The 56,568-nt window shown below is 60.7% G+C and carries 52 protein-coding genes and 2 pseudogenes (2 of these 54 cut by a window edge); 26 read left to right on the top strand and 28 right to left on the bottom strand.

The window, feature by feature from the left end; all coding sequences use genetic code 11:
* The 7 genes from NBG89_RS13865 to NBG89_RS13895 all read left to right on the top strand — a co-directional run.
* Positions 1–1,707: the 3' portion of a glycogen/starch/alpha-glucan phosphorylase gene (locus NBG89_RS13865; protein WP_431320434.1), read on the top strand. The gene continues 756 nt to the left of window position 1, outside the view; the window shows 1,707 of its 2,463 coding nt (coding positions 757–2,463); the start codon falls outside the window, past its left edge; it ends in the stop codon at positions 1,705–1,707.
* A complete protein-coding gene (glgB, locus tag NBG89_RS13870) occupies positions 1,704–3,911 on the top strand; it encodes a 1,4-alpha-glucan branching protein GlgB (RefSeq protein ID WP_431320435.1) in 2,208 nt (735 codons plus the stop codon). The genes NBG89_RS13865 and glgB overlap by 4 nt, the downstream gene beginning before the upstream one ends.
* A gap of 20 nt (positions 3,912–3,931) precedes the next feature.
* A complete protein-coding gene (glgC, locus tag NBG89_RS13875; protein ID WP_431320436.1) occupies positions 3,932–5,194 on the top strand; it encodes a glucose-1-phosphate adenylyltransferase in 1,263 nt (420 codons plus the stop codon).
* A gap of 3 nt (positions 5,195–5,197) precedes the next feature.
* A complete protein-coding gene (gene glgA, locus NBG89_RS13880; protein WP_431320437.1) occupies positions 5,198–6,640 on the top strand; it encodes a glycogen synthase GlgA in 1,443 nt (480 codons plus the stop codon).
* Positions 6,641–6,646: 6 nt separating this feature from the next.
* Complete coding sequence (locus tag NBG89_RS13885; protein ID WP_088692096.1) at positions 6,647–8,278, top strand: alpha-D-glucose phosphate-specific phosphoglucomutase; 1,632 nt, start codon at positions 6,647–6,649, stop codon at positions 8,276–8,278.
* Positions 8,279–8,288: 10 nt separating this feature from the next.
* A complete protein-coding gene (gene glgX / locus NBG89_RS13890; protein ID WP_431320438.1) occupies positions 8,289–10,256 on the top strand; it encodes a glycogen debranching protein GlgX in 1,968 nt (655 codons plus the stop codon).
* Between the two features lie 87 nt (positions 10,257–10,343).
* Complete coding sequence (locus tag NBG89_RS13895; RefSeq protein ID WP_431320439.1) at positions 10,344–10,829, top strand: MaoC family dehydratase; 486 nt, start codon at positions 10,344–10,346, stop codon at positions 10,827–10,829.
* A 42-nt stretch (positions 10,830–10,871) separates the two neighbouring features.
* Here NBG89_RS13895 and NBG89_RS13900 read toward each other — a convergent pair whose 3' ends face one another.
* The 5 genes from NBG89_RS13900 to NBG89_RS13920 form a co-directional block, all read right to left on the bottom strand.
* Positions 10,872–11,267, bottom strand: coding sequence for a VOC family protein (locus NBG89_RS13900; protein WP_431322694.1), 396 nt, complete (start codon positions 11,265–11,267; stop codon positions 10,872–10,874).
* A 148-nt stretch (positions 11,268–11,415) separates the two neighbouring features.
* On the bottom strand, positions 11,416–11,964 hold the full coding sequence (locus tag NBG89_RS13905; RefSeq protein ID WP_431320440.1) for a sarcosine oxidase subunit gamma: 549 nt from the start codon (positions 11,962–11,964) through the stop codon (positions 11,416–11,418).
* The gene (locus NBG89_RS13910) at positions 11,957–14,950 is read right to left on the bottom strand and encodes a sarcosine oxidase subunit alpha (RefSeq protein ID WP_431320441.1); all 2,994 of its coding nucleotides are present in this window, start codon (positions 14,948–14,950) and stop codon (positions 11,957–11,959) included. Before NBG89_RS13910 ends, NBG89_RS13905 begins: the two co-directional genes overlap by 8 nt.
* A complete protein-coding gene (locus NBG89_RS13915; protein ID WP_431320442.1) occupies positions 14,947–15,288 on the bottom strand; it encodes a sarcosine oxidase subunit delta in 342 nt (113 codons plus the stop codon). Before NBG89_RS13915 ends, NBG89_RS13910 begins: the two co-directional genes overlap by 4 nt.
* A gap of 12 nt (positions 15,289–15,300) precedes the next feature.
* A complete protein-coding gene (locus NBG89_RS13920) occupies positions 15,301–16,554 on the bottom strand; it encodes a sarcosine oxidase subunit beta family protein (RefSeq protein ID WP_037133489.1) in 1,254 nt (417 codons plus the stop codon).
* A gap of 428 nt (positions 16,555–16,982) precedes the next feature.
* On the opposite strand from NBG89_RS13920, the gene NBG89_RS13925 reads away from it, so the two are divergent.
* On the top strand, positions 16,983–18,419 hold the full coding sequence (locus NBG89_RS13925) for a DUF1254 domain-containing protein (protein WP_431320443.1): 1,437 nt from the start codon (positions 16,983–16,985) through the stop codon (positions 18,417–18,419).
* A gap of 101 nt (positions 18,420–18,520) precedes the next feature.
* Here the strand turns inward: NBG89_RS13925 and NBG89_RS13930 are convergent, their stop codons facing one another.
* The 3 genes and pseudogenes from NBG89_RS13930 to NBG89_RS13940 form a co-directional block, all read right to left on the bottom strand.
* Entirely contained in the window at positions 18,521–18,745 is a 225-nt protein-coding gene (locus NBG89_RS13930; protein ID WP_431320444.1) for a hypothetical protein, read from the bottom strand.
* A gap of 39 nt (positions 18,746–18,784) precedes the next feature.
* Positions 18,785–19,022 (bottom strand): annotated as a pseudogene (rpsU, locus tag NBG89_RS13935) (30S ribosomal protein S21).
* A 189-nt stretch (positions 19,023–19,211) separates the two neighbouring features.
* Positions 19,212–19,421, bottom strand: coding sequence for a cold-shock protein (locus NBG89_RS13940; RefSeq protein ID WP_431320445.1), 210 nt, complete (start codon positions 19,419–19,421; stop codon positions 19,212–19,214).
* Positions 19,422–19,865: 444 nt separating this feature from the next.
* On the opposite strand from NBG89_RS13940, the gene rpsU (NBG89_RS13945) reads away from it, so the two are divergent.
* The 5 genes and pseudogenes from rpsU (NBG89_RS13945) to NBG89_RS13965 all read left to right on the top strand — a co-directional run bounded on the left by rpsU (NBG89_RS13945) (position 19,866) and on the right by NBG89_RS13965 (position 24,584).
* The gene (rpsU, locus tag NBG89_RS13945; protein ID WP_003585885.1) at positions 19,866–20,078 is read left to right on the top strand and encodes a 30S ribosomal protein S21; all 213 of its coding nucleotides are present in this window, start codon (positions 19,866–19,868) and stop codon (positions 20,076–20,078) included.
* A 135-nt stretch (positions 20,079–20,213) separates the two neighbouring features.
* A complete protein-coding gene (locus NBG89_RS13950; RefSeq protein ID WP_088692106.1) occupies positions 20,214–21,077 on the top strand; it encodes a tetratricopeptide repeat protein in 864 nt (287 codons plus the stop codon).
* Positions 21,078–21,101: 24 nt separating this feature from the next.
* Positions 21,102–22,164, top strand: a pseudogene (locus NBG89_RS13955) (NAD(P)/FAD-dependent oxidoreductase).
* Positions 22,165–22,386: 222 nt separating this feature from the next.
* Positions 22,387–24,045, top strand: a complete 1,659-nt coding sequence (locus tag NBG89_RS13960) for a sensor histidine kinase (protein ID WP_431320446.1) — start codon at positions 22,387–22,389, stop codon at positions 24,043–24,045.
* A 56-nt stretch (positions 24,046–24,101) separates the two neighbouring features.
* On the top strand, positions 24,102–24,584 hold the full coding sequence (locus NBG89_RS13965; RefSeq protein WP_431320447.1) for a DUF992 domain-containing protein: 483 nt from the start codon (positions 24,102–24,104) through the stop codon (positions 24,582–24,584).
* A 49-nt stretch (positions 24,585–24,633) separates the two neighbouring features.
* On the opposite strand, the gene NBG89_RS13970 is transcribed toward NBG89_RS13965, so the two are convergent.
* The 7 genes from NBG89_RS13970 to NBG89_RS14000 all read right to left on the bottom strand — a co-directional run bounded on the left by NBG89_RS13970 (position 24,634) and on the right by NBG89_RS14000 (position 31,997).
* Entirely contained in the window at positions 24,634–25,257 is a 624-nt protein-coding gene (locus NBG89_RS13970) for a LysE family translocator (protein WP_431320448.1), read from the bottom strand.
* Between the two features lie 81 nt (positions 25,258–25,338).
* Positions 25,339–26,733: an NAD(P)(+) transhydrogenase (Re/Si-specific) subunit beta gene (locus NBG89_RS13975; RefSeq protein ID WP_431320449.1), complete on the bottom strand. Its 1,395-nt coding sequence runs from the start codon at positions 26,731–26,733 to the stop codon at positions 25,339–25,341.
* A gap of 7 nt (positions 26,734–26,740) precedes the next feature.
* Complete coding sequence (locus NBG89_RS13980) at positions 26,741–27,139, bottom strand: proton-translocating transhydrogenase family protein (RefSeq protein ID WP_028746746.1); 399 nt, start codon at positions 27,137–27,139, stop codon at positions 26,741–26,743.
* Entirely contained in the window at positions 27,139–28,287 is a 1,149-nt protein-coding gene (locus tag NBG89_RS13985) for a Re/Si-specific NAD(P)(+) transhydrogenase subunit alpha (RefSeq protein WP_431320450.1), read from the bottom strand. Before NBG89_RS13985 ends, NBG89_RS13980 begins: the two co-directional genes overlap by 1 nt.
* A 98-nt stretch (positions 28,288–28,385) precedes the next feature.
* Positions 28,386–28,610: an aa3-type cytochrome c oxidase subunit IV gene (locus NBG89_RS13990; RefSeq protein ID WP_018856578.1), complete on the bottom strand. Its 225-nt coding sequence runs from the start codon at positions 28,608–28,610 to the stop codon at positions 28,386–28,388.
* 179 nt (positions 28,611–28,789) lie between these two features.
* Positions 28,790–29,542 (bottom strand): N-acyl amino acid synthase FeeM domain-containing protein, encoded by a 753-nt coding sequence (locus tag NBG89_RS13995; protein WP_088692114.1) that lies wholly within the window; start codon positions 29,540–29,542, stop codon positions 28,790–28,792.
* A 151-nt stretch (positions 29,543–29,693) separates the two neighbouring features.
* Positions 29,694–31,997 carry a putative bifunctional diguanylate cyclase/phosphodiesterase gene (locus NBG89_RS14000; RefSeq protein ID WP_431320451.1) on the bottom strand — a complete coding sequence of 768 codons (2,304 nt, stop codon included), beginning with the start codon at positions 31,995–31,997 and terminating at the stop codon, positions 29,694–29,696.
* 329 nt (positions 31,998–32,326) lie between these two features.
* On the opposite strand from NBG89_RS14000, the gene NBG89_RS14005 reads away from it, so the two are divergent.
* Both NBG89_RS14005 and NBG89_RS14010 read left to right on the top strand, forming a co-directional pair.
* Entirely contained in the window at positions 32,327–32,866 is a 540-nt protein-coding gene (locus tag NBG89_RS14005) for a TRAP transporter small permease subunit (protein ID WP_431320452.1), read from the top strand.
* 22 nt (positions 32,867–32,888) lie between these two features.
* Positions 32,889–34,436: a TRAP transporter large permease gene (locus NBG89_RS14010; protein ID WP_431320453.1), complete on the top strand. Its 1,548-nt coding sequence runs from the start codon at positions 32,889–32,891 to the stop codon at positions 34,434–34,436.
* A 57-nt stretch (positions 34,437–34,493) separates the two neighbouring features.
* Here the strand turns inward: NBG89_RS14010 and NBG89_RS14015 are convergent, their stop codons facing one another.
* Positions 34,494–35,603 carry a TRAP transporter substrate-binding protein gene (locus tag NBG89_RS14015; protein WP_431320454.1) on the bottom strand — a complete coding sequence of 370 codons (1,110 nt, stop codon included), beginning with the start codon at positions 35,601–35,603 and terminating at the stop codon, positions 34,494–34,496.
* Between the two features lie 297 nt (positions 35,604–35,900).
* Between NBG89_RS14015 and NBG89_RS14020 the strand changes: the two genes are divergently transcribed.
* Both NBG89_RS14020 and NBG89_RS14025 read left to right on the top strand, forming a co-directional pair.
* Positions 35,901–36,680, top strand: coding sequence for a gamma-glutamyl-gamma-aminobutyrate hydrolase family protein (locus tag NBG89_RS14020; RefSeq protein ID WP_431320455.1), 780 nt, complete (start codon positions 35,901–35,903; stop codon positions 36,678–36,680).
* Between the two features lie 43 nt (positions 36,681–36,723).
* Positions 36,724–37,533: an inositol monophosphatase family protein gene (locus NBG89_RS14025; RefSeq protein ID WP_431320456.1), complete on the top strand. Its 810-nt coding sequence runs from the start codon at positions 36,724–36,726 to the stop codon at positions 37,531–37,533.
* Positions 37,534–37,590: 57 nt separating this feature from the next.
* Here NBG89_RS14025 and NBG89_RS14030 read toward each other — a convergent pair whose 3' ends face one another.
* Positions 37,591–38,265 carry a VOC family protein gene (locus NBG89_RS14030; protein WP_431320457.1) on the bottom strand — a complete coding sequence of 225 codons (675 nt, stop codon included), beginning with the start codon at positions 38,263–38,265 and terminating at the stop codon, positions 37,591–37,593.
* 93 nt (positions 38,266–38,358) lie between these two features.
* Complete coding sequence (locus NBG89_RS14035) at positions 38,359–39,261, bottom strand: adenylate/guanylate cyclase domain-containing protein (protein WP_431320458.1); 903 nt, start codon at positions 39,259–39,261, stop codon at positions 38,359–38,361.
* 295 nt (positions 39,262–39,556) lie between these two features.
* Between NBG89_RS14035 and NBG89_RS14040 the strand changes: the two genes are divergently transcribed.
* Complete coding sequence (locus NBG89_RS14040) at positions 39,557–39,928, top strand: COG4315 family predicted lipoprotein (RefSeq protein ID WP_431320459.1); 372 nt, start codon at positions 39,557–39,559, stop codon at positions 39,926–39,928.
* A gap of 106 nt (positions 39,929–40,034) precedes the next feature.
* On the opposite strand, the gene NBG89_RS14045 is transcribed toward NBG89_RS14040, so the two are convergent.
* The 3 genes from NBG89_RS14045 to NBG89_RS14055 form a co-directional block, all read right to left on the bottom strand.
* The gene (locus tag NBG89_RS14045) at positions 40,035–40,982 is read right to left on the bottom strand and encodes a 2-hydroxyacid dehydrogenase (protein ID WP_431320460.1); all 948 of its coding nucleotides are present in this window, start codon (positions 40,980–40,982) and stop codon (positions 40,035–40,037) included.
* Between the two features lie 19 nt (positions 40,983–41,001).
* Positions 41,002–42,024 carry a LacI family DNA-binding transcriptional regulator gene (locus tag NBG89_RS14050; protein WP_088692123.1) on the bottom strand — a complete coding sequence of 341 codons (1,023 nt, stop codon included), beginning with the start codon at positions 42,022–42,024 and terminating at the stop codon, positions 41,002–41,004.
* A 121-nt stretch (positions 42,025–42,145) separates the two neighbouring features.
* Positions 42,146–42,658 carry a MarR family winged helix-turn-helix transcriptional regulator gene (locus tag NBG89_RS14055; protein WP_088692124.1) on the bottom strand — a complete coding sequence of 171 codons (513 nt, stop codon included), beginning with the start codon at positions 42,656–42,658 and terminating at the stop codon, positions 42,146–42,148.
* A gap of 173 nt (positions 42,659–42,831) precedes the next feature.
* Here NBG89_RS14055 and NBG89_RS14060 point away from each other — a divergent pair, with 173 nt between their 5' ends.
* The 3 genes from NBG89_RS14060 to NBG89_RS14070 all read left to right on the top strand — a co-directional run bounded on the left by NBG89_RS14060 (position 42,832) and on the right by NBG89_RS14070 (position 45,838).
* Entirely contained in the window at positions 42,832–43,623 is a 792-nt protein-coding gene (locus NBG89_RS14060; RefSeq protein WP_431320461.1) for a creatininase family protein, read from the top strand.
* A 125-nt stretch (positions 43,624–43,748) separates the two neighbouring features.
* Positions 43,749–44,849, top strand: coding sequence for a CobW family GTP-binding protein (locus NBG89_RS14065; RefSeq protein ID WP_431320462.1), 1,101 nt, complete (start codon positions 43,749–43,751; stop codon positions 44,847–44,849).
* On the top strand, positions 44,849–45,838 hold the full coding sequence (locus tag NBG89_RS14070) for a WD40 repeat domain-containing protein (protein WP_431320463.1): 990 nt from the start codon (positions 44,849–44,851) through the stop codon (positions 45,836–45,838). Before NBG89_RS14065 ends, NBG89_RS14070 begins: the two co-directional genes overlap by 1 nt.
* A 116-nt stretch (positions 45,839–45,954) precedes the next feature.
* On the opposite strand, the gene NBG89_RS14075 is transcribed toward NBG89_RS14070, so the two are convergent.
* The 3 genes from NBG89_RS14075 to odc2 form a co-directional block, all read right to left on the bottom strand.
* Positions 45,955–47,103: a GGDEF domain-containing protein gene (locus tag NBG89_RS14075; RefSeq protein WP_431320464.1), complete on the bottom strand. Its 1,149-nt coding sequence runs from the start codon at positions 47,101–47,103 to the stop codon at positions 45,955–45,957.
* A gap of 928 nt (positions 47,104–48,031) precedes the next feature.
* A complete protein-coding gene (locus NBG89_RS14080; RefSeq protein ID WP_431320465.1) occupies positions 48,032–48,622 on the bottom strand; it encodes a GNAT family N-acetyltransferase in 591 nt (196 codons plus the stop codon).
* An 88-nt stretch (positions 48,623–48,710) separates the two neighbouring features.
* Positions 48,711–49,844 (bottom strand): ornithine/lysine decarboxylase, encoded by a 1,134-nt coding sequence (gene odc2 / locus NBG89_RS14085; RefSeq protein ID WP_088692129.1) that lies wholly within the window; start codon positions 49,842–49,844, stop codon positions 48,711–48,713.
* Positions 49,845–50,407: 563 nt separating this feature from the next.
* Here odc2 and NBG89_RS14090 point away from each other — a divergent pair.
* From NBG89_RS14090 to NBG89_RS14100, 3 genes are all read left to right on the top strand, one after another.
* Positions 50,408–51,301: a LysR family transcriptional regulator gene (locus NBG89_RS14090; protein ID WP_088692130.1), complete on the top strand. Its 894-nt coding sequence runs from the start codon at positions 50,408–50,410 to the stop codon at positions 51,299–51,301.
* Between the two features lie 87 nt (positions 51,302–51,388).
* On the top strand, positions 51,389–52,030 hold the full coding sequence (locus NBG89_RS14095) for a DUF1007 family protein (RefSeq protein WP_431320466.1): 642 nt from the start codon (positions 51,389–51,391) through the stop codon (positions 52,028–52,030).
* Complete coding sequence (locus NBG89_RS14100; protein ID WP_431320467.1) at positions 52,024–53,103, top strand: nickel/cobalt transporter; 1,080 nt, start codon at positions 52,024–52,026, stop codon at positions 53,101–53,103. The genes NBG89_RS14095 and NBG89_RS14100 overlap by 7 nt, the downstream gene beginning before the upstream one ends.
* A 17-nt stretch (positions 53,104–53,120) precedes the next feature.
* On the opposite strand, the gene NBG89_RS14105 is transcribed toward NBG89_RS14100, so the two are convergent.
* From NBG89_RS14105 to NBG89_RS14120, 4 genes are all read right to left on the bottom strand, one after another.
* Positions 53,121–53,336, bottom strand: a complete 216-nt coding sequence (locus NBG89_RS14105; protein WP_431320468.1) for a hypothetical protein — start codon at positions 53,334–53,336, stop codon at positions 53,121–53,123.
* Positions 53,333–54,028 carry a GNAT family N-acetyltransferase gene (locus tag NBG89_RS14110; protein ID WP_431320469.1) on the bottom strand — a complete coding sequence of 232 codons (696 nt, stop codon included), beginning with the start codon at positions 54,026–54,028 and terminating at the stop codon, positions 53,333–53,335. The genes NBG89_RS14105 and NBG89_RS14110 overlap by 4 nt, the downstream gene beginning before the upstream one ends.
* A gap of 70 nt (positions 54,029–54,098) precedes the next feature.
* Positions 54,099–54,809 (bottom strand): tellurite resistance TerB family protein, encoded by a 711-nt coding sequence (locus tag NBG89_RS14115; RefSeq protein ID WP_431320470.1) that lies wholly within the window; start codon positions 54,807–54,809, stop codon positions 54,099–54,101.
* A 109-nt stretch (positions 54,810–54,918) separates the two neighbouring features.
* Positions 54,919–55,557, bottom strand: a complete 639-nt coding sequence (locus NBG89_RS14120) for a 2-dehydro-3-deoxy-phosphogluconate aldolase (RefSeq protein ID WP_431320471.1) — start codon at positions 55,555–55,557, stop codon at positions 54,919–54,921.
* Between the two features lie 155 nt (positions 55,558–55,712).
* Here NBG89_RS14120 and NBG89_RS14125 point away from each other — a divergent pair, with 155 nt between their 5' ends.
* Entirely contained in the window at positions 55,713–56,201 is a 489-nt protein-coding gene (locus tag NBG89_RS14125) for a CYTH domain-containing protein (protein WP_431320472.1), read from the top strand.
* Positions 56,179–56,568, top strand: partial view of a CHAD domain-containing protein gene (locus tag NBG89_RS14130; protein WP_431320473.1) — the 5' end (the start) only. It continues 519 nt past the right edge of the window; only the first 390 of its 909 coding nucleotides appear in the window; the start codon lies at positions 56,179–56,181; the stop codon falls past the right edge of the window. Before NBG89_RS14125 ends, NBG89_RS14130 begins: the two co-directional genes overlap by 23 nt.

Here is a 56,568-nt window from a genome sequence, read left to right on the forward strand (position 1 = left end):
CTGCTCGATGCCTTCAACGCCGGCGACCACATCGGCGCGCTGCGCGAAAGCAACAAGGCGGAAAGCCTGACGCGCGTTCTCTATCCGGCCGATGCGACGCCGGCCGGCCAGGAGCTGCGCCTACGCCAGGAGTTCTTCTTCTCCTCCGCATCGCTGCAGGACATCCTGCGCCGTCATCTGCAGCAATATGACGATTTCACCTCGCTGCCCGACAAGGTGGCGATCCAGCTGAACGATACGCATCCGGCCGTCTCCGTCGCCGAACTGATGCGTCTGCTGTGCGATGTTCACGGCCTCGACTTCGACCAGGCCTGGGACATCACCCGCGGCACGATCGGCTACACCAACCACACGCTCCTTCCCGAAGCGTTGGAAAGCTGGCCGATCCCGCTCTTCGAGCGCCTGCTGCCGCGCCATATGCAGATCATCTACGCGATCAACGCCAAGGTGCTGCTCGAAGCGCGCAAGACCAAGACATTCTCCGAAACCGAAATCCGCTCGATTTCGCTGATCGAAGAAAGCGGCGAACGCCGGGTTCGCATGGGTAATCTCGCCTTCGTCGGCGCCCATTCGATCAACGGCGTTTCGGCTCTCCATACCGATCTGATGAAGGTCACGGTCTTTGCCGACCTGCACAAGCTTTATCCCGACCGCATCAACAACAAGACGAACGGCATCACGCCCCGCCGCTGGCTGCAGCAGTGCAATCCTGGCCTGACCTCGCTGATCCGCGAAACGATCGGCGATGACTTCCTTGACGATGCCGGAAAGCTGAAACCCCTCGACAGGTTCGCGAACGATGCAAGCTTCCAGGAGAAGTTTGCTGCGATTAAGCGTGACAACAAGGTGGCCTTGTCCAATCTTGTCGCCAGCCGCATGGGCATCAAGCTCGATCCGTCGGCGATGTTCGATATCCAGATCAAGCGTATCCACGAATACAAGCGCCAGCTGCTCAACATCATCGAGGCCGTCGCCCTCTACGACCAGATACGCTCGCATCCTGAATTGGACTGGGTACCGCGCGTCAAACTCTTCGCCGGCAAGGCGGCGCCGAGCTATCACAATGCTAAGCTGATCATCAAGCTGATCAACGACGTCGCCCGCACCATCAACAACGACCCGGCCGTCCGCGGTCTCTTGAAGGTCGTTTTCGTACCGAATTACAACGTCTCGCTGGCCGAAGTCATGGTGCCCGCCGCCGACCTGTCCGAACAGATCTCGACGGCTGGCATGGAAGCCTCGGGCACCGGCAACATGAAGTTTGCGCTCAACGGCGCCCTGACGATCGGAACGCTCGACGGCGCCAATGTCGAAATGCGCGATCATGTCGGCGAGGACAACATCATCATCTTCGGTCTGCGCGCCGACGAAGTCGCCGCCGCCCGTGCCGACGGCCACAATCCCCGCGCCATCATAGAGGCGTCGCGTGAACTGTCTCAGGCGCTCCAGGCGATCAGTTCCGGCGTCTTCTCGCACGATGATCGAAACCGATACGCGGCGTTGATCGAGGGCATCTATGCCCATGACTGGTTCATGGTCGCGGCGGATTTCGATGCCTATGCGCAGGCCCAGCGTGATGTCGACCAGCTCTGGGCCGATCCATCAGCGTGGAACGCGAAGGCGATCTGCAACACGGCGCGGATGGGCTGGTTCTCGTCTGACCGCACGATACGGCAATATGCCAAGGAAATCTGGAGAGCCGGATGAAGACGCCGAAAGCCACCCCTGAAGTCAGACTTCCCTGGGAGATTTCGGCAGACGAGATAGCGGCAATCCTCGCAGGCTCACATTCCAACCCGTTCGCCGTTCTCGGCGTTCACAAATCAGGCAGCGCCTACGTCGCCCGGTGCTTCATTCCGGGCGCCGAAGAGGTAACGGCGATGGCGCTCGACGGGAGCGTCATCGGCCAACTGGAGCAGCAGCACCCGGACGGCTTCTTTGCCGGGTCCGTCTCTGTCAACAAGCAAGTGCCGGTTCGCTATCGGGCCCGGCGCGGTGATGCCGAATGGGCGGTGACCGACCCTTATAGCTTCGGACCGATCCTCGGCCCGATGGATGACTATTACGTGCGGGAAGGCTCGCACCTGCGCCTCTTCGACAAGATGGGTGCACACTGGATCAAGCACGAGGGCGCGCAGGGCATCCATTTTGCCGTATGGGCGCCGAACGCACAGCGCGTCTCTGTCGTCGGCGATTTCAACGGCTGGGACGGTCGTCGCCATGTGATGCGCTTCCGCTCCAGCGCGGGCATCTGGGAGATCTTTGCACCCGATGTCCCGACCGGGGTGGCCTATAAGTTTGAAATCCGCGGTCACGATGGCGTTCTCTTGCCACTGAAAGCCGATCCATTCGCCCGCCGCAGCGAGCTGCGGCCGAAGACCGCCTCGGTCGCGGCCTCAGAACTGCTGCAGGAGTGGGACGACGGAGCGCATCTGAAGCACTGGAGCGAAACCGACAAGCGCCGTCAACCGATCTCGATCTACGAGGTTCATGCCGGCTCCTGGCAGCGGCGTGACGACGGCTCGTTCCTCTCCTGGGACGAGCTGGCCTCGCGGTTGATCCCCTATTGCGTCGATATGGGCTTCACCCATATCGAGTTCCTGCCGATTACCGAGCATCCCTACGATCCGTCCTGGGGATACCAGACGACCGGGCTCTATGCCCCGACCGCCCGCTTCGGTGAGCCCGAGGGTTTCGCCCGTTTCGTCAACGGCTGCCACAAGGTGGGCATCGGCGTCATCCTCGATTGGGTGCCTGCCCATTTCCCGACCGACGAACACGGCCTCGGCTGGTTCGACGGCACGGCGCTCTACGAGCATGCCGACCCGCGCCAGGGCTTCCACCCGGACTGGAATACGGCGATCTACAATTTCGGGCGCACCGAAGTCGTCTCCTACCTCGTCAACAATGCACTCTATTGGGCCGAGAAGTTCCATCTCGATGGCCTGCGTGTCGATGCCGTCGCCTCGATGCTCTACCTCGATTATTCCCGCAAGCACGGCGAATGGATCCCGAACGAGTACGGCGGCAACGAGAACCTGGAAGCGGTCCGCTTCCTGCAGAACATGAATACCCGCATCTACGCAGAGCATCCCGGCGTCATGACCATCGCCGAGGAATCGACTTCCTGGCCGAAGGTGTCGCAGCCGGTGCACGAAGGCGGCCTCGGCTTCGGCTTCAAGTGGAACATGGGCTTCATGCACGACACGCTCTCCTACATGAGCCGCGATCCCGTGCACCGCAAGCATCACCATAACGAGCTGACCTTCGGCCTGCTCTACGCCTACTCGGAAAACTTCGTGCTGCCGCTCTCCCATGACGAGGTGGTGCACGGAAAGGGCTCGCTGATCGCCAAGATGCCGGGCGACGATTGGCAGAAGTTCGCAAACCTGCGTGCCTACTACGCCTTCATGTGGGGCTACCCTGGCAAGAAGCTGCTCTTCATGGGCCAGGAATTCGCGCAATGGGCCGAATGGAGCGAGGCGAAGTCGCTCGACTGGAACCTGCTGCAGTACCGCATGCACGAGGGAATGCGCCGGCTGGTGCGTGACCTCAACTTCACCTACCGCAGCAAGCCGGCCCTGCACGCCCGCGACTGCGAGGGCGACGGCTTCGAATGGCTGATCGCCGACGACCACGAAAATTCCGTCCTCGCCTGGATCCGCAAGGCACCGGGCGAAAAGCCGGTTGCCGTCATCTGCAATCTGACGCCTGTTTATCGCGAGAATTATTCCGTCCGCCTGCCGACCGAGGGGCGGTGGCGCGAGATCCTGAATACCGATGCCGACATCTACGGCGGCAGCGGCAAGGGCAATGGCGGCCGCGTCCAGGCCGTCAACGCCGGCGGCAACATCGCCGCATCAATCACCTTGCCGCCTCTGGCGACGATCATGCTTGAACCTGAGAACTGAAGACTGGTGGGAGGATAAAAATGGTAGAAAAACGTGTTCAGCCACTTGCCCGTGACGCAATGGCCTATGTTCTCGCCGGTGGCCGGGGGAGCCGCCTGAAGGAACTCACCGATCGCCGCGCCAAGCCGGCAGTCTACTTCGGCGGCAAGACCCGCATCATCGACTTCGCCTTGTCGAACGCCTTGAACTCGGGCATCCGCCGCATCGGCGTCGCGACCCAATACAAGGCGCACTCGCTGATCCGCCACATGCAGCGCGGCTGGAACTTCTTCCGCCCGGAGCGAAACGAGAGCTTTGACATTCTGCCCGCCTCCCAGCGCGTCTCGGAGACGCAGTGGTACGAAGGCACGGCCGACGCGGTCTATCAGAACATCGACATCATCGAGCCCTATGGTCCGGAATACATGGTCATCCTCGCCGGCGACCACGTCTACAAGATGGACTACGAATGGATGTTGCAGCAGCACGTCGATTCCGGCGCCGACGTCACGATCGGCTGCCTGGAAGTGCCGCGCATGGAAGCCGTCGGCTTCGGCGTCATGCATGTCGATCAGAACGACCGGATCATCGACTTCATCGAAAAGCCTGCCGACCCGCCGGGCATTCCCGACAAGCCTGAGTTCGCGCTGGCCTCCATGGGCATCTACGTGTTCCATACGAAGTTCCTGATCGATGCGCTGCGCCGCGACGCCGCCGACCCGAACTCCAGCAAGGATTTCGGCAAGGACATCATCCCCTACATCGTCAAGAACGGTAAGGCTGTGGCCCATCGCTTCGCGCAATCCTGCGTCCGCTCCGATTTCGAGCATGAGCCCTACTGGCGCGACGTCGGAACGATCGACGCCTACTGGCAGGCCAACATCGACCTGACCGCAGTCGTTCCCGAACTGGATATCTACGACAAGTCCTGGCCGATCTGGACCTACGCTGAAATCTTGCCGCCGGCGAAGTTCGTCCACGACGATGAAGACCGCCGCGGCTCCGCCACGTCCTCCGTCGTCGCGGGCGACTGCATCATATCGGGCGCGACACTCAACAAGAGCCTCCTGTTCACCGGCGTGCGCGCCAACTCCTATTCCAAGCTGGAGGGAGCGGTCGTCCTGCCGAGCGTCAAGATCGGCCGGCATGCGCAGCTCAAGAACGTGGTAATCGACCATGGCGTGGTGATTCCGGAAGGCCTCATCGTCGGTGAGGACCCGGTTCTTGACGCCAAGCGTTTCCGTCGCAGCGAAGGCGGCATCTGCCTCATCACGCAGCCAATGATCGACAAGCTGGGTCTGTGACCAATGAAAGTTCTTTCGGTTTCGTCCGAAGTCTTCCCACTTATCAAGACAGGGGGCCTCGCCGATGTGGCGGGCGCCCTACCGATCGCCCTCAAGCGTTTCGGCGTCGAAACCAAGACACTCATGCCCGGCTATCCGGCCGTCATGAAGGCGATCCGCAATCCAGTCGTCAGGCTTCAATTCGACGATCTGCTCGGCGAGCCGGCCACGGTGCTGGAAGTGGAGCATGCCGGCATAAGCATGCTGGTGCTCGACGCCCCTGCCTATTACGACAGGTCAGGCGGTCCTTATCTCGACGCGACCGGAAGGGACTACCCTGACAATTGGCGCCGTTTCGCGGCACTCTCCCTTGCCGGAGCCGAGATTGCCGCGGGCTTGATGCCGGGCTGGCGGCCGGACCTCGTGCATACGCATGATTGGCAGTCGGCGATGACCTCAGTCTACATGCGCTACAACCCGACGCCGGAATTGCCAAGTGTACTGACGATCCACAACATCGCGTTCCAGGGGCAGTTCGGCGCTGATATCTTTCCCGGCCTTCGCCTGCCGCCGCACGCCTTCGCGACGGAAAGCATCGAATATTACGGCAACATCGGCTTCCTCAAGGGCGGCCTGCAGACCGCCCATGCCATCACCACCGTCAGCCCATCCTACGCCGGCGAGATCCTGACCCCGGAGTTCGGCATGGGTCTCCAGGGTGTCATCGCAAGCCGAATCGATTCGCTGCACGGCATCGTCAACGGCATCGACACGGATGTCTGGAACCCGTCGACCGATCCCGTTGTCCACACGCATTACAACGGCGCCACCCTGAAAAGTCGTGTCGAAAACCGCACCTCGGTCGCCGAGTTCTTCGGACTGCACAACGACAATGCGCCGATCTTCTGCATCATCAGCCGGCTCACCTGGCAGAAGGGAATGGACGTCATCGCCGCCACTGCCGACCAGATCGTCGACATGGGCGGCAAACTTGCGATTCTCGGGTCAGGAGACGCGGCGCTCGAAGGTTCGCTGCTCGCCGCTGCCGCCCGTCATCCCGGGCGGATCGGCGTTTCCATCGGCTACAACGAGCCGATGTCGCACCTCATGCAGGCCGGCTGCGACGCCATCATCATCCCATCGCGCTTCGAACCCTGCGGGCTGACGCAGCTTTACGGCTTACGCTACGGATGCGTGCCGATCGTTGCCCGCACCGGCGGGTTGAACGATACGGTCATCGACGCCAACCATGCCGCGCTTGCGGCGAAAGTGGCAACCGGGATACAATTCTCGCCTGTGACGGCATCAGGCCTGTTGCAGGCCATTCGTCGTGCGCTACATCTCTACGCCGATCAAAAAGTCTGGACCCAATTGCAAAAGCAGGGCATGAAATCGGATGTCTCGTGGGAAAAGAGCGCCGAGCGCTACGCTGCCCTCTATTCAAGCCTCGCCCCCAAAGGCAAGTGAGAGAAAATGATAAAATCCGTATCCACTAAGCCCTACCAGGATCAGAAGCCCGGCACGTCTGGCCTGCGAAAGAAGGTTCCGGTATTCCAGCAACCGAACTATGCCGAGAACTTCATCCAGTCGATCTTCGACTCATTGGAAGGGTTCCAGGGCAAGTGCCTCGTCATCGGCGGCGACGGACGCTACTACAACAGGGAAGTCATTCAAAAGGCGATCAAGATGGCCGCCGCCAATGGCTTTGGCAAGGTCATCGTCGGCAAGGGCGGCATCCTGTCGACCCCGGCAGCCTCCCATATCATCCGCAAATACAAGGCGTTCGGTGGCATCATTCTGTCGGCCAGCCATAATCCCGGCGGTCCGACGGAAGATTTCGGCATCAAGTACAACATCGGCAATGGCGGCCCGGCACCGGAAAAGATTACCGACGCCATCTATGCGCGCACCAAGGTGATCGATACCTACAAGATCGCCGATTTCCCGGACGTGAACCTCGATCGCATCGGCAAGGACGAACTGCCCGGCGGCATGATTCTCTCGGTGCTCGATTCGGTGGAAGACTATACAGCGCTCATGGAAGAGTTGTTTGACTTTCCCGCGATCCGCAACCTCATCAGCCTTGGCTTCCGCATCGCCTTCGATGCAATGAGCGCCGTCACCGGCCCCTATGCCAAGGAAATCTTCGAAAACCGCCTCGGCGCCCCGTCAGGCTCGGTCCGCAATTTCATGCCGCTGCCCGATTTCGGCGGCCATCATCCGGACCCGAACCCGGTTCACTGCAAGGAACTTTACGACGAGATGATGGGCGATGATGCGCCCGATTTCGGCGCGGCATCCGACGGCGATGGCGACCGCAACCTTATCATCGGGCGCGACATCTTCGTGACGCCGTCCGACAGCCTGGCGATCCTCGCTGCCAACGCCAACCTGGCGCCCGGCTATTCCGGCGGCCTGGCCGGCATCGCCCGCTCCATGCCGACCTCGGGTGCGGCGGATCGTGTCGCCGAGCGCCGTGGCATTGGCATGTACGAGACGCCGACTGGTTGGAAATTCTTCGGCAACCTGCTTGACGCCGGCATGGCGACGATCTGCGGCGAGGAAAGCGCCGGCACCGGCTCCAACCATGTGCGCGAGAAGGACGGCCTCTGGGCGGTTCTGCTCTGGCTGAACATTCTGGCGGTCCGCGGCGAGAGCGTCCAGGACATCGTCACCCAGCACTGGCAGACCTACGGCCGCAACTACTACTCACGCCACGACTACGAAGGCGTGGATACGGACGCCGCAAACGGCCTGATTGCTAACCTGCGCAGCCAGCTTGCTTCGCTGCCGGGCCAAACCTTCGGCCCGCTGAAGATCGAGAAGGCGGATGATTTCGCCTATCACGACCCGGTCGACAAGTCGGTCAGCGAGCATCAGGGCATTCGCATCCTGTTCGAAGGCGGCTCACGCGTCGTCTTCCGCCTTTCAGGAACGGGAACGTCGGGCGCCACCTTGCGCGTCTATCTGGAGCGGTACGAGCCGGATTCGACCCGCCACAATATCGAGACACAGCAAGCGCTCGCCGATATTATCGCTGCCGCCGAGACCATCGCGGATATCCGCAGCCGCACAGGCCGTGATGCTCCTTCCGTGATTACCTGACCGGAACGGCATGGCGGCGAGCAAATCCGGGCAAGGCGGAGCAACCATCTTCGAGACCGGCGTTGATTTCGCCGTCTGGTCGCATAATGCCGGACAGATCGAATTGTGTCTGTTCGGCGACGATGACAAGGAACTGGCCCGCCTGCCGATGGAGCGGGGCGATGACCATGCGCATCGCCTCTTCGTCGACGGATTGAAGGAAGGCGCGCGGTATGGCTACCGCGCCGATGGCGTTTTTGCGCCCGACAGCGGTCTTTGGTTCGACCCATCGAAACTGCTGGTCGATCCGTACGCTAAGGAGCTTGATCGCCCGTTCCACTACGATCCCCTTCTCGGCACTTTTGGCGCCGAGACGCAGCATCTCGTGCCCAAGGCGATTGTCACCCGCGACATCAGCGTGAAGCCGGCAAAGCCACTCTTCAAGCCCGGCGGCTTCATCTACGAGGTCGCTGTCCGACCCTTTACCATCCTGAATCCGGATATTCCCGAAGCCCAGCGCGGCACGGTCGCGGCTCTGGCGCATCCCTCCGTGATTGCCCATCTCAAGCGCATCGGCGTCGATGCCGTCGAACTCATGCCGATCACCGCCTGGATCGATGAACGCCATCTGCCGCCGCTAGGCCTCAGTAACGGTTGGGGTTACAACCCCGTCGCCTTCATGGCGCTTGACCCGCGACTCGTGCCTGGCGGCATGGCGGAGTTGCGAGAGGCGGTAACAAAGCTCCACGCCGAAGGCATTGCTGTCATCCTCGATCTCGTCTTCAACCACACCGGCGAAAGCGATCGCTTCGGCACGACGCTGTCGCTGCGTGGCCTCGACAACCTCTCCTTCTTTCGCCATCTCCCGGGCCGGCCAGGCGAACTGGTCAATGATACCGGAACGGGCAACACCGTCGCCTGCGATCACCCCTATGTCAGGCAGCTGATCATCGACAGCCTCCGACATTTCGTGCTCGGCGCCGGGATCGACGGCTTTCGTTTCGACCTCGCCCCTGTCATTGGCCGCACCGCAAACGGCTTCGAAGCACATGGGGAAACGCTGACCGCGATGCTTGCCGATGACGTGTTGGCCGATCGTGTGATGATCGCCGAACCCTGGGACATCGGCCCCGGCGGCTATCAGCTCGGCAATTTCCCGGCCCCCTTCCTCGAATGGAACGACCGCGTGCGCGACGACGTCAGGTGCTACTGGCGCGGCGATGACTGGAAAACAGGACCATTGGCGACTGCGCTTGCGGGATCCTCCGATATCTTTGGCCGCAATGGCGGAAAGGCGACGCGCAGCGTCAACTTCCTCGCTGCCCATGATGGATTCACGCTGAACGATCTCGTCTCCTACCGCGGCAAGCACAACGAGGCGAACGGGGAAGAAAACCGCGACGGTCACAACGAGAATCACTCGTGGAACAATGGCATCGAAGGCGAAACCCGCTACCCCGACATCATCCGCCGGCGCCGCGACGACCTGAAGGCGCTGCTCTCGACGCTCTTTGCCACCCGCGGCAGCATCATGCTGACAGCAGGCGACGAGGCTGGCCGCACCCAACGCGGCAACAACAATGCCTATTGCCAGGACAATGAGATCACCTGGGTCGACTGGGCAGTGCTCGATGATGAACTTGTCGCCCATACGGCCTTCGTCTCCAGCCTGCGCAAACGCTTCTCCGTCTTCTCCGAGATGGACTTCCTCAACGGTAACGGCGACGTCGAATGGATATCGCCTTCCGGCCAGCCGATGAGCGTACAGGACTGGGAGACGCCGAACTTTTCCACGCTCGGAATGCTGCTTTCGACGCGCGATGGCCAAACCAACAAGGCCACGCGGCTGGCGGTTCTCTTCAATCGCTCGGGCGGCGAGGAGATCTTCACATTACCTGGACCGTCTTTGTGGCGGCTTCTCGTCCCCGATGCGCCGAAGAAATCCGCAACTTCCGCCATCGTGCCGCGCCGCTCGGTTGCTTTCTATCTCGAAAGTTGATCCGACGGGCTCCCGCCTGCAATTCCTTGTCGCAATCGTCACAATCCCATTGTAAGGCTTGCGGAGCCGCTTTCTCATGGGGAATCAATGGCCAAGGAAATTTCGCTCGCGGATGTGCAAGGGCTGGTCGGCACTGAAACCGGCCTCTCGGACTGGATTGTCGTCGATCAGGCGATGATCGATGCGTTTGCGCATGCAACCAACGATCATCAGTTCATCCACGTCGATCCCGAGCGCGCTGCCAGCAGTCCATTCGGCGGCACCATCGCCCATGGCTTCCTTACCTTGTCGCTGCTTTCGGCCATGAACTACAACGGCCTGCCCAAAGTGCGCGAGCAGACGATGGGCATAAACTACGGCTTCGAGAACGTCCGCTTCCTGTCGCCGGTCAAATCGGGGGCGCGCATCCGCGGCCACTTTGTCCTCGCCGAAGCGCGCTTTCGCGGCGCCGGCATGCTGATGACAACCTATGACGTCTCGATCGAGATCGAGAACGAGAAGAAGCCGGCCCTCACCGCCCGCTGGATCACCATCATCCAGTTCGACCCCAAGGATCGGCCTGACGACGCCTAGACCTTATGCTCCTGGCTTTGGTGGGCGGCGTCTAACGCATCGCTATGGCGCACCGTTGATTTCAACGATGTTGCGATCGGGATCGATGAGATAGGCTTGCGGAAATCCCGCCGGCCCGTCGCGCCTGAGACGCAGCCGCCAGGGATCGCCCTCCGGCGCATCCTCTCGAAAACCCTTCGCAATCAGCCCCCGGATGCATCCCTCGAAATCATCGGTACGGAACGCGAAATGCCCGTCGGTTGTGTCGATGGTCGCCGCACGCCGGAAGGTCCCGGCCGGGTTGACGATCATGTGGATCTGCAGTGCGCCGCAGGCGAACCACGCTCCAACGGAGCTGAACGGCGGCCGCGCGATCCGTTCGAGGCCGAAGACGTCACGATAGAAGGCGACCGAACGGTCGAGATCAGTGACGACAATGGAAACGTGATGCAGCATCATCAAAGACACCCCGCCCTGCAACTGCGCTCCGATAAAGAGCGCATACTGGGGTGGATGATGCATGAGTGAGGGCAGTCCTGCAACGCAAAGACGATCGGGGACGGCACCAGAGCACCGTCCCCGACCGGAAATTGCAAGTTGGCAGCGCTTAGTGCGCCGCGTCTTCCGCGCCCTCGGCCAGCAGGCCGAAAACGAAATCGGCAAACGAACGCCAGCACTCGACGCGGAACGTATCGTCCTCGGTGCGGAAGAGCACGATCTCGGCCTTTCCGAACAGCGTGCGCGAGCAGGCGCCGACCGGAAAGACCTCGAGCGACAGATCCTGCGGGCAACCCGCGGAAATCGTCGCCTCGGCCCCGGGACCGGAGACGATGATCGCGACGTTGCGATGGGAGACGTCGGTTGCCGAATGCAACACGCCTGACTTCGCGAGCGCACCCATAAGGTCTGCACCGGACTCGTCGATGACAAGCCATTCATCCGGGCCGAGCCAGAGGGCGGCACGGCCACCCTTGCGGCCTGACGTCTTCGGGGAAGCCGGGATCGTGACACCGAGCGCGGAGGAAAGAGCCTTGAGCGACTCCCCTGGTGCGCGAAGCGCCACGCGGGTCGCCGCTGGTGCCGGCGTCAGCCGCACCGTGGCCGAGCCGCCGTGACGACCGGAGAGCACCAACTTGCGAACTGCCGTATCAGCCATTGATGCGGCCTCCTTCCTTGTCAAAGAACACCATGTCGGTCACCTCGACGGCGATCATCTTGTCGGGCATCGGCACGTAGAGCGTCTCGCCCATTCGCTTGCGGCCGTCGGCGACCAACGCGAAGGCGATCGATCGCCCAAGATTTTCCGACCAATAGGACGAGGTGACGTGGCCGAGCATCGTCATCGGCTTCGGCTCGTTCGGGTTGGCGACGATCTGCGCGCCCTCTTCGAGTACGAGGTTCGGATCCTTGGTGACGAGACCGACAAGCTGCTTGCGGCCTTCCTTCACCAGATCCGGGCGCTTCAGCCCGCGAATACCGACGAAGTCAGTCTTCTTCTTCGACACCGCCCAATTGAGGCCGGCGTCATCGGGCGTCACGGTGCCATCCGTGTCCTGACCGACGATGATATAGCCCTTCTCGGCGCGAAGAACGTGCATCGTCTCGGTGCCGTAGACACAGGCGCCGAGCGGCGCTGCGTTGGCCCAGACCGCCTCCAGCACCGACTGGCCGTAATCGGCCGGCACGTTGATTTCGAAGCCGACTTCACCCGTGAACGACACGCGGAAGAGGCGCGCCGGAACGCCCATGACCGTGCACTCGGCAACGCTCATATGCGGGAAGGCTTCGTTGGAGATATCGACACCCTCGACCAGCGGCGCGATGATCTGACGCGCCTTCGGACCCTGTACCGCGATGACAGCCCATTGCTCCGTCACCGAGGTCAGCCACACCTTGAGATGCGGGAATTCGGTTTGCAGATAGTCTTCCATGTGGTGGAGAACGCGCGGCGCACCGCCTGTCGTCGTCGTCACGTGGAAGCGATCGTCGGCCAGGCGCCCGACGACGCCGTCGTCATAAACGAAGCCGTCCTCGCGGGTCATGATGCCGTAGCGGCACTTGCCGGGCTTAAGCGTATCCCAGGCGTTGGTGTACATCAGGTTCATGAACGCGGCGGCATCGGGGCCGACGACTTCGATCTTGCCGAGCGTCGAGGCGTCGAATACGCCGGCGACATCGCGCGCCGTCTTGCATTCGCGGGCGACCGCCTGATGCATCGTCTCGCCGGCGCGCGGATAGAACCAGGCACGCTTCCAGTTGCCGACGTCCTCGAAGACCGCGCCATGGGCTTGTTCCCACTGGTGCAACGGCGTCTTGCGGGCCGGATCGAACAGATCGCCACGCGAGTGCGCGATCAGCGTGCCATAGGTAACAGGCGTATAGGGCGCGCGGAAGGTGGTGAGGCCGACCTGCGGGATCTCCTTACCGAGCATTTCGGCGGCGATCGCCAGGCCGTGCATGTTGGAGAGCTTGCCCTGGTCGGACGCCATGCCGTTCGTCGTGAAGCGCTTGATGTGCTCGATCGAGTGCATGCCTTCGCGAACCGCAAGGCGGATATCCTTGGCGCAGACGTCGTGCTGGAAATCGATGAACGCCTTGGCGCTGGTCTCCGGACCCGCACCCTCGGCGGCGCCGATCATGCCGCCGGTCCACTGATGCGCCTGCTCTGCCGAGATACTGATCTTGCCGCCGGATGGTTTGCCTGCTGCCTGCGCCATCAGCTCGCCTGCCGCCAGCGATTCCTCGATCGTCTGCTGCAGATCGTCCGTGCCGTTGCAGGCGCCGACGGAAAGGCAATCCTGCGCATAGGTCCCGGGCAGGAAGCGCTGCGTTTCCGGCTCGAAGGCCACCTTGCCGCGCGACTGCGAGAACAGGTGCACCGATGGCGTCCAGCCGGCCGAGACCAGCAGCGCATCGACGGCGATCTTGCGCGGCGAGCCACCGCCGTTGCGGGCAACCGTCATCGACGAGATGCGCAGCTTGCCAGCAGTGTTGACCACGGACTGACCGGCGAGAACGTCGATGCCGAGCGAACGGGCTTCCGCCAGAACCGCCGCACCCGGCGTCTGCCGGCAATCGATGATTGCGGCGATCTCGACACCTGATCGCTTCAGGTCGAAGGCCGCCTCGTAAGCCGAGTCATGCGCCGTGTAGACGCCGACCTTCTGGCCGACGGCAACGCCGTACTGGTTAAGATACATGCGCGCGGCCGACGCCAGCATGATGCCCGGACGGTCGTTGTTCGGGAACACCATATGACGTTCGATCGCGCCATTGGCGAGAATGACGCGCTTGGCGCGCAGCTGCCAGAGACGCTCGCGCGGCAGGTGACGGCTCGGGTTTGCGACATGGTCGGTCACGCGCTCGGCGAGACCGACGAAGTTGTGATTGTAGTAGCCGAAAGCAGTGGTGCGGGTGAGAACCTGCACGTTCTTCATCGCCTTCAGCGTGGCAGCCGTTTTCTGCGCCCACTCGTAGCCGTCGAGGCCGTCGATCTTCACGCCGCTGTCATAGCGCAGCGCGCCACCGACATCGGCCTGCTCGTCGCAGAGGATGACCTTGGCGCCGGATTGCGCTGCGGCAAGTGCGGCTGAAAGACCGGCAACGCCGGCACCAACGACCAGCACGTCGCAATGCGCGTAGCGGCCAGCATAGTGGTCCGGATCGGCTTCCTTCGGCGCGACGCCGAGGCCGGCCGCCCGACGGATCATTGGCTCGTAAACATGCTTCCAGGCCGCCTTCGGCCACATGAACGTCTTGTAGTAAAAGCCTGCGGCAAAGAAGGGCGACATCAGGTTGTTGATGCCGCCGATATCGAAGGAGAGCGACGGAAAGCGGTTCTGCGATTCGACGATCATGCCGTCGAAGACTTCCTGCACCGTGGCACGCACGTTCGGCTGCTTGCGGGCGCTGTCGCGCGCCACGTCGATCAGCGCGTTCGGCTCCTCGGCACCGGCCGACAGGATGCCACGTGGGCGGTGATATTTAAACGAGCGGCCGACCAGATGGATGTTGTTGGCGATCAGCGCCGAGGCGACGGTGTCGCCCTCGAGCGCCGTATAGCTCTTGCCGTCGAAGGTGAAGCGCGCGGTTCTGGCCGGCGTCAGGCGGCCCTTGCCTGCAATACGGTTCGTGCCGCTCATTGTGCCTCTCCTTCGAGCTGTTCGTAGGTCTCGACGGGAGCATGCGGAACGGCGGCCTCGCCGATCGTGGGCTTCGGCTCGCCTGCCTTGTACGTCATGACGAACTTGTCGCTGATCGTGTCGCGCGCCGCGTTAAAGAAGCGGCCGCATCCGTGCTGGTGGCGCCAGCGTTCGAAAATCAGCCCCTTCGGGTTGTCGCGCAGGAAGAAATATTCCTCGAACGCCTCGTCGGAGATCGCCGCGATATTGGTCGGGCGGGCGATGTGGGCATCGCCGGCACCACGGAATTCGAGCTCGGAGCGCTCTTCCTGACAGTATGGGCAGTAGATAAGAAGCATGGTGTCCTCGTGTCAGTGCGCGACGGCGGCAGCGGCGGCTTCGTCGATCAGACGGCCGGTGCGGAAGCGGTCCAGCGTCAGGCCGGCATTGAACTTGTGCGCCTCATCGCGGGCGATGAGGTGCGCGAAGAGATTGGCCGAGCCCGGCGTCGCCTTGAAGCCGCCGGTGCCCCAGCCGCAATTGACGTAGAGCCCCGGAACCGGCGTCTTCGACTGAATCGCCGAACGGTCCGGCGTGTTGTCGACGATACCGCCCCACTGGCGCATCATCTTGACCCGGCGGAACATCGGGAAGAGCTCGCAGATGGCATCGAGCGTATGCGTGATGATCTGCAGGCCGCCGGTCTGGCTGTAGGAATTGTACTGGTCGGTGCCGGCGCCGATGACCAACTCGCCCTTGTCGGACTGCGAGATATAGGCATGCACCGTGTTCGACATGACCACGCAGGGGAAGATCGGCTTCAGAGGCTCGGATACCAGCGCCTGCAGTGGGCTCGATTGCAGCGGCACGCGCACATCGGCCATCTTCATGACGGTGGTCGTGTGGCCGGCCGCCGAAACGCCGACCTTCTTGGCGCCGATGAAGCCGCGGGACGTCTCGACACCGGTGACACGCCCGTCCGGGCCGCGGCGGATGCCGGTCACTTCGCAGTTCTGGATGATGTGGACACCGCGATCCGACGCAGCACGGGCGTAACCCCAGGCAACCGCGTCGTGACGCGCCGTGCCGCCGCGACGCTGCAGTGCCGCGCCGTTGATCGGATAGCGGGCGCTGGCGGAGATATCGAGCGGCGGACAATAAGCTTTCGCCTGCTCCGGCGTCAGCCATTCGTTGTCGATGCCGTAGAGGCGGTTGGCATGGATGTGGCGCTTGAAGGACTGCTGATCGTGCACATTATGCGACAGCATCATCACGCCGCGCGGCGAGTACATGACATTGTAGTTGAGATCCTGCGAGAGGTTCTCCCAGAGCTTCATCGAATGCTCGTAGATGTGCATGCTCTCTTCATAGAGATAGTTCGAGCGGATGATGGTCGTGTTGCGGCCGGTATTGCCGCCGCCGAGCCAGCCCTTTTCGAGCACCGCGACATTGGTAATGCCATGCTCCTTGGCGAGATAATAGGCAGCGCCCAGGCCATGTCCGCCGCCACCGATGATGATGACGTCGTATTCGGCGCGCGGCTCCGGCGAAGTCCATTGCTTCTCCCAGCCCTTATGGCCCCTCAGAGCCTCTCGTGCCACGGCAAAAACCGAATATCTGCGCATCCGCCTTCATCTCCTTCAAGGGAAAGGTCCCTTCTCGTCGGCATACAAATCGCAAATCCAAATGCGGCACAACGTTTCTTTTGCGACGTGGACCGGCTTTTGTTTTGACACTCGGTAAGAATGAACAAGGTTGACCATTCTGTTCGAAGCCAAGCCCCACCCACAGCCAAGCCGGGGCGGCCCCCACGATGGCCTACAACCTCACCATCCTTATTATTTTAGAGTATTTGCACTTACAATTTTTGAGCGCATAGTTCTTGCGCTGCACAGGCGTCTTTGCGCGTTGAGGGTTTCGCGTCTGCAGCAACGGGAGCATTCATAATCCAAATTTCGACACGCGTGGCAAAAGCCCGCGTGCGACCTGACATCAAAAGAAAACAGGCCGACACGGCATGATGCTCGCTGTCTGGCCTCAGGGAGGATTCGTCATGCAATCGCATTTCATCACCTTCACGGTTGGTCTGCTTTTATCGGGGGCTTGTCTTACCAGCCCCGTCGCCGCTGCCGATGACACCATGACCAAGGAGGAAGCGGCGGCGATCGGCGTCGAGGCCTATCTTTACCTTTATCCGCTGGTCACCATGAATCTGACCCGTGAACAGGCAACGAACGTCGAGGCCGGCAAGACGATGGGACGAGGACCGGCCAACATGTTCACCAACGTTCCGGAGTTTCCGACCGCAGACTACAGGGATGTCGTCCGGCCGAACTTCGACACGCTCTACTCCGTCGCCTGGCTTGATATGACCAAGGAACCGATGATCGTCTCGGCTCCCGACACGAACGGGCGCTACTATCTGCTGCCGATGCTGGACATGTGGTCCGATGTGTTCGCCTCGCCGGGCTGGCGCACGACGGGAACCGCGAAAGCCGATTTTGCGGTTGTGCCCCCCGGCTGGACGGGCAAGGACCTGCCCGCCGGAACCCAAAGGATCGACGCGCCGACACCCTATGTCTGGGTCATCGGACGCACGAAAACGGATGGGCCGCCCGATTACGACGCCGTTCACAAGATCCAGGCTGGCTACACAGTCACGCCACTGTCGCAATGGGGCAAGACGGCCGAACCGGTCAAGGTCACTATCAATCCTGACATCGACATGAAAACGCCGCCAAAGAAGACGGTAGACGGGATGGCGGCAGAGGACTTCTTTGCCTATGCGGCGGAACTGCTGAAGGCCAATCCGCCGCACGCCACCGACCAGCCGATCATAAGCCGGATGAAGCGGATCGGAATGGAACCCGGCAAGAGCTTCGACAAGAGCAAGGTAAGCCCTGAAATCGCCGCTGCTTTGAAGGATGTTCCGGCCGAAGCCCAGAAGCTGATGGAGTGGAAAATCCCGACGCTTGCGCGCGTGGCCAACAACTGGTCGATGAACACCGACACGATGGGCGTCTACGGCAATTACTATCTGAAGCGGGCGATTGTCGCGCAGCTTGGCCTTGGGGCCAACCTGCCCGAGGACGCGATCTATCCGCTCAACCTCGGCGACGAGAAGGGAAACCCGCTGAACGGAACGAACAGCTATAAGCTTCACTTCGACAAGGCGAACCTACCGCCGGTCAAGGCGTTCTGGTCCGTCACGCTTTACGATCCGGAGGGATTCCAGGTCGGCAACAGCCTCAACCGCTTTGCCGTCAGCAGCTGGATGCCCTTCGTCTACAACGCCGACGGGTCGCTTGATCTCTATTTCCAGAACAAGAGCCCGGGCGATGCAAAGGAAGCAAACTGGCTGCCGGCGCCCGCAGGGCCGTTCAACCTGACCATGCGCCTGTATGGGCCGGAAAGCGAAGCCTTGACAGGAAAATGGAACCCGCCCGTCGTCGAACTCGTGCCCGCTCTTCAGCAGGTGACGGCACAGTAGCGCTTCTACGCCTGCCTAGAGCGATCCACGTCGATATGCTCACTAGGCTGAGAAGCTGGCCGATTCCATCAAGCACAAGCCCCGCGGACTGGCGCGAGGTTTTAGGAGGACGAAGCCGACTTGGGCGCCGTCCGCCGCTTCTTGGCAGGAGCGGCGGTCGGTGCTTCGGCTTCCTGCTGCAAGTGCAGTGCCCGGAGTTTTTCCGTCTTCTTCTCGCCAGCCTCGGCTTCTGCCGTGATAATTGCTCTCGCTGTCGTATCGATAGCAGCCGCCTTATCCCGCGGGGAGAGCTTTGCCGTATCGAAGAGATCGTCTTTTGAAGTCATCTGCTCTCTCAATCTCGATGGAAACTGCCCGATGGCAGTTCAGCGGGCGGGACGAACCGCCTTCTTCGGGGCCGGAAGGAGACCTTCACGCTGAAGTCTTACGCGCGAGCTTGCGCTGGCGGCGAACGGCTTCGGCCTTTTCGCGGGCGCGCTTCTCGGACGGCTTTTCGCAAGCGGTGCGCGCCTTGAACTCGCGGAAGAGACCTTCGCGCTGCATCTTCTTCTTCAGGACGCGGAGCGCCTGGTCGACATTGTTATCTCGAACGAGAACCTGCAAATTCTTTCCTTTCTTGAGGCGAACTCATTGCCATTTTGGTCAGCCTGGACTGTCGCCGACAGCGTATCCAGTCACTCGTGCCACCACTGTATTGACCATCAAAAGCATAAAAGGCCGGGGTTACGCCCGGCCTTTGCCATAAGGCACTTGGCTGCCAGTACATTCGTAGTCAGCCGCGCCGAACGAGAATTAAGCGGCGCGGAGATTGTCCGCGGCATTCTTGCCAGACTTCTTGTCGCGAACGAGATCGTAGGTGATCTTCTGGCCATCGGACAAATTGCCCAAACCAGAACGCTCAACAGCCGAAATGTGAACGAAAACATCCGTGCTGCCGTCATCCGGCTGGATGAAGCCGAAGCCCTTGGTGCTGTTGAACCACTTAACGGTACCTGAATTCATAACGATCTCCTTTCAATGGTCGTTACTGCCATGCGTCTATTCACAGGGCTAAAGATCGATCTTGAGAGGAAATCTGAAGGAGCTTCGAGCTCTTTGACAAAGAGCACAACCAAAGGTTGATTTGCTACAGATAACGCGAAGTGAGGAATAGACAAGGCAAGGAAGCCGCTCATTGCGTTGGGCTGGCTGCCCCAATGCCTCCCACCAGCGTTCTTCAGGCGGCCAGCCAGACGGGAAAGGGGCCGTGTTCGCCCTTGAAAGACGATCAGATTGAGACAAGACACGGTTTTTTGCGGCAAGAACCGCGAGGACATATGGACTTCCCCCTGCCATTCTGCTATCCGCATCCTCAATCGCAAGGCTCTGGCCGCGCGAACTGTATATTTTTTGCCTCTGGCGCCTTGCCGACGCAGGCATCAACCAAACCAAAGGAACGTGATTCTCGTGCAGGTACTTGTCCGCGATAACAATGTCGATCAGGCTCTCCGCGCTCTCAAGAAGAAGATGCAGCGCGAAGGTATTTTCCGCGAAATGAAGATGCGCGACTACTACGAAAAGCCATCGCAGAAGCGCGCTCGCGAAAAGGCCGAAGCCGTTCGTCGTGTTCGCAAGCTGGCTCGCAAGCGGGCACAGCGCGAAGGTCTGGTCGCACGCTAAGCGTAGCTGTCGTTATTTCGACGTTTTCAGATGCATGTTGGCGGGGGCGATCTATTCGCCACCGCCTTTTTAATTTGTTGCTGAAGCTTGCCCGTCCCTGAACGGAGCGGCTGCACTGGGGGAAAACGAGCCCGCATGGCTGACATCACCAAGACCCGCTCTCTGCGTTCGCCGAAAATCGCTGTTCTGCCGGTTTTCGCTATCGTCACCGCGCTAGGCCTTGCTGGCTGCACGACAAGCAACACGACCGATGCCGTCATCCGCATCGACAAGGCGCAGGGTTCGCAGGAAAACATTGCCTCGCTGACCTCTGTGATCAACGCCAATCCGAAGGATCCGGAGGGCTACAACGTTCGCGGCTCCGCCTATGGCCGCGGCGGCGATTTCCGCCAGGCGTTGAATGACTTCAATACGGCGCTGCAGATCAACCCGCGCTTCTACCAGGCCTACGCTAACCGCGCGCTGGTCTACCGCAACATGGGCCAGCAGCAGCAGGCGATTCAGGACTACAGCACCGCGCTGCAGATCAACCCGAATTACGACGTGGCGCTGATCGGCCGCGGCAACGTCTACCGCACCGCCGGCCAGGACGATGCGGCCTTCAACGATTTCAACAAGGCGATCCAGAACGGCACGACCGATGGCCGCGCCTATCACAATCGCGGCCTGCTCTATCAGAAGCGCAATCAGCAGGATAAGGCGATCGACGACTTCTCGAAGGCGATCTCGCTCTCGCCGAACGCGCCGGAACCCTATAACGGTCGCGGCATCTCCTATATCGCGCTGAACGATGACGACAACGCATTTGCCGACTTCAATCACGCGATCGAACTCAACGGCAATGTCGCCGAATCCTGGGCCAACCAGGCTCTGGTGTATGAGCGCCGCGGCGAAAAGGACAAGGCAGCCCGCTCCTACCGTCACGCGATCGGTCTCGATCCGAAGTACCAGCCGGCGAAGGACGGCCTCGCCCGCGTGGGCGCATCGACCACCGGCTAAGGCTTTACAGGCAGGAGACCGACGATGGCAGCCAGACAGCATGTGGTCGTCGTCGGCTCCGGCATTGTCGGTGCCTCGATCGCCTGGCACCTGACACGTGACGGCGCCGCCGTCACCGTGATTGCCGAGGACATCGGCGGCGTCGCCACACCCACTTCTTTTGCCTGGATCAACGCGAGTTGGGGCAACCCGGAATTCTACTTTCACTTTCGCCACCGCTCCATGGCCGAATGGAAGCGCTTGGCCCGCGAGCTTCCAGGCTTGCCGCTCTCCTGGTGTGGCGGCATCTGCTGGGATGCCGCCCGATCGGCTAGAGGCGTTTGCCGTCGAGCATGCGTCGTGGGGTTATGGCATCGAACGGCTGGATCGCGCCGCGATTGCCGCGCGGGAGCCTTACCTGAAACAGCTGCCCGAATCTGCGCTCCTCGTCGCGGAAGAAGGTGCGGTCGAGCCGGTGGCGGCGGCGCGGCTGCTGCTTGCTGACGCCGAGGCCAGAGGAGCAAAGTTCGTCAACGCTGCCGTCGATGGATTTATTCGCAGCGGCGAACGAATTTCCGGGGTGGTGTCATCGGCCGGTATTGTCGGTGCCGATCATGTTGTCCTGGCGACTGGCGCCGGCAGTGTTCCCCTCGCTGCCTCCGTCGGCGTCACACTTCCCCTGGAGGCGCCTCCCGGGCTGATCGTCCACTCGCGTCCATTCGAGAAGCGGCTGAACGGCCTCGTAATGGCAACTGACCTCCATATGCGCCAGACGACTGATGGCCGCATCATTGCTGGCTCCGATTTCGGCGGCACCGATCCCGGCGCCGACCAGCACGCGACCGCCGCGGCACTCTTTGCGAAGGTGAAGGAGAGCCTGACGGACGGCAGCCGGTTGAGCATGGATTTCTTCACTGTCGGCTACCGTCCGACGCCCAAGGACGGCTTTCCTGTTATCGGCGGCTGTGGCCAGGACGGCCTCTATATAGCCGTGATGCACTCTGGAATAACGCTGGCGCCGCTCGTCGGTCTACTCGCGTCTAACGAGATTCTGACCGGCGATGCAGACTCCTCTTTGGCCGCCTTCCGCCTCGCCAGATTCGGTTGAGATGACAGCCTGACAAAAATTTGCGTATTGCCGGGCGACATGTTTTAGTGTGTTGCAAGCAGCAGCACCTATCCCTAACATGTAGTGGTTTCGATAGCAGGCTATCGCAGGGTTTGGGGGCGCGTTGAGGGCAATTGCGGTGGTCCAGTATTTTGCTTTCATGCCTGTAAACGGCGGGCGCGCCGATGGTTTCGGCTGCATAACTCAGCGAAGTATAGGCTCATGAAAAGCCGCTTCCGCTTCTTTCCGAAGGCATCGATCGGGACCTACCTGATCGCGATGGCAGTTGCGACGGCCTTGCCGATTTTCGCCCTCGTGGCACTTCTGCTGGCACAGCTGGAGGACAACCAGCGCTCGATTCTGAGGCGTGAAACGGCCCAGGATGCCACTGCTCTCGCCCGCTCCATCGATCGCCAGCTGCAGGATATGGCTACAACTTTAAGGTTGCTCTCGACCTCACCGGAATTGGAGAGCAACGACTTCGCTTCCTTCTACGCGCGCACCGAGACGGCCCTGAGAGCAAACACGCTCTATGTGATCGCGGTAGACGAGCGCGGCCAGCAGCTCCTGAACACCCGGCGTGATTACGGCGAGCCTTTGGGTATCGCTGGGAACCTTGCGGCCATCGACGCAGCCGTCAAGTCAGGACGAATCGAAGCCTCGGATGTCTTCATGGGGAAGACGAGCGGTGAGTTCGTCTATAACGTCACCATGCCACTGCAGGTGGGCAAGGTCAGGGCGCTGATCATTACCCAGAACGCCAGGGATCTGGCACGACTTGTCACCACGGAAGGTCTGCCGAGTGGCTGGTCCGCAGCAGTCATCGATCAGAACGGCCACGTGGTTGCTTCGGCCGGGGCGACAAGCATCGGCTATGGCGAACCCTTCGACACCCGCATTCTGCCCTCGCTGTTTGAATCCAGCGGCGTATACGAGAACAAGCAGATACTGCCGAAGGCGATGCTGGGTTACGCGCAGATTCCCGGCTGGTCGTGGAAAGCCGTGATATGGGGGCCGGTCGCTACGGCGCAATCTTCCATCCTGACGACATGGCGCTTTCTCGCCATCGGCGGTGTAGCGCTGATGCTTCTCGCAGTTCTCGCGGCCTATGTTGTCGCGCGCCAGGTCCGCCTGACGATCCGCTCGATCGCCGACATGGCCAATCGCATGGGCGAGGGTCATATCGTTGCGCCGGTCGAGACCAGCGTCATCGAAGCCAACCAGGTCGCGGTTGCACTCTCCAATGCCTCCTTCGACCGAAGCCAGACCGAAGACCGCCTGCACTTCGTCATGAACGAACTTGTTCACCGCACCAAGAACCTGCTGGCCCTGGTGCAGGCCATGATGCGACAGGTCGCCAAGGGCGCCGAAAGCGTGCCCGCCTACCAGGCGGCCGTTGCCGATCGCCTCGACGGCCTCTCGCGCTCGATCGACCTCCTTACCAGCGAACAATGGGCAGGCGCATCGCTGCGCCGCGTCATTGATATTCACTTCCAGAGCTTTCCGCAGGCGACGGAACAGGCCGAGATATCGGGCAAGGACTTCATCCTAAAACCCGACGTGGTGCAGAACCTCGGCCTCATCCTGCATGAACTGGCTACCAATTCGGTGAAATATGGTGCCCTCTCCGTGCCGCAAGGTCGTGTTCTGCTGAGCTGGCGGAATGTTCAGCACGAGGAACGCAACGAACCCTACGTTCGCTTCACGTGGGAAGAACGCGACGGCCCATCCCCTCAGGCTCCGGAGGGCTCGGGCTTCGGCACGACGATCATCAAGAACCATGCCGCCGCAGCCTTTGGCGGTAGCGTTGAAATCGACTTCCGACCGGAAGGCTTCTACTGGGCGTTGACGGCCCCTCGCCGCACCCTCGAGCGCACATAGGGGAACAAATCACGCTGAACCTTCGTTTCCGACAGGCTACTCGAAAGGAGAAGACCATGTTAAGGGAAACGATGATTGCCGCGGCGGCTGCCGCAGTCGCCGCCATCGCCAACCCGGCAAGTGCCGCAAACTACATCACGCTCGGTCAGCTCGTCTGCGGATCGCAGGGCGGGCAAGGACTGATTGTTACCTCGCAGAAGAACCTGCTTTGCACCTATACGCCGGCCGAAGGTGGCCCGAAGGTCGTCTATGCCGGAACGATCCAGAAATTCGGATTGGATGTCGGCCAGACCGGCAAAACTGTGATGATCTGGCAGGTCCTTGCCAAGACTGGAACCAACATTGCTGAATATGCGTTGGCCGGTGAGTACTACGGCATAGGTGCCGATGCGAGCTTTGGCGCTGGTGCTGGTGCCAAGGTCATTGCCGGTGGCACGAACCAATCCTTCATGCTCCAGCCACTGAACGTCCAGGCTCAGGAAGGCCTGAACCTCGCGGTCGGCGTGGAGAAACTGACGCTGGCGCCGGCAGCCACCTGATCACAGGTCGCGCCGACGAGGAGAGAGGCTCTGCCTCTCTCCTTGCAAGTCAGGTGGAGCGGTGCGTCAGCGCCAAAGCGCCACCGAACAGCATCATCATCGAACCACTGATACGATTGACCAGGCGAACCGCCCAGGCATTACGCATGACGCCGCGCAGTCGTGAACCGACAAAGGCATAGATGGCGATCGCCAGAACTTCCAGGACCAGAAAGATTGCTCCAAGCGTGAAGAAACTCTGCCAATAGGCATTGGGTTCAACGAACTGCGGCAAGAACGCCGTAAAAATCAGGATCGCCTTGGGATTGCTCGAGGCGACAAGGAACTCCTGCCGCAAATACGCCCTGAATGTTGAAGGGTGATGAGCAGCCGCCAGATCGGATACATCAACCTTCGCGCGGATCAGCTTGAAACCGATCCAGAGGAGATAGGCAACACCCAGCCATTTCACGATCGAGAAGGCTACTCCTGACGCCATCAACAGGGCGCCGAGACCAAAGGCCGTAATAGCGATCATGATGGCAAAGGCGACGATGCGACCGGCGGAGGCTGCAATCGCCATACCCATTCCGGCTCGCGCGCCGATCGTCACCGAGAGCAAGTTGTTCGGACCAAACGCCATGTTCAGCGCAAAACAGGCGGGAACGAAGAGGAGCAGCGTTTCGAGGGACATGACATCACCGTGCAAAACAAAGGGCGCGGGCCAAGCCCGCGCCCTTACAGTTTAATCGAGATCAAGCCGCGTGGCGACGCCTCAGTGACCGATCGCCTTGTTGATTTCCTCGGTCACCTTCTTGGCATCGCCGAGCAGCATCATCGTGCCATCCTTGTAGAACAGCGTATTGTCGATGCCGGCATAACCCGATCCGAGCGAGCGTTTGACGAACAGGCAGGTTTTGGCCTTGTCGACATCGAGGATCGGCATGCCGTAGATCGGCGAGGTCTTGTCATCGCGCGCCGCCGGGTTGGTGACGTCGTTGGCGCCGATGACATAGGCAACGTCAGCCTGCGCGAATTCCGAGTTGATGTCCTCAAGCTCGAAAACCTCGTCGTAAGGCACATTCGCTTCCGCCAGCAGCACGTTCATATGGCCCGGCATGCGACCGGCGACCGGATGGATCGCGTATTTCACTTCGACGCCGTTCTTTTTCAGATTGTCGGCCATTTCGCGCAGCGCATGCTGTGCCTGCGCCACCGCCATCCCGTAGCCGGGCACGATGATGACCTTGGAGGCGTTCGCCATCAGATAGGCGGCATCTTCTGCCGAGCCGAGCTTGACCGTCTTGTCGGAATTGTCCGTGCCGCCCACAGCCGTCTCACCGCCGAAGCCGCCGAGAATGACCGAGATAAACGAGCGGTTCATGCCCTTGCACATGATGTAGGACAGGATCGCACCGGATGAACCAACCAGCGCGCCGGTGATGATCAGCGCCAGATTGCCGAGCGTGAAGCCGATACCGGCGGCCGCCCAGCCCGAATAGGAGTTCAGCATCGACACGACGACAGGCATGTCGGCCCCGCCGATCGGCACGATCAAGAGCACGCCGAGCGCCAGCGACAGGGCGACGACCGCCCAGAAGTCGAAATGGCTTTCCGTTGCAGCCAGCCCGATGATGAAGAGTACGATCAGCGCCAGGAGGGCGATGTTGATCAGGTGCCGGAACGGCAGCATGATCGGCTTGCCGGACATGCGCCCGTCGAGCTTCAGGAAGGCGATGATCGAGCCGGTGAAGGTCAGCGCGCCGATGGCAACGCCGAGCGCCATTTCGATCCGCGCCTCGGTGTGGATCTCACCGATATTGCCGATGCCGAAGGAAGACGGCGTATAGAGCGCAGACGCCGCCACCAGCACGGCCGCGAGGCCTACCAGCGAGTGGAACCCGGCAACCAGCTGCGGCATCGAGGTCATCGGGATCACGCGGGCGACATAGGCCCCCGCCCCGCCGCCGATCGCGAGGCCGAGGATGATCAGCACAAGGCCGCCGAAGGATGGCGTTGCCAGGGTCAGCGTGGTGAGAATGGCGATCCCCATGCCGACCATGCCGTAAAGGTTGCCCTTGCGGCTGCTGGCCGGATGGGAAAGCCCGCGCAATGCCAGGATGAAGAGGACGCCGGAAACAAGATAGAGGAAGGCTGCGATACTGGTCATGCGGTCCTCACTTGTCCTTCTTCTTGTACATCGCCAGCATGCGCTGGGTGACAAGGAAGCCGCCGAAGATGTTCACGGAGACGAGGACCAGGGCGATGAAGCCGAAGCCGGTCGCAAGACCACTCGTCGAAATGCCGACGGCCAGAAGCGCGCCGACGACGATGACCGAGGAGATGGCGTTGGTGACGGCCATCAGCGGCGTGTGCAAGGCCGGCGTCACCGACCAGACGACGTAGTATCCGACGAAGATCGCCAGCACGAAGATCGCGAACTGGAACACGAAGGGATCGATCGCGCCGCCGGTTGCGGCGCTGGCCGCCTCGGGCGCATGGGCGGCAGCGGCCGCCACGGCATTCATGGCCTGGTTCAGCTGATCCAGCGCCTTGTCCATTGCTTCACTGGCCATCAGTTATCCCCCTTCTTCACGCCGCCGAATGCCGGATGCACGACATTGCCCGCATGCGTCAGCATCGTCGCCTTGATCAGTTCGTCCTCGAGATTGAGGGCGATCGTCTTCGTTTCCTTGTTGACCATGGTCTCAAGGAAGGTGACGAGGTTCTTGGCATAGAGCTGGGAGGCACTGGCGGAAATCCTGCCGGCCATGTTGGAAAAGCCGATGACGCGCACGCCGTCGACGTCAGCGACCTTGCCTGGCTTGACGCCTTCGATATTGCCGCCGCGCTCGACCGCGAGATCAACGGCAACCGCGCCCGGCTTCATCGACTTCAGCATCTCACGCGAAACAAGCTTCGGTGCCGGACGCCCCGGGATCAGGGCGGTGGTGATGACGATGTCCTGCTTGGCGATGTGATCGGCCACAAGCGCCGCCTGCTTCGCCTGGTATTCCTTGGACATCTCCTTGGCGTAGCCGCCGGCGGTCTCGGCCGCCTTGAATTCTTCGTCCTCGACGGCGATGAACTTTGCGCCGAGCGAGGCGACCTGCTCCTTGGCTGCCGGGCGAACGTCGGTCGCCGACACCGCAGCGCCGAGACGGCGGGCCGTAGCAATCGCCTGCAGCCCGGCAACACCGGCGCCCATGATGAAGACCTTGGCAGCCGGAACGGTGCCAGCCGCTGTCATCATCATCGGCATGGCGCGGTCATACACCGCCGCTGCCTCGATCACCGCCTGATAGCCTGCCAGATTTGCCTGCGAGGAAAGAACGTCCATCGACTGCGCGCGGGTGATGCGCGGCATCAACTCCATGGCGAAGCTGGAAAGCCCGGCCTTGGCCATAGAGGCAATCGCTTCGTCATTGCCGTAGGGGTCCATAACCGCAATGACGATCGCGCCGCTCTTGTAGCCGCCAATCTCTTCGTCCGTCGGGCGGCGCACCTTCAGGACCACGTCGGCGGTCGCGGCAGCGCCAATCAAACCGATCCGCGCACCGACAGCCTCGAATTCCACATCGGGAATTTTTGACTTGGTCCCTGCACCAGCCTCGACGACGACCTCGAGGCCTAGACCGACCATTTTCTTTACGGTTTCGACAGACGCCGCGACGCGCGTCTCATCCCCCGTGGTTTCTTTCGCGACAAAAACAACGTTGCCCAACCGCCCCCTCCTCCGGGTCAGCCAGTCTGCCGCAGGTCCCCCTGCTCAGCCCGCACATTCAGCCAAAGCTTTGGAAAGCCGCGTTCCCGACGCCGCGCTCAGCGCAGCAGGACGAGGCCCGCGATAAAGACGATCAGCAGGACGACGAGGCCGCCAAGGAAACCGGCACCGGTGAAGAAGCCAGCGGTCATGCCAAGCAGGAGAGCGACAAGAAACAGCGTGCCGTACTTAGCCGCAGCAAGGAACATAAGGTAGGTCTGCTCGTGTTCCTTGTAGTCCATTGGCGCGCCGACCTCAGCAGGTCCGGTGTGATGCTCAGCCATGAATATCGTCTCCCTCAAACTTCCCGGCCAATAAAGCAATGCGGCCGGCCGACTGCCGTGATTCCCTCGCTACCGCGAGGAAATTTCCCTGCAGAGGGATTACACAAAGCTTCGATAAAGCGCAATGCATGAGAATGCCGCAGGCGGGCGGCATTCTCAGCCAATTCAAGCGCATCGGCTTACAGCGGAAGATCGGTTCCGAGATCGCCTTCAGCCATGAAACGCGCCGTCGGGATGATGGTCAGCGGCGGCAGCGTGTCATTGGGCGTGCGCGAGAACATCATGCGCTGTTCGCTGGCGCTGGAGATAAAGAAGGGATACCGCGTCAGGAGCTTTCGTCCGACCTCGATGACATTGGTCGCCATCAGTGTCAGGTCGAAACCATAGGTCTCCGTCATCCGGCTTGCGACGACGGTATCGGCGTAGAAGACGCGCTTATAGAAAGCCGCATGCGCAGGGCGCACGTGTTGCATCACACGGTCCGCGCGAAAATGCGCGGCGGCGACGATGTTCGGACGCAGCGTCAGGTAAGGGATCCACGGCATTTCCGTGCTAAGTTCCGGATCAGCGGCGAACCGCGCCGGATCGATCAGGCTCAGTCCGGCATCCAGAAATGCGTCCATTTCGACAGGAAAAATACCGCCCGATTGTGAGACACGATGGTCCGGCGTTACGTGATGGATGCGGATCGTGCTGACGAGCTGTTCATAATAGTACAGTCCGAAAACATAAGCCTGACTGTCGAAGTCGGCCTCGTCGATCATGCTTTTGGCAGCGACCGGAAGCACTTCGCGAGCCTTGTAGGCCTTGTAGCGCAGGCGCTCCACCTCTTCCATATCCTCGCCGCTTTCGACACGGCGGTATTCGACGTGGTTCATTATTTCGAGGAGTTTGCTGCTGAAATCACTCGTCTTTAAAGGGTTGTCTGCCATAGTTACTCGGTTCGCCTGTTAACGAAACATTAATCATACGGAACCGGCGCAAGGGCAAGAACGAGACGAGAAATTGCGTTATATTTGAATTGTTAAGGTTAACGGCACCGCGTTTGCGCCAAATGCCATCGGCCGCAAAAGCGGTCGGGGCTTATGCAACTTTCGGACGACGACGTGGTGCCGTACGGCGGCTGAGGCTCTGGGAAAGAATGGCGATATTCTGCGCCGGAACTGCCGGCGAGAAAACGTAACCCTGAACGAGATCGGTGGCGCGATACTTGTTGAGCAAGGCCAGCTGCTCGGTGGTCTCGACACCCTCGGTGACGATCTTGAGACCGAGTTCGCGCGCGAGGTTGACGGTGCCGCGCAGCAGCTTGAGGCGACGCCCATCCTCGACGATGTTGCGCAGGAACGAGCGGTCGATCTTGACGATATCCAGCGGCAGCGTGTCGAGATAGCTGAGGCTGGAGAAACCGGTACCGAAGTCGTCGATCGCAATCGTGATCCCGCGTGCCCTGAGTTCGGCGAGGATCGCGCGCACCGCCGCCGGCTCGTCGATCAGGCAGCTTTCCGTGATTTCCAGATGCAGGCGGGCGGGCTCGAGGCTTGAGGCCTCGAGCGCTTCCGACACCACGGCAAGAATATCCGCGTCGCGCAGGTCGCGCGCCGACAGATTGACCGAAACGGCGATATGATCCGGCCAGTTCATGCAATCCCTGCACGCCTTCATGAGGATGAAGCGCGTGATTTCGGAAATGATGCCCATTTCCTCTGCAAGGCGAATGAAGACATCCGGTGGGATCGCGCCCTTTTCGGGATGAACCCAACGCGCCAGCGCCTCGGCGCATTCGATGCGCGTTCCGTCCGCTTTGAACATCGGCTGGTAGGCAACGCTGAGACCCTGGTTGCCGATCGCCTCGCGCAGATCCGCTTTGAGCTTCTGCTGCTCGATATAGCGGCCATCCATCTCGCGTTCGAAGCCGGCAATCCCGCCACGCTGTTTCGACTTGCTTTCGAAAAGCGCGAGGTCGGCCTTGATGCTCCACTCCTCCATCGCGAAGGTGTCGCTTTCGAGGATTGCAAAACCGGCACTCAACGAGACGAGGAAGGTGACGTCATCGGCCTCGTAATTGCCCTGAATGCTCTCGTGGAAGCGGCGGATCTCCGTATCAAGCGCGGCCGCGTCCTTCGCATGCGGGAAGAAGAGGATGAACTGGTCGCCCATCAGACGGCCGACGATGGCCTTGCCCGCCTGCTTCGAGATACGGCTTGCGACGGCACACAGCAACCGGTCGCCGGTGATGTGGCCGCGCATGTCATTGACATGCTTGAACTCATCGATATCGAGAACCATGAAGGCGACGGGGCCGCGCTTCTTCTGATGTTTGCTGAGGTAATCCTGCACGAGATGGCTGAAGTATTCGCGGTTCGGCAGACCGGTCAACGCATCGAAGCGCACCATGTGCAGGATCTTCTGCTCGGCCTTCACGCGGCTTGACACGTCCTCGAAAATCAGGACGGCACCGCCATCGGCGCGGCGACTTGCCGAAAACTCCAGCGAGAGATCCTCTGGAAAATGGATCAGCGTGCGCGAAAGCTTGCCCTCGGCGACATGCGTCATTTGCCGCAGGATCAGCTCCGGCTGCGTCGAATCCATAAAACTGTAGCGCGCGCCGTAGCGCAGCACTGCACCAAGATCGCGCTCCTTCAGCCGCTCCGGATCGCCGATCCTCAGAAGATCGCAGGCCTTGCGGTTGATGACCTGAATGCGGTTTTCCGGATCGACCATCACCAGGCCGTGCGGCATGTTGTTGAGTGCGGTGTCGAAACGGTCGGCGATCATCGAGATCTGGCGACGCGCAATGACGTTCTCGTACAGGAACTCGCGCACGCCATTCGCCATTGCCCGCGTTGTCAGGCCGAACGGAATGAGGAAAGCCGACAGGATCGCACGATAGAAGTCGAGCGCCATCAGGCTGCAGATAATCATCGGCAGACAGCAGGCCAGCGTCTGCAGGTCGATTGCCTTCTGCGATCCGTAGTTTCGGCCGACGACGGAGACCATCGACGCCATGGTGACCGCGATACAGGCGAGCTCGGCGAAAGGATCCTGCAGGATGAAGATAGCGTAGCCGCTACCGATGCCGAGGATTGCCGCTGTGGAGGCGGCGCCGATAACGTAGATGGTTTCCCAATGCTCGATCCGCTCGCGCGACAGGCTCTGCTTATCGACCTTGTCGAACATCCGGAACGTGACCATGCGGCCGACGAAGACGGCAAGGAAACCAACTGACAGGACGACGTAGAACGGGGAACTGGTTTTCAGGGCAACTGCGAGGAAGGCAACCACATGCACGACGACACCCGCAACGAGTGTCATGCGATTCCCGAAGAGGGAACTGACAAACGACAGATAGACGTCGGTAGGGACCCTGTTCGGGTTATGTGGCTTCATCCATACTTTCCCTGTGCGGCGAAACCTTAACCGCAACCCTTTAAAAATTGATTTCGGGTAATCGATACATTTTGTCGAATTTTTCAAAACCCTGGGATGAATTTTAGTGTTTGCAATGACTTATGCATCCATTCGGTGAAGTTTTCCCAGCACCGCACCTATCCTGAGGTTGTCTGATCGTCCCGACGTTGACGCTAGGCGTGTCTGATGCAGGTCATACGACTATATTCCAACACGCCCCCTTTCATCTTTCAATTTGAAAAACCGTGTGGTCTAAACCGGTGGAAAGATAAAACGCGCCACAAGGCGCGAAATATGGGGGGAAGGGCATGCCGGCTTTGTTGACCGTCAGCCGGCTGATCGATGCGGTCAGCCAATTCATGGGCAAATTGTCCGAATATATGGTGCTGTTCTGCTGCCTGATCAGCGCCGCCAATGCGCTGATCCGTTACTCCTTCAACTACAGCTCCAACGGTTGGCTCGAGATCCAATGGTATCTCTTCGCCTTCATCGTTGTGCTGGGCGCGGCTCACACTCTGCGCATGAACGAGCATGTGCGCGTGGACCTGATTTATGGCGCGGTCTCCGAAAAGGCAAAGATCTGGATCGACGTCATCGGCCTTATCGTTTTCCTGATCCCGGCCTGCATCTTCCTGACCTGGCTCTGCTGGCCATTCTTCCTGTCCTCCTACCTGCAGCATGAGGTCTCGGCCAATGCCGGCGGTCTGATCCGCTGGCCTGTCAAGCTCGTTCTGTTTCTCGGCTTCGGGCTGCTGACCCTTCAGGGCATCTCGGAGTTGATCAAGCGGATCGCGGCCCTCACCGGCTACATCCAGATCGACACGACATACGAAAAGCCGCTGCAGTAAGCCGGACCTGGGAGGAACACCATTGTTTGATTTCGGCATCATTCCGCCGGCCATGTTCGTGGGCATGGTTCTCTTCATGCTCTACGGCTTTCCGGTCGCCTTTTCGCTGGCTGCCGTCGGCCTGTTCTTCGGCGTTATCGGCATCGCGACAGGGCATTTCAGCGAAGCCTTCCTGCAGGCGCTGCCGCTGCGCTTCTTCGGGATTGTCTCCAACGACCTGCTGCTCGCCATTCCCTTCTTCACCTTCATGGGCGCCATCCTGGAACGCTGCGGCCTAGCCGAGGATCTGCTGGAGGGTACGGGCAAGCTGTTCGGCCGCATTCCGGGCGGCCTTGCCTATGCGGTGATCCTGGTCGGCGCCGTGCTCGGCGCAATCACCGGCACGGTCGCCGCCTCCGTCATCACCATGGGCGTCATCTCTCTGCCGATCATGCTGCGCTATGGCTACAGCCCGCGGCTCGCCACCGGCGTCATCGCAGCCTCGGGTACCATCACCCAGGTCATTCCGCCCTCACTCGTGCTGGTCGTGCTTGCCGACCAGCTCGGTAAATCGGTTGGTGACATGTATCTCGGCGCCATCGGCCCGTCGATCCTGCAAGTTGCGATCTTCATGGGCTATATCCTGATCCTGTCGATCGTGAAGCCGGCCACCGTGCCGCCTTTGCCGAAGGAAGTGCGTGGCGACTTCACCTGGGGGCTGCTCCTGAAGGTGCTCTCGGGGATGGTGCCGTCGATCGTGCTGATATTCCTCGTCCTCGGCACGATCTTCATGGGACTGGCAACCCCCACGGAAGCCGGCGCGCTCGGCGTCGTCGGTGCCATGGCGCTCGCCGCCATGCATCGCCGGCTCACCTGGCCGCTGATGCGGGAGGCCATGCGCTCGACCATGCACATCACCTCGATGGTGGTGATGATCCTGATCGGCTCCACCTGCTTCAGCCTGGTCTTTCAGGGCATGGACGGCTCGCGCTGGATCGAGCACATGCTGTCCGGCATCCCCGGCGGCCCGGTCGGCTTCCTGATCTTCGTCAACATCTTCATTTTCGTGCTGGCCTTCTTCCTCGATTTCTTCGAGATCGCCTTCATCGTCATCCCGATGCTGGCGCCGGTCGCTTCGGCGCTCGGCATCGACCTGATCTGGTTCGGCGTGCTGATCTGCGTCAACATGCAGACGAGCTTCATGCACCCGCCCTTCGGTTTCGCGCTCTTCTACCTGCGCTCCATTGCCGATCGCAGCGTCAAGACATCCGATATCTACATGGGTGCCCTGCCCTGGGTCGGCATGCAGCTGATCCTCGTCGCGATCGTGATCTTCTGGCCGCAATCTGTGACCTATTGGCTCGAGAAGGGGCCGAAGATCGATCCGAACTCGATCAAGATCGAGGTGCCCGGCTTTGGCGGCAACGGCCTGTCGCTGCCGCCGCTGGGAGCACCGGGCGGTTCACCGCAAATGCCCGGACTGACCCTGCCGCCCCTGAACGGCCTGCCGGGTCAACCAGCTGCACCCGCGCCGACAAAACCCGCCGCCCCACCGGCAACGGATCTCAGCCAACCTCCGAAGATCAACTGACGAAAAAGCCCCGGTCAAAATCCGGGGCTTTTTTGATTTCGCGTATCTTGGCAGGAATCAGATCTTGCCGGCGCGCTGCTGGATCATCATGAAGGTGTCGAAGGTGTACTCCGACAGCTGAGACCAAAGATAGGCGTCGCGCTTGAACGCGTTCTGGTCTTCGTAGATCTTCTTGAAATACGGGTTCGATGCCGAAATCTCGGCATAGATGCCGAGAGCCGCCTGGAAACAGGCCTCCATGATTTCCTGGCTGAAGGGACGCAGTGTTGCGCCCTCCGACACCAGCTGCCTGAGTGCCGGCGGATTCTTCACGTCGTACTTTGCCATCATGTTGGTGTTGGCAAAGGCGCAGGCATCGGTGAGCGCCGCCTGGTAGTGCTTCGGCAGGCTGTTCCACTTTTCCAGATTGAAGAAGGCGTGAACCGTCGGTCCACCTTCCCACCAGCCTGGATAGTAGTAGTACTTCGCCACCTTGTGCAGGCCGAGCTTCAGGTCGTCATAGGGCCCAACGAATTCCGAGGCGTCGATCGTGCCCTTTTCGAGGGCCGGGTAGATGTCACCGCCGGCGATCTGCTGCGGAATGACGCCAACCTTGCTGATGACCTGGCCGGCAAGACCGGCGATACGCATCTTGACGCCCTTCAGGTCATCAAGCGTATTGATTTCCTTGCGGAACCACCCGCCCATCTGGGCACCCGTGTTGCCCGCCGGCAGGCCATAAATGCCCTGCGTGGCGTAGAACTCGTTCATCAGCTTGTTGCCGTTGCCTTCGTAGAACCACGCATTGGTCAGGCGTCCGTTGAGACCAAACGGGATTGCCGTACCGATTGCGTAGGTCGCATCCTTGCCGACGAAATAGTAGGAGCAGGTATGCGCCGCCTCGACCGTGCCGGCGCTGACCGCATCGGCCGCCTGTAGGCCCGGAATGATTTCGCCTGCGGCAAACGGCTGAATGGTGAAATTACCATCGGTCGCCGCGGCAAGATGCTTCGAGATATCATCCGCCGCGCCATAGATCGTATCGAGGCTCTTCGGGAATGACGACGTCATGCGCCAGGAAATCTTGGGGTTCTCTTGTGCAATGGCAGGCGCCGCCAGTGCACCCGCAGCAGCGACCGCGCCGGCACCGGCGGTTCCTGCCTTCTTCATGAATGAACGACGATCCATCAAAAACCTCCCGTATAGATGGTACTGCGAGGTGAACCCTCATCTTTGCCCGCAGCAATAGCGGGAAACTAAGCACGGTGGCGACCGTGTTTCAAGCACTGTCCCATTAGTCTTTGGCATCACGACGGCAATATGGCAGCCAAGCGCATTTTCATCAAAATCAGCAAGTTAGCGAAAACACGCCGGAGCCGGCGGACGAGAATGCCGCAATTCCGCCCGCGATTGCGCCGAGACGTTGACTTCCAAGCCGTTCTCGGCTCTCACAATAGCGAGCAGCATCTTCCGACCGGGGTTAAAATGACGAAGCCGATCGTCGCCGTTCCTGCCGATATCCGTACCTTCGACGGTGCCACATGGCACGCCGTTCAGCATCAATACGTCCGCGCCGCCCTGAACGCCGCCGGCGTCATGGCCTTCATCATTCCGGCCTTCGAAGAGGGGTACGGAACGGACGCTATCCTCGACCGCGTCGACGGCGTTCTCGTCTCCGGTTCGGCCAGCAACGTCCATCCGTCTTATTTCGGTGCTGCTGCGACCGACGCAGACGGCCCCTTCGACATCGCGCGTGACGCCACCACCCTGCCGCTGATCCGCCGCGCCATTGACCGCGCCATTCCGCTGCTCGCAATCTGCCGCGGCATTCAGGAGCTCAACGTCGCGCTAGGCGGCACGCTCGCGAGCGAGATCCAGAACCAGCCTGGAATATGGGATCACCGCACGCCGGCCGAGGTTGACCGCGATGGCAAGTATGCGATCCGCCAGAGCGTCTTCGTCAAGGAAGGCTCCTGCATCGCAGGCATCATCGGCCCCGGCGAGATCAGGGTGAACTCGCTCCACCGTCAGGCAATCGCCAAGACGGCGCCGCGCCTCCAGGTGGAGGCGGTCGCCGAGGACGGCACGATCGAAGCCGTGTCCGTGATCGATGCTCCAGCCTTTGCGGTCGGGGTTCAATGGCATCCGGAATACTGGGCCGAAACCGACAAGCCATCGAACCAGATCTTCACGGCCTTCGGTGATGCGGTCAGAGACTACGCGGCAAGCAAGCTCTCCAAGGCGGGAGAGAAGCCTCCCGCCTGATTCAATGTGCCATGGCATAAGCTATCTTGGTGGTTTCTATCGAATGACCATGAATGCTGACGGTGATAAAATTAGCTGGCTTGCTCAAGAGGCTGCTGTGTCGGCTGGGCGTGCCGTGATTGAACAATGGGGCGCGTTGCGTGATCATGTCCGTTTCAAGGGCAAGAGCGATATCGTCACCGCCGCAGACATACTCTCGGATGACATTGTCGCCGCCTGCATCAAAGCAAAGTTCCCGTCCCATCGCATTCTCTCCGAGGAAGACACCGGCAACCACGGATTCGACTATTCTGGCCCTTTGTGGATTGTCGACCCAATTGACGGAACAGCAAACTACGCCAGGGGGCATCCTTATTTTGGCATTTCCGTTGCTTTCGCAGTTGATGGCGTTGTTCTAGCCGGTTGCGTCCATGCTCCTGCATTGGGTGAGACGTTCACCGCCGTAAAGGGTCGAGGTGCGTTCTTGAATGGAAACCGAATTCGAACCTCATCACCTGTCAGCTTGGCTCGCGCAGTAGTGAGCACTGGCTTTCCGCACGAGAAGAACAACATGGAACCGCTCGTGAGACGAGTACATGTGCTTCTGCAAAGATGCCAAGACATCAGGCGAAGCGCGTCGCCGGTCCTTGATATTGCCTACGTCGCCGCCGGGCGATTGGATGCCCATACCGAGACCCTGTTCCCGTGGGACGTCGCCGCTGCTGGCCTTATTGCGAAGGAAGCCGGCGCCAGCCGCTGCAACCTTGGAGACGCACCTGCGAACACTCCCGCCGACCTATGCGGAAGCGAAGTCGTCTTCTCAGCGCCCACGATCCACCATGAACTTCGAGAGTGTCTTCAACTGGCCATCTGACTTGAGATTGCAGTTGCCTTTCGGACTGTCCACCTCACGGCTGCGTCATCGAGTAACTCAAGACGGCAGCTGCCTTCCCGCCTGCTCGCTGGCCATGTACTCCGCATACCAGGTGGGCCAGTCATCATCGTGCTTGCCGATGCGCTTCTCATGCTCTCCATGGGCGGCCGCCGCCCGGCGCAAAGCTGCCTCGAGATCCGTCGATGACGCGAACATCGTTTCGTCGGCGTCTATGCGCCCAGGCAGTCGCGCCGTAACTTCCTGGAACAGCCAGCCATTGCCATCCGGATCGCTGAATGAAGCAAACGAGCCGTAGCTGCGACGGTCCGGATGCGGTCCACTCAATCGGGCGCTCTGGCCGGCGTGATGGAATACGCCGCCAGCATCGTGGAACACCTCACTCACGTCTACCCCACGCTTCACAAGCTCGGCGCGAGCCGCCTCCACGTCGGCGACGATAAGATGAAGGCCTTGCGCCGTGCCGGGCACGGCGGCCGTCACATTCTTGCCGAAGATGACGGAACACGGCGACCCCGGAGGCGTGAATTGAATGACTCGGAAATCGTCACCCGTGACGACGTCGGCATCGAGCCGCCAACCGAGATTGCCGTAAAATTGCTTGGCACGGTCAACGTCCGAGACTGGGACGACGATGACTTCAAGCTTCATGTCGGCCGTCCGCATTGCCGGAGTCCTGACCCTGGTCTCGCTCTGCACGGAAGTATTGCCCATGTTCAGCTCCTTGGTTTGGATACTTTGAGATTGGCAATAAGACCTGGCGAGTGGATCACAGCGGCCGCAGGCAGTCGAATCAATTTGCGAAAGCTACCCCCGCATGGCCCATCGCAGGCCGACGGTGACCGCCAGACCGAGCAGCGGCCATATCGCCCAGAACACCCCGTGCCATGTCAGCAGGTTGATGATCACGATGCCGATACCGATGACGGCCAATCCGGCAATACGCTGATCAAAGCGGCTCTGGTTGCGAACCCAGGCCATCGCCGCGACGAAGGCAAGGCCGAGGAGCGGCCAGACGGCCCAGAACTCGCCCTGCCAAGTCAGAAGATTGATCACCACCAACGCGATCGCGACAACCGCGAACACGCCGCCAATCTTCCGCGCTCTCGGAGCAAAGGGGCGTTCCGGCGCGGGCGTCGCAGCCGCCGGCAACGGACGAGCCGGTGGCGTGGCCGTTGTGGACACATCGTCTCCAATTCGCACGGCATAGCTCGGCACCGCCTCGCTGACGTTCTTCACAGTCAGTGGCCCGAGAAAATCGAAGCCGACGGCGACCTTGTTGCGGACCTGGTCATAGACCGTGTTGGAGATCACGATGCCGCCGGCCGGCGCGGAAGCCTGAAGCCTGGCGGCAATGTTGACGCCATCGCCATAGATGTCGTCACCCTCGGCGATGACATCACCGAGATTGATGCCGATCCGATAGAGCATACGCCCCTCCGCCGGCCGGGCGGAATTCATGCCGACAAGCTCGTTCTGGACGTCGATGGCAGCGCGCACCGCTTCGACCACGCTCGGAAACTCGGCAATCAGGCCGTCGCCCCAGGTATTGATCACCCGACCGCCATGAGCGCCGATCAGGCGCGACATCGCATCGCGCGACCATTTCAGCATGGCGAGGGTGCCCTCCTCGTCGGCGCCCATCAGCCGCGTATAGTCCTGAACATCGGCAGAGAAGATGGTTGTCAGCTTGCGTCGCATTTCATTCATCGTATTGCGATCCACCGCAGGTTTGACAGACGGTCCGCCGGTCGCAGCCATCTGACGAAGAGATTTCCTCATTCGAAAGTTCTGCAATAGCTGACCGCACTTTTCAACGAGGGACGCGAACGACGTCTTGCACGCTTCGGGCAAGGAAATGCGCGCGCCTCTCTGCCGGTCGCAAAGCAAATCCGAATGTGTATCGCCGGCAATGAGATCATGGAACCGCCACCTCGCCGGAACGTTTCTTGCTCACATCGGGCGCTACCAGCATCCCGCTGGCACTACCGAACCGGAGGTAATCATGAAAACGCTGATCGTCTCCATGGGCCTGTTGGCTGCAACCGCCTTCTCGGCCTTTGCAGCGGAACCGGCCAAAATGGTCGATACCAAAATGGGTAAGATCCTGGCGGACGCCAAAGGCATGACACTCTACACGTTCGACAAGGACGCCATGGGCAAATCAAACTGCGACGCGGCCTGCCTGAAGAAATGGCCCGCCCTCCACGCTGCCGCCAAGGCCAAGGCCGAAGGCGAATGGTCACTCGTCAAAGCAGCCGACGGCAAGGAGATGTGGGCTTACGAAGGTAAGCCGCTTTACACGTTCGCTGGAGACAAGAAGCCCGGCGATATGACCGGCGATGGCGTCGGCGGCGTCTGGCATGTCGCCAAGTAGCCAAGCGCACCAGAGCCTTCAGGGTTGAATTGAAAGGCTCTAAACTTGGGATGAGGGCGATGATCCGTCCGCGTGCGCGCCTCATCCCGGTCCGGCATCGAGACGATCAGCCCTTCGCTGGCGTTTCCGGGACAGGTGTCAGTGCCCTGCCCTTCCCGAACCACTCAATGAGGTTGTCGACGACCAGATCCGCCATGGCATTGCGGGTCGGCACCGAGCCAGATGCGAGGTGCGGCAAAAGCACAGCGTTCGGCAGATCGAGCAGCGATGCCGGCACATCAGGCTCGTCGTAGAAGACGTCGAGGCCAGCAGCGCCGATCGTTCCGGACTTCAGAGCCTCAGCAAGTGCATCCTCGTCGACCGTCCAGCCGCGCCCGACATTGATGAAAACGCCGTCAGGGCCAAGCGCGGAGAGGATTTCAGCATTGATAGTCTTATGGGTCTGCGGGGTTTTGGGGACGATGGATATCAGGGTGTCGACGACCCCGGCGAGATCCTTCAGCGACGGATAGTAACCGTACGGGACAGCCGGGTGGCGCGTGCGCGTGTGATAGCTGATCCTGACCTTGAACGGCTCCAGGCGCTTGGCGATCTCCTGGCCGATGCGGCCAAGGCCATAGATCCCGACATGCCGCCCCTTCAGGGAGAAACGCGACAACGGATAGTTCTGTCCAGGCTTCCAGTTGCCGGCACGCAGCCAGTTTTCGGCGCGCGGGAGTTCGCGGATCGCGTTCAGCAACAGCCCGATCGCGGTATCGGCGACCTCATCGTTCAGCACATCCGGCGTGTTCGTAACGATCACACCCTTGGCGCCCGCGTGCCTGGCATCGACGCCATCATAACCGACACCAAAGCTCGAAATAAGCTCGAGATTCGCAAGCCCGTCGATCGCAGCCGCATCGAACGTGCCCGAGACGGCGACACCGCGAATTTTGCCAGCAGCCTCCGCGTCAAGCGTCGAGGGATCGGCTTCGATAACGTCGAAGCTCTCCTTCAGGCGCGTCAGGACGCGTTCGTGTATCTTCCCGGGAACGAGAATGGCAATGCGGGACATGGCATTTCCTCTTGGCTGTTTACGGGCGCGGGCGGTAGGGGCTCGTCGACTGGCGGATGCGCATCTCGGGCTTGATGAGATGGATGCCGTCGGGCTCGTGGCTGCCGGCCAGACGATCGAGAAGCGCGCGGGCAGCAAGACGTCCGACTTCCGCCTGACCGTTCCAGACGGTCGTCAGCGCCGGCATCGATATCGACGCTTCCTCGAGATCGTCATAGCCGGTGACGGAAATATCCTTGCCTGGAACGAGACCGGCGCGGGCGATGCCGTTCATCAGGCCGATCGCGACGAGGTCGTTCCAGCAGACGGCGGCCGTTGGCTTTTGCGGCAGCGACAGGAAATGCACCGCCGCCTCGAAGCCGCCCTGCATCGAGCGGGGGCCGGGAATGCGCAGGCCCGGATCGACATCGATGCCGGCCTTGCGCAGCGCGTTGACATAGCCCTGATAACGATCGCGCCCGGTCGAGGTTTGGTCGGTACCGCCGATCATGGCGATCGAGCGATGGCCAAGGCCGATCAAATGGTTGGTCGCGAGCGAAATGCCGTAGCTGTCATCGCCGCGGTAGGTCGGAAGGTCCAAGCCATCCAACGAGCGGGCAACCAGGATCGCCGGCATGCCGTTGTCTTCGGCGAGCTGCATATCCTCAGGCGGCGTACCGATTGCCGGCGACATGATGACCCCGTCGCCACCGAGCTGCAGCAGCGTTTCGATGAAGGTGCGCTGCTTTTCGACGGAGTCGTAGTGGTTCGACAGAATGAAGGTATGCCGGCTGCGATCGAGCTCGCTTTCGATCGCCTTCAGGATTTCGCCGTAGAACGGGTTCATGATGTCGTGCACGACGACGCCGATGATGCCGGAGCGGGACGTCCGCAGGCTGGCGGCGCGGCGGTTGTAGATATAACCGAGCGCCCGCGCCTGTTCCTTGATTTTGTCTCGGGTGGCGCCAGCCACGAGCGGGCTGTCACGTAAGGCAAGAGATACGGTTGCTGTGGAAATGCCGAGCGTTTCGGCGATCGTCGAAAGCTTTATCTTTTGAGCCACGTGTCCTCCCCAGGCAACGCGCGGTTTTTGATGCGCCCGACCACTTGAAGAGTCCGGCGTTATTAAAATGTTTAATTAAAAGATTAAACGCAGCGAGGCAATTCGTAATTTTACAAAACCGTCAGATTTCCTCAGGTTCTTCGAGAGGAATAGCAGCAGACTGCAAGTTGCCATCGATTGCCTTCAACAGACGGACAAGATTGCGGATTTCCTTCTCGGAGAATTCCTGGGTAGCCATGCTGTCGCAGGCAGAGGACGCCATTTCAATTGCCTTGACGCTGCCGCGGCCGAGTTCGGTCAGATAGACCTTGGTCAGGCGGGCATCCTCGGCATCCGCCTTGCGTTCGAGAAAGCCTTGCGCCTCCATGCGGCCGATCGTGCGCGTCATGGTTGGCGCCTTGACGCCGAGCCTCTGCGCCAGCCCGCCTGCCGTCATCCCGTCGGTTTCAGCAAGAAGAAGAATCACGCCGTCCTGGCCGGCATAGAGGCCGCTTTCGAGCAGGTTGCGAGACAGGACGGTGCGCATCGAGCGGGCCGCCTGCGTCAAAGCCGGCGAAAGATCGACAACTGTGTATTCGGTCTGATCCTTTTTCTTGGACTTCTGCTTCTTTCCGTCCTTGTGCTTCTTCCCCATCGCTATTCCTTTGACTTTGCCGCGTTGCGCATCCCTCACCCTGCAAGGGAGCCGGAACATTCATAACCATCCCCCTAAATCGATTTCGGTTTAAGGGCTTATGCGATAAGCATTGAGAACGCTGCGTTATGACATTGCGCATCATCTCGTCATAAACAAGAGGTCTTAGCCGGATGAACGCGCCTTCTCGCGACTTCGAACACAACGATCCGAACCTTGCCCCGTCAGAGCGCAGCCGATGGATCGCTGTTCTACCGCTGGGCGCCCACGAGCAGCACGGACCTCACCTGCCCTTCGACACCGATGCATTGATTGCAGCCGGCATCGTTGCTCGGCTCAAGGCCGCTATTCCCGCCGCGTTACCGGTCACGTTTCTGCCGACGGAAAACGTCGGCTACTCGGTCGAGCATGTGGACGCGAAGGGCACTCGAACACTGACATATGACGAGGCTATCGAACGCTGGCTCGGCATTGCCCGCAAGCTCTCGCAGATGGGTATTCGCAAATTCGTGATGCTGAACGCTCATGGCGGCAACTCGCCGCTGATGACGATCGTCGCGACGGAGGCCCGCGTCCGATTCAACATGCTTGCCGTCGCCACCAGCTGGACGCGCTTCGGCGTTCCCGCCGATGTCATCCCGCCCGAGGCGAAGGCGATCGACATCCACGGCGGCGATATCGAGACTTCGGTGATGCTGGCGCTTCACCCTGATCAGGTCGACATGACCAGGGCTGCAGACTTCCCATCCCGCCAGTCCGATTTTGCCGCCCGCTTCAAGCATCTGCGCGCCTACGGCCCGCATGCCTTCGGATGGAAGATGTCGGATCTCAGCGCATCCGGCGTCGCAGGCAACGCCTCACTGGCAACAGCTGAGAAAGGCGAGGTTCTGATTGCGCATTCGGTAAAAGGGCTGGTCGAACTGCTGCAGGACGTCGATGCATTCGATGCAGCGGAGCTTGATTGAAACAATCCCCGTCGCGATGTGATCTTATAACATACAAAACCCTTTGAACTGCCGCTCGCAACTCCTTATATGTGACCGACGAATTTTCAGCCCCGCCCCCGGGCGTGCCATCTCTCGAGGTTCTGATGACCGACGCGATCCCCACCCAGCAGAAGCCAATCCCCGTTACCGTTCTCACCGGCTACCTCGGCGCCGGCAAGACGACCTTGCTCAACCGCATCCTGTCGGAGAACCACGGCAAGAAATATGCGGTCATCGTCAACGAGTTCGGCGAGATCGGCATCGACAACGACCTCATCGTCGAATCCGACGAAGAAATCTACGAAATGAACAACGGCTGTGTCTGTTGCACCGTGCGCGGAGACCTGATCCGCGTTGTCGAAGGCCTGATGCGCCGCCCCGGCCGTTTCGACGGCATCATCGTTGAAACGACCGGCCTTGCCGATCCGGTGCCGGTCGCGCAGACCTTCTTCATGGATGACGACGTTCGCGCCAAGACGGAACTCGACGCCGTCGTTGCTCTGGTGGACGCCAAGCACCTGCCGCTGCGTCTGAAGGACAGCCGCGAGGCCGAAGACCAGATCGCTTTTGCCGATGTCGTCCTGATCAACAAGACGGACCTCGTGACGTCGGAAGAGCTGGCGCAGATCGAAGATATCGTCCACGCCATCAACCCCTCGGCCCGTGTCTACAAGACCAGCCGTTCGGGCGTCGATCTCGCGCGTGTTCTCGATCAGGGCGCCTTCAACCTGGAGCGCGCGCTGGAGAACGATCCGCACTTCCTCGATCATGACCACGACGATCACGTCTGCGGCCCGGATTGCGATCACGACCACCATCATCACCACGCACATGATCACGACCACGATCATGACCATCACGACCATGACCACCATCATCATGGCGCCATGTCGCCGATCCATGACGTGACAGTGCAGTCGGTCTCGCTGCGCGGCGGCGAGATGAACCCGGAACGCTTCTTTCCCTGGATCCAGAAGATCACCCAGACGCAGGGTCCGAACATCCTGCGCCTCAAGGGTATCATTGCCTTCAAGGACGATCCCGAACGCTACGTCGTTCAGGGTGTCCACATGATCGTCGAAGGCGATCATCAGCGTCCATGGCGCGATGGCGAGAAGCATGAGACCCGTCTCGTCTTCATCGGCCGCGAACTCGACCGCGAAAAGCTCGAAGCCTCCTTCAAGGCGTGCGAGGCGGCAGCCTGATGCCGACAGTTGCCCCGTTTGATCTCGACGGCCATATCCTGGCCGTCGAATTTTTAGGTGACATCCCCTTCTTCGCCAATGCCGCTGGCACCTTCCACCGCCTCGATGGTGGCGAGAAGGTAACCGAAGCCCATCAGGGCATGCTGACCTGCATCCGCGACCCATATAGCGAGAGCCTTATTTCCGGTGGTGAGGACGGCGAGGTGCTGCGCATCGGAGCCGATGCCGGGGTGACCGAGCTCGCCAACGCGCCGCGCAAGTGGATTTCCCAGCTTGCCGCCGGCCCGCAGGGTGCCGTCGCCTACTCCTACGGCAAGAGCGCCTTCGTGCGCCTCGCCGATGGAACGACCAAGGAATTTACCGAAGAGCGCACCATCGAAGGTCTCGCCTTCGCGCCCAAGGGCATGCGCATTGCCGCAGCGCGCTATAACGGCGTGTCGCTGCATTGGGTCGGCACTGCCGCCAAGCCGGTCGACCTCGAATGGAAGGGCGCCCACACCGGCGTCACCTTCTCGCCTGACGGCAACTTCCTCGTGACTACGATGCAGGAGAATGCGCTGCACGGCTGGAAGCTCGACAGCAAGGCCGGCGCGGACACCCGCCACATGCGCATGACCGGCTACCCTGCCAAGGTGAAGTCTCTCTCCTGGTCGGCGAAGGGCAAGTGGCTTGCTTCCTCTGGTGCGCCGGCTGCGATCGTCTGGCCATTCCAGGGTAAGGACGGGCCGATGGGCAAGGCGCCGCTCGAGCTCGGCACGCGCGCCAACATCATGGCGACATCGGTGAAGTTCCACCCGGCCGAAGACATCCTGGCGATCGGCTTCATCGACGGCATGATCCTCGCAGTCCGCATTGCCGACAGCAAGGAAGCGTTGCTGCGCCGCCCCGGCAAGGGAGCGATCACCTCGATGAGCTGGAGCAAGAACGGCAAGCTTCTGGCCTTCGCCTCCGAAGCCGGCGATTGCGGCGTCGTTGATATCGCGGCCTAGGCAGCAGGGAACTGCGGCCACAATTACTGCGCTCTGATGGGCGAGAAAACAGGACGCCGCGAGATCAGCGGCGTCTTCGTCCCTTCTGGAGGGTTGCTGTCTCAGCCGCAAGCAGCTCAGGCAGCCTGCTCACCCGCCGACGCTTCGACGCGATCCCGGCCGTGGCGCTTGGAGGCATACAGCGCTTCGTCCGCCTTCCCCAGAAGCTGCTCGAAATCGTTCTCCCGAGAAGTGGCGACGCCGATACTGAGGGTCGGGAAGACCGCGAGCCCCGGCACCTGCCCAACGGCAAATGAGAACGCCAGCCTTATGCTTTCGGCGGTCTGAACCGCCTCGGCATCGTCCATGTCCTTCAGAACGGCCACGAACTCGTCACCGCCCTGGCGGGACAGCAGATCGCCGGGCCGCAGGACGCTCTGCGCCACGCGGGCGAAGAGCCGCAATATGTCGTCGCCCACCACATGACCGTGCTGGTCGTTCAACTGCTTGAAATTGTCGATGTCGATAGCGAGCAGCGCAAGCGACCGAGGTCGCTTGAATAGCAGGTGCTGGGCCAGACCGCTCCGATTGAGCGCACCGGTCAGCGGATCGCGATGCGCCAGATCGATGAGCTTGCTGCTGTTACGCTCGGCCGCCATCAGCACAATCACGACGCTGCGCAGAGCGAAGAAGACCACCGCCGTGGCACCCATCCAGCCATGAACAACACTATCGCCGAAGGCGCCCGGTCCGGCGATCTGGCCTAATGCAGCAAGCAGGCCGCGGGCCAGGAAGATCGCCGCGGTCGGCGCATAGAGCCCGGCAAGCAGCCCGGCCGAGAACAGCTTCTCGCGCCGGTGAATGGCGGCGCCTTCCCGCAGGATCGCAAGATCACAGAGGCAGCATACGATTGAAACATAGAAGATGCGGGCTGACACCGTGGCGGGATCGACCGTGAAGAGCAGAACGGGCAAGCTGACGCCGGCAATGGCAAGCGCACAGTAGCGTTTGTCGACAGGCCACTCCGCAAAGACGCGAACGGAAAAGAATGTCAGGAGGTAGCCGACGATCGTCACGACGTTGCCGACATCAAGGGAGACGAAGGAGGGAACGAAATTCCGCAGCGAAACGCACAAGGAACCAATGCCGATCAGCAGATTGCTGATGCCCCACCATGCCGGCCAGCGTCCAAAGCGGCCCGTCGAATATGCCGCGAGATGCACGCTGCCGAGGACGAGGCATGTCATGGCCGAAACGACATAGATCGTTCTCAGGTCCAGCATCATTTCCAGCACTCTCCAACCTAGGGCCGGAGCACCTTATAACAGCGCTGTTGAATTTTGATTTTACAGCTCGCTCGTTTTTTAACGATGTACGAAATCGATTGGTCCGGCCGCCGTCTTGCCGCCGCGCTGGCAGCCCAAGGCGCCGCGCGAAGCGGTGCTTCGTGACGTTTTCTCTCGATGGGAGCGGGCAGGCGATTGGGTAGTGGAGTGGGATGTCAGGCTGCATCATGCCCGATCGCGTCAGGCTTTTCGGCGTTTTGAGATCGGCAGGAGCGTCTCCCGACCCCAAATTTCCCGATAGATCATCAACCCTGACGGCATCCGGCCCCAGCCCTGGCAACCATCATCAAGCGCCGAAATATGAACGGAAGGCGGATCGGTTCATGAACCCGGCTCCCTGCCCGATGACGAGGAGATCATAGGGCAACCTCACGCCAGCGAGGAAAACTCCTGCCCAAACTTTCATCTATATGCTTGAAATAATTGCATATTCACGAGAACAAACCAGGAATTTCGTCCTCTTCGGGGCGAAACTCAGGTGTTGCTAAAATATCATTAATTTTTGCTCTCACAGTTTTTTGTTCATCTGGCGTTCAGAAAACTCTTTGGAAAGCCACTTTTTGAGCCCACATTGAACTCCTGAGAATAGGAGTGCATGAATGATTCTAAGGGCCACTGCCGCAGCGACTATATTCGCGGTTTATGCTTTCACGATGTTCTTCATCGCCGCTATACCTGAAAATGTCGTTCAGACTGCCGGAACTCAATTGGTCGACACAAGCGTCGTCAAATAATTGAAGCCTGAGGGGGCAAGCAGTCATAAAAGTCTAGGCTAAGCGTTCGTCCGGTCTTCCGGCGCCTCCTAGGCTTGATTTCCGAAAAACGGAAAAACAAAAGGCCCCTCCCCATCGGGGAGAGGCCTCGCCGATCACGCCGCCCTGCGGACCGGCGCGCTTGCCAGCATCCGTCCCGAGGGGACGATCATGCCGGCCGCGCCGTCAAGCCAGCCTTCGGTGAGCTCCAGCGCCAGGAAGCGCGAGCGTTCGAAAGGACCCGGCATGACAAGATGCTGAGCCTTCTCGGCGAAAAAGCCGAACCGCTCATAGTAAGGGGCATCGCCGACAAGCAGGATGGCGCCGTGCCCGCGGTTCTTGGCCTCCAGAATGGCGGCGCGCATCAACGCCGAACCCACACCCTTGCCCTCGAAGCTCGCATTGACCGCCAGCGGACCAAGCAGCAGCGCGTTGATCGGCGTGCCTTCGGCGTTAACGCCGGCCTCGACGTTCCAAAGGCGCACAGTGCCGATGACATGGCCGTCACGATCGCGCGCAAGAAGCGCCAGGCCTTCAGCCGGCACACGGCCACGGCGAATCTTTTCCGACGACTTCTTGCGACGGTTCGGGCCCATGGCACGATCCAGCAGGTTTTCGCGAGCCACGACGTCGCCGGGGTTCTCGGCGTCAATGGTGAAGACAGAAGGCGCAAAATATGCGCGGACAGAATCAAGAACAGCGGCCATTTTGGCCTCCCGTACCCAAAACCGTTATAAGCGGCGATTGATATGAATTGTGAAGGTGCCGCCCCGGCTGGCTACGGGGCTGGCAATCTTAGATAACGTAGGCCTTCAGCGGCTCGAAACCGTTGAACGCCACCGCCGAATAGGTGGTCGTGTAGGCGCCGGTGCCTTCGATCAGGATCTCGTCGCCGATCGAAAGGGTGAGCGGCAGCGGATAGAGATTCTTTTCGTACAGCACGTCTGCCGAGTCGCAGGTCGGGCCGGCAATCACGCAGGGCTCCATTTCGTCGCCGTCGCGCTCGGTGCGGATCGGGTAACGAATGGCCTCATCCATCGTCTCGGCCAGACCGCCGAACTTGCCGATGTCGAGGAACACCCAGCGAGCGGCGTCGTTGTCCGACTTCTTCGAGATCAGCACGACTTCCGTCTTGATGACACCTGCATTGCCGACCATGCCGCGGCCCGGCTCGATGATCGTCTTCGGCAGGTTGTTGCCGAAGTGATCACGAAGGCTCTGGTAGATCGCACGGCCGTAAGCTTCCGCCGACGGAACGTCGCGCAGGTACTTGGTCGGGAAGCCTCCGCCCATGTTGACCATCTGCAGGTGGATGCCCTGCTTGGCCAGCTGTACGAAGACGCGCTTGGCATCGGCGAGAGCCGAATCCCAGGCATCGACCTTGGTCATCTGCGAACCGACGTGGAACGATACGCCGTAGGATTCGAGGCCGAGCTGGTGCGCGTAGACGAGAACGTCGACGGCCATCTGCGGAACGCAGCCGAACTTACGCGACAGCGGCCATTCGGCGCCTTCGCCATCGGTCAGAACGCGGCAGAATACGCGGGCGCCGGGAGCGGCACGCGAGATCTTCTCGACTTCCTCGTGGCTGTCGACCGCGAAAAGGCTGACGCCGAGCGCATGCGCGCGGGCAACGTCGCGTTCCTTCTTGATCGTATTGCCGTAGGAGATACGGGCAGCTGTCGCACCGGCGTTGAGCGCCATTTCGATTTCAGCGACAGACGCGCAATCGAAGTTGGAGCCCATGTTGGCGAGCAGCTTCAGAACCTCAGGAGCCGGGTTTGCCTTGACGGCGTAATAGATCGCGCTGTCCGGCATCGCATGCCGGAAGGCGTTGAAATTATCGCGCACGACGTCGAGGTCGACCACGAGGCAGGGACCGTCGGGACGTCGGGTTGCGAGAAAGTCGCGGATGCGCTGGGTGGTCATATCGATTCCCTCTTCCAATTCCAGAGCTCCGGGAAAACCGGAGGACAAAGGGCAATCAATCGCCCGCATAGGAACCAGCCGGTGGAGACCCCGGAACCTTAGCAAGCGCTTGATAGCGCGAATGATGAATCAACGCCGCGAAAGCGACATGGATCCGGCTTTGTCTGCCATGGATTGGAGGGAGATTCCCAACCGCACTTCCGGCAATGAAGGTGTGCCTCTTCAGTAACCCCCGCTGATGGAAAGCAGGGAGAGAACAAAAAGGCCCGCACCGTCGTTGCTTCAGGCGTCCTCGCATTTTCCGGTTGGCCGGAATAGCGACTGGAGGGGTTAATTCCAGGTACCTTACCGATTTCCTCACCAATTCGAGGGTTCGGCGGACACCCATGGGCACGTGCGACTTTGGGCTGATCACGAGATAGGAATATTCGCCGTCATAATCAAGCGGTTTTTCGCATCTCCCGGCAGAAAATATTTGAACAATACACCGCAATTTGTTCAACGTGGCGAAACGGCCCGCAACCGACTGAATGGCGGTTCGGCGCTTTTTTTGGGAGGTCATCATGGACACACTCACCCGCATCCGCGCCTTCATCGATGTCGTTGAAGCGGAAGGCTTTTCGGCCGCCGCGCGGCGCACTGGCCGTTCCAAGGCGCTGCTTTCCAAATATGTGCGTGAATTGGAGGACGAACTCGGCGCTTTGCTGCTCAATCGGACGACCCGCCAATTCTCCATGACCGAGGCTGGCCATACCTACTACCGCACCGCCTCCGATATCCTGAAGGAGATCGACAACCTCGCCGATCTCGTGCGCGAGAATAACGCGCAATTGAAGGGACGGCTGAAGATTTCCGTGCCACGCACCTTCGTCGATGCCGATGTCGGCCAGTCCCTGATCGATTTCGCCAGGGAGAACCCCGATCTCGCGCTCGAGATCGCCGCGGATGACCGATTCGTCGATCTCATCGAGGAAGGCTTCGACGTTGCCATCCGCGTGACCAAGCTCGAGGACTCCGGTATGATCGCCCGAAAGATCTCGGATTTCCGCGTCCATCTTTGCGCAACGCCCGACTTCGTGGAGCGCCATCCTGATCTCGCCCACCCGTCGGACCTGTCGAACATCCCCTTCATCGTCGACACCAATTCCCGCAGCCAGGGCAGCATCCGCTTCTACAATCCGGACAACACCTCATTCGCCGTTGCCGTCACTGGCCCCATGGAGGTCAACAGCCCGCATGCAACGCTGCGCGCGGCACTTGCCGGCATCGGCGTTGCGCTGATACCCGATTTCATCGCCCGCAAGCCGATCGAGAGCGGCGAACTGGTGACGCTGTTTAACGATTACATTCCGACCGATCGCGGCATCTATGCTGTCTACCCGCACCGGCGCTATCTGCCGGCCAAGGTGCGCATCTTCGTCGACTATCTTCACAATTGGTTCAAGAAGCATTCCTGACCGCTTGCTTTGGGGGACCGGTCCCAATTCCGTCCCATTTACTGGCAAGGAATCAAATGAATTTGGGATCCCGCAATAAGAGCACGCATGAAGAAATCGACATTCCTGATGGCGTCGCTCCTGTCGCTTCTGCCAGCCGCCGCCTTTGCGCATCCGCATGTATTCGTTGAGGCAAGGCTCGAGGTGGTCGCCGACGATGACGGCAATGTTGCCGAACTGCGGAACGTCTGGCGTTTCGACGAGGTCTTCTCGTCATCCGTCGTGATGGATTTCGACAAGAATACCGACTTGAAGCTCGATCCGAACGAACTGGCCGAGGTCGGCAAGACCGTGCGGGATTCACTGGTCGACTACGACTATTACATGAACCTCACGATGAACGGTAAGAACATCAAGGTCGAGAAGCCCGATCTGATCCATGTGGACTACAAGCAGGGTCAGCTTCTGATGTTCTTCGCCGTCAAGCCGGCGGAAAAGATGCCGCTCAAGGGCCGCATGACCTTCGGCGTCTACGACCCGACGCTCTATACTTCGATCGATTTTCCGAGCGACAACGAACTGGTCCTTGTCGGAGACGGCTTCAAAAGCTGCAAGCACCAGGTCGTCCGTCCCGATGCCGACCAGGTGATCGCCGAAAACAAGCAGTCCCTGACCGACGCCTTCTTCAACGACCCGACGGGGACGAACATGTCGAAGCTCTTCGCGACGCGGCTGGACGTGTCATGCTGAGGCACGGGCTTCGGCCGATTGCGCTCGGTGCGGCGCTCATGCTCGTCGCGGGCATGGCCGCTGCGCACGCACAATCGCCGCTCGGCATCGGCACCTCGGAGCCGAGCTTCCAGCCGACGGGCGGGCCGCTTGCTCCCCTCCTCCTCTATGTGAACGCGCAACAGCAGGCTTTCTATCGCGCGCTGACAGGCGCGCTGCGCGCCATGCGGGAGGATTCCTGGCATCTCTGGACGCTGATCGGCCTATCCTTCGCCTACGGCGTCTTCCATGCCGCAGGCCCCGGACATGGCAAGGCCGTCATCTCCTCCTACATGATCGCCAATGAAATCGAGCTCAGGCGCGGCGTATCGATCTCTTTCGTGTCCGCCTTTCTCCAGGGACTGGTCGCAATCGCGCTGGTGGGCGGAGCGTGGCTGGTGCTGCGCGGCAGCGGAATAACGCTGACGGCAGCGACCCAGGCGATGGAGATTGCCAGCTTCATCATGGTCATCCTCTTCGGGTGCTGGCTGCTGTTTCGCAAGCTGCGAGCAATCATCGCAGGCATGTCACGCCGCGAAGTCATGGCAACCTCCTCGGGGCCCGTCAGCATGATGCTGGACTGGAAGGACAATGAGGAACAAAAGCAGGGCTCAAGCTACGCTTTCGGCGAAGCGGACGCACTCAAAGCTGGGCACAAATTCATTGCGGGCATGGCCTGCGAAACCTGCGGCCAATCGCACATGCCCGATCCGTCCTTGCTCGGTGCAGAAAGGTTCAACATCCGCGAAGCCTGGTCCGCCATCATTGCCGTTGGCCTGCGCCCCTGCTCGGGCGCGTTGCTGGTGATGACCTTCTCGCTTCTGAACGGCCTCTATCTTGGCGGCGTCTTGTCGGTAATCGCGATGTCGTTCGGCACCGCCATAACGGTCGCGATCCTGGCAACGCTCGCCGTCACTGCCAAGGGCACGGCGATGCGGCTCGCCGGCCGAGGCTCTGCCGCCTCGATCTGGATCGGGAATACGATCGAAATTCTGGGCGCCCTGCTGGTAATTGCCATGGGCGCGCTGCTGCTCGGCGCCTCGCTGCAGGGCTAGCCGACCGCCCGCGACGGCTACTTGCCACGCCGGCGCTGATATCGCGCTCTCAGCCAAAAGACGACGAAAAAAGCGAGGATCAGGCAGGCGCCCACACCAGCCGCCAGATACGGCGAATAGCTGCCGAGCCCGAGAACGATGGTCGGCATGAAATAGAGCACAAGGCCGGCAGCCACGAGGATGATGGCCGCCGCGATCGCCTGCGAACGGCTTTCCGATTTCGGAGCCGTCATGCGGCCGATTCCTTATTCCGCTCGGCGCGGATATCCTCAAGCCGGCGCTTCTGCTTGCCGTCCGCGTCAAAATTGCCGGGAGATAGCCAGGCCTCGAACGCCGCGTTGAGGACCGGCCATTCGGAATCGATCATCGAGAACCACGCCGTATCGCGGTTGCGACCCTTGGAGATCATGTGCTGGCGGAACACGCCTTCGAAGGTGAAGCCGTAGCGTGCCGCCGTCGTCTTGCTCGCCTCGTTCAGATTGTCACATTTCCACTCATAGCGCCGGTATCCAAGCACCTCGAAAATATGCTTGGCCATAAGGTAGTGAGCTTCCGTGGAGAGCGGTGAGCGCTTCATGTCAGGACCGTGCGCAACGCCGCCCACTTCGATCACGCCGTTGGCCGGATCGGCCCGCATATAGTTCGCCATGCCGACGATCTTACCGGTGTTGTTGTCACGGAAGATATGGGTCAGCCAGCCCGACTTGGCGTAAACCGAATGAAGCCAGTTAGAGAAATCCTCGATGCCGGCGAAATCGGGCTGCGAGAAATAGCGCAGCAGAGGGTTGATCGCCATGCCGCCAAGTCCGTCCCACAACGCTTGCAGATGCTGCTCGCGGACATAAGGTTCGACGGTGACAAAACGGCCCTTGAGGGTTACCGGCTGTGGCGCCGGGCAGCCCTTGAAATTCGATAGATCGCGCATGCGCTCCTCCAGATATGGAGACATGGCTTAGGCCAGCCGCCCATGAAAGGCAACCGGCCGCTTGTTACCCTTACAAGCCAACCTTGGCGGAATTTACCGTCGCCTCGATGTGATCGACCAGCGGGTCGGGAAGGCCAAGGCGACCGGCCAGCAGGTCGAGGTAGCCGCGCTCGGCGCGCGAATCCGGCTCGATGGTCAGGCGCGAGGCGGTATAGAGCTCCACCCGCTGCTCCTCGGTCACGGCGGCTGCGACCAGCGCGTCGATATCCGTCGGCTGCGACAGCTCGCGTTCAATGAACAAGGCGGCTTCACTACTGACATCCGCGGCCTTGATCTTGTCGAGAATGAGCGCACGTTCGCCGTCGTCGATATGACCGTCGGCCTTTGCCGCCGCGATCATGGCGCGAATGAGAACGAGGACGAATTCGTTGCTCTGAGCCGGCGAAGTCACGCCGAATCCAGAGTCGGGGGGCGGCGGCAGCACAGCCGTCTTCGGCGGCGGCGCATCGGACGGCGTCGCTGGTTCCTGCCCTGCCTGGTAGTTCTTGTAGGCCTGGTAGCCGAGTCCCGCAATCGCGGCGAGGCCGCCGATGGTCAAAGCATTGCCGGCAATGCTGCGGCCGGTCTTGGTTCCGAGAAGCACGGTTGCGAGCGCGCCAGCTTTCCACGGATTGTCCTTGGCCATCTGGATCGCGTCGCCCGCCCGGTCCTTGACCGAACCGCCGACAACCGGCACCTGCGAACCCAAGAACTGCTCAAGAAGCTTTTTCGCGTCGAACATTCCTCATCATCTCCCTGTCTAGAGGCCAGAGGGGAGATAGGTACTGACGCGGGAAATACAAATGCAGGCGGAACCTCCGCCTGCATCACGCGTGGGTTTGTCCCGAAAATCAGGCCTTCAGGGCCGCCGCTTCCGACGCCAGCTTGGTGATGCCGGCCCAATCGCCAGCGGCGATCAGTTCCTTCGGCGCGACCCAGGAACCGCCGACGCAGATGACGTTCGGCAGCGACAGGTAATCCATCGCGTTCTTCAACGAGATACCACCCGTTGGGCAAAAGACGGTGCCTGATAGCGGCGAGGATAGCGCCTTGAGATAGACGGCGCCGCCGGCCTGCTCCGCCGGGAAAAACTTCAGAACCTGATAGCCTTCCTCGCGCAGCGCCATGACTTCGCTTGCGGTCGCCGCGCCCGGCAGCAACGGCACCGACGACTTGCGCGCGGCGTCGAGCAGTTCCTGCGTTGCGCCCGGGCTAACGATGAACTTCGAGCCGGCAGCAACCGCGGCATCCCAATGCGCGGCGTTGAGGATGGTGCCGGCACCGACCTCGGCGCCTTCGACCTCGTCGGCAACGGCGCGGACGGCATCGAGGGCCGCGGGCGTGCGCATGGTGATCTCGATGGCCTTCAGGCCGCCGGCGACAAGAGCACGCGCCAGCAAAACGGCGGACTTCACGTCATCGACGATCAGAACCGGTACGACAGGCTGAAGTTTCAGGATGGAAAGGAGCTTTTCTGTCTTTTCGCCCATGGCCGCGTGATCCTTTTGAAACGATTGAATTCGGGACCCGAAATACCTCCAAGGGTACGCCTTGTCGAGACTAAACCCATCTTTGGAATAGAATGGGTACACATCGCCGTAAAATTAGGCTAGCGTAATAAAATTGTCACAAAAGGTCCCCGGTAATGGCGAAAGAGATCGAGCGGAAGTTTCTAGTACGCAACGACGGCTGGCGCTCCGGCGCCGAGACGAAATCTATTTTAAAACAAGGCTATATCGCTTCGATGGACGACCGATCCGTCCGCGTACGCGTGCTCGACAATGCGAAGGCACGGCTGACGATCAAGATCGGCCGCAGCACGATGACCCGTGAAGAGTTCGAATACGACATTCCGGTCGCCGACGCCGAGCAGTTGCTCGATGACGCAATCGGCGTCGTCATCGAGAAGACCCGCTATCGCGTCCCGCACGAAGGCTTCGTCTGGGAAGTGGATGTCTTTGCCGGCCAGCACCGCGGCCTGGTGATCGCCGAAGTGGAGATGCGCTCGGAAAACGACAAGCCTGCGCTCCCCTCCTGGCTCGGGCGCGAGGTTACGGGCGATTTCCGCTACTCCAACCAGGCGCTGGCCACAGAATTCGAGCACGATCGGCATGCCCTTTCGTATACGGCCTGACCGCAGCTTCACTGCAGAATTCCGGAAAGCCGTGGGCGGACAGCTTCGCGATGCGATTCACACGCTCGAAGAGATGCCCGATGGCAAACACGAAGCGATTCACGACTTTCGCAAGAACCTGAAACGTGTCCGCTCCCTTTATCGCCTCGTTGCCGAGGAGATACCGGAGATTCAGGAGCAGGAAAATGGGCGCCTTCGGGAGGTTGCGCAATCGCTTTCGGCAATGCGGGACGCTGCCGCTCTGATCGAGACGGCCGCGCATCTGAAGGCGAAAGCCCGTAACGGTGAGGAGAAGAAGGCGCTCGGTCGCATCATCGAGGCGCTGAAGGCCCGCCGCGATCACATGGCCGAAGCCGAGGCGACGATC

This window comes from Rhizobium sp. YTU87027 (assembly GCF_050644135.1).
Lineage (GTDB): Bacteria > Pseudomonadota > Alphaproteobacteria > Rhizobiales > Rhizobiaceae > Rhizobium.

Excerpts from the sequence above, each read along its gene's own strand:
- glgB (WP_431320435.1), top strand. The coding sequence starts at position 1,704 with ATGAAGACGCCGAAAGCCACCCCTGAAGTCAGACTTCCCTGGGAGATT.
- glgC (WP_431320436.1), top strand. The coding sequence starts at position 3,932 with ATGGTAGAAAAACGTGTTCAGCCACTTGCCCGTGACGCAATGGCCTAT.
- glgA (WP_431320437.1), top strand. The coding sequence starts at position 5,198 with ATGAAAGTTCTTTCGGTTTCGTCCGAAGTCTTCCCACTTATCAAGACA.
- NBG89_RS13885 (WP_088692096.1), top strand. The coding sequence starts at position 6,647 with ATGATAAAATCCGTATCCACTAAGCCCTACCAGGATCAGAAGCCCGGC.
- glgX (WP_431320438.1), top strand. The coding sequence starts at position 8,289 with ATGGCGGCGAGCAAATCCGGGCAAGGCGGAGCAACCATCTTCGAGACC.
- NBG89_RS13895 (WP_431320439.1), top strand. The coding sequence starts at position 10,344 with ATGGCCAAGGAAATTTCGCTCGCGGATGTGCAAGGGCTGGTCGGCACT.
- NBG89_RS13900 (WP_431322694.1), bottom strand. The coding sequence starts at position 11,267 with ATGATGCTGCATCACGTTTCCATTGTCGTCACTGATCTCGACCGTTCG.
- NBG89_RS13905 (WP_431320440.1), bottom strand. The coding sequence starts at position 11,964 with ATGGCTGATACGGCAGTTCGCAAGTTGGTGCTCTCCGGTCGTCACGGC.
- NBG89_RS13910 (WP_431320441.1), bottom strand. The coding sequence starts at position 14,950 with ATGAGCGGCACGAACCGTATTGCAGGCAAGGGCCGCCTGACGCCGGCC.
- NBG89_RS13915 (WP_431320442.1), bottom strand. The coding sequence starts at position 15,288 with ATGCTTCTTATCTACTGCCCATACTGTCAGGAAGAGCGCTCCGAGCTC.
- NBG89_RS13920 (WP_037133489.1), bottom strand. The coding sequence starts at position 16,554 with ATGCGCAGATATTCGGTTTTTGCCGTGGCACGAGAGGCTCTGAGGGGC.
- NBG89_RS13925 (WP_431320443.1), top strand. The coding sequence starts at position 16,983 with ATGCAATCGCATTTCATCACCTTCACGGTTGGTCTGCTTTTATCGGGG.
- NBG89_RS13930 (WP_431320444.1), bottom strand. The coding sequence starts at position 18,745 with ATGACTTCAAAAGACGATCTCTTCGATACGGCAAAGCTCTCCCCGCGG.
- NBG89_RS13940 (WP_431320445.1), bottom strand. The coding sequence starts at position 19,421 with ATGAATTCAGGTACCGTTAAGTGGTTCAACAGCACCAAGGGCTTCGGC.
- NBG89_RS13950 (WP_088692106.1), top strand. The coding sequence starts at position 20,214 with ATGGCTGACATCACCAAGACCCGCTCTCTGCGTTCGCCGAAAATCGCT.
- NBG89_RS13960 (WP_431320446.1), top strand. The coding sequence starts at position 22,387 with ATGAAAAGCCGCTTCCGCTTCTTTCCGAAGGCATCGATCGGGACCTAC.
- NBG89_RS13965 (WP_431320447.1), top strand. The coding sequence starts at position 24,102 with ATGTTAAGGGAAACGATGATTGCCGCGGCGGCTGCCGCAGTCGCCGCC.
- NBG89_RS13970 (WP_431320448.1), bottom strand. The coding sequence starts at position 25,257 with ATGTCCCTCGAAACGCTGCTCCTCTTCGTTCCCGCCTGTTTTGCGCTG.
- NBG89_RS13975 (WP_431320449.1), bottom strand. The coding sequence starts at position 26,733 with ATGACCAGTATCGCAGCCTTCCTCTATCTTGTTTCCGGCGTCCTCTTC.
- NBG89_RS13980 (WP_028746746.1), bottom strand. The coding sequence starts at position 27,139 with ATGGCCAGTGAAGCAATGGACAAGGCGCTGGATCAGCTGAACCAGGCC.
- NBG89_RS13990 (WP_018856578.1), bottom strand. The coding sequence starts at position 28,610 with ATGGCTGAGCATCACACCGGACCTGCTGAGGTCGGCGCGCCAATGGAC.
- NBG89_RS13995 (WP_088692114.1), bottom strand. The coding sequence starts at position 29,542 with ATGGCAGACAACCCTTTAAAGACGAGTGATTTCAGCAGCAAACTCCTC.
- NBG89_RS14000 (WP_431320451.1), bottom strand. The coding sequence starts at position 31,997 with ATGAAGCCACATAACCCGAACAGGGTCCCTACCGACGTCTATCTGTCG.
- NBG89_RS14005 (WP_431320452.1), top strand. The coding sequence starts at position 32,327 with ATGCCGGCTTTGTTGACCGTCAGCCGGCTGATCGATGCGGTCAGCCAA.
- NBG89_RS14015 (WP_431320454.1), bottom strand. The coding sequence starts at position 35,603 with ATGGATCGTCGTTCATTCATGAAGAAGGCAGGAACCGCCGGTGCCGGC.
- NBG89_RS14020 (WP_431320455.1), top strand. The coding sequence starts at position 35,901 with ATGACGAAGCCGATCGTCGCCGTTCCTGCCGATATCCGTACCTTCGAC.
- NBG89_RS14025 (WP_431320456.1), top strand. The coding sequence starts at position 36,724 with ATGACCATGAATGCTGACGGTGATAAAATTAGCTGGCTTGCTCAAGAG.
- NBG89_RS14030 (WP_431320457.1), bottom strand. The coding sequence starts at position 38,265 with ATGGGCAATACTTCCGTGCAGAGCGAGACCAGGGTCAGGACTCCGGCA.
- NBG89_RS14035 (WP_431320458.1), bottom strand. The coding sequence starts at position 39,261 with ATGAATGAAATGCGACGCAAGCTGACAACCATCTTCTCTGCCGATGTT.
- NBG89_RS14040 (WP_431320459.1), top strand. The coding sequence starts at position 39,557 with ATGAAAACGCTGATCGTCTCCATGGGCCTGTTGGCTGCAACCGCCTTC.
- NBG89_RS14045 (WP_431320460.1), bottom strand. The coding sequence starts at position 40,982 with ATGTCCCGCATTGCCATTCTCGTTCCCGGGAAGATACACGAACGCGTC.
- NBG89_RS14055 (WP_088692124.1), bottom strand. The coding sequence starts at position 42,658 with ATGGGGAAGAAGCACAAGGACGGAAAGAAGCAGAAGTCCAAGAAAAAG.
- NBG89_RS14060 (WP_431320461.1), top strand. The coding sequence starts at position 42,832 with ATGAACGCGCCTTCTCGCGACTTCGAACACAACGATCCGAACCTTGCC.
- NBG89_RS14065 (WP_431320462.1), top strand. The coding sequence starts at position 43,749 with ATGACCGACGCGATCCCCACCCAGCAGAAGCCAATCCCCGTTACCGTT.
- NBG89_RS14070 (WP_431320463.1), top strand. The coding sequence starts at position 44,849 with ATGCCGACAGTTGCCCCGTTTGATCTCGACGGCCATATCCTGGCCGTC.
- NBG89_RS14075 (WP_431320464.1), bottom strand. The coding sequence starts at position 47,103 with ATGATGCTGGACCTGAGAACGATCTATGTCGTTTCGGCCATGACATGC.
- NBG89_RS14080 (WP_431320465.1), bottom strand. The coding sequence starts at position 48,622 with ATGGCCGCTGTTCTTGATTCTGTCCGCGCATATTTTGCGCCTTCTGTC.
- odc2 (WP_088692129.1), bottom strand. The coding sequence starts at position 49,844 with ATGACCACCCAGCGCATCCGCGACTTTCTCGCAACCCGACGTCCCGAC.
- NBG89_RS14090 (WP_088692130.1), top strand. The coding sequence starts at position 50,408 with ATGGACACACTCACCCGCATCCGCGCCTTCATCGATGTCGTTGAAGCG.
- NBG89_RS14095 (WP_431320466.1), top strand. The coding sequence starts at position 51,389 with ATGAAGAAATCGACATTCCTGATGGCGTCGCTCCTGTCGCTTCTGCCA.
- NBG89_RS14100 (WP_431320467.1), top strand. The coding sequence starts at position 52,024 with ATGCTGAGGCACGGGCTTCGGCCGATTGCGCTCGGTGCGGCGCTCATG.
- NBG89_RS14105 (WP_431320468.1), bottom strand. The coding sequence starts at position 53,336 with ATGACGGCTCCGAAATCGGAAAGCCGTTCGCAGGCGATCGCGGCGGCC.
- NBG89_RS14110 (WP_431320469.1), bottom strand. The coding sequence starts at position 54,028 with ATGCGCGATCTATCGAATTTCAAGGGCTGCCCGGCGCCACAGCCGGTA.
- NBG89_RS14115 (WP_431320470.1), bottom strand. The coding sequence starts at position 54,809 with ATGTTCGACGCGAAAAAGCTTCTTGAGCAGTTCTTGGGTTCGCAGGTG.
- NBG89_RS14120 (WP_431320471.1), bottom strand. The coding sequence starts at position 55,557 with ATGGGCGAAAAGACAGAAAAGCTCCTTTCCATCCTGAAACTTCAGCCT.
- NBG89_RS14125 (WP_431320472.1), top strand. The coding sequence starts at position 55,713 with ATGGCGAAAGAGATCGAGCGGAAGTTTCTAGTACGCAACGACGGCTGG.